This window comes from Peptoanaerobacter stomatis (assembly GCF_000238115.1).
GTDB lineage: Bacteria > Bacillota > Clostridia > Peptostreptococcales > Filifactoraceae > Peptoanaerobacter > Peptoanaerobacter stomatis.
Genome location: NZ_JH414559.1, coordinates 1 through 57671 on the forward strand (window position 1 = coordinate 1; position 57671 = coordinate 57671).

At 28.7% G+C, this 57671-nt stretch carries 49 protein-coding genes (1 of these 49 running past the window's edge); 4 read left to right on the forward strand and 45 right to left on the reverse strand.

The window, feature by feature from the left end:
- Positions 1–206 precede the first annotated feature (206 nt).
- On the reverse strand, positions 207–1355 hold the full coding sequence (locus HMPREF9629_RS08280) for a GNAT family N-acetyltransferase (RefSeq protein ID WP_009525943.1): 1149 nt from the start codon (positions 1353–1355) through the stop codon (positions 207–209).
- Positions 1356–1377: 22 nt separating this feature from the next.
- Complete coding sequence (locus HMPREF9629_RS08285) at positions 1378–2280, reverse strand: DUF2156 domain-containing protein (RefSeq protein ID WP_009525944.1); 903 nt, start codon at positions 2278–2280, stop codon at positions 1378–1380.
- Between the two features lie 247 nt (positions 2281–2527).
- On the opposite strand from HMPREF9629_RS08285, the gene mnmH reads away from it, so the two are divergent.
- Positions 2528–3676, forward strand: a complete 1149-nt coding sequence (gene mnmH, locus HMPREF9629_RS08290) for a tRNA 2-selenouridine(34) synthase MnmH (RefSeq protein WP_009525945.1) — start codon at positions 2528–2530, stop codon at positions 3674–3676.
- Here the strand turns inward: mnmH and HMPREF9629_RS08295 are convergent.
- The 13 genes from HMPREF9629_RS08295 to lepA all read right to left on the reverse strand — a co-directional run bounded on the left by HMPREF9629_RS08295 (position 3611) and on the right by lepA (position 16039).
- The gene (locus tag HMPREF9629_RS08295; RefSeq protein WP_009525946.1) at positions 3611–3943 is read right to left on the reverse strand and encodes a heme biosynthesis protein HemY; all 333 of its coding nucleotides are present in this window, start codon (positions 3941–3943) and stop codon (positions 3611–3613) included. The genes mnmH and HMPREF9629_RS08295 overlap by 66 nt on opposite strands.
- A gap of 201 nt (positions 3944–4144) precedes the next feature.
- Positions 4145–4885, reverse strand: a complete 741-nt coding sequence (locus tag HMPREF9629_RS08300) for a peptidylprolyl isomerase (RefSeq protein ID WP_009525947.1) — start codon at positions 4883–4885, stop codon at positions 4145–4147.
- A gap of 95 nt (positions 4886–4980) precedes the next feature.
- Entirely contained in the window at positions 4981–5925 is a 945-nt protein-coding gene (locus tag HMPREF9629_RS08305; RefSeq protein ID WP_009525948.1) for a D-2-hydroxyacid dehydrogenase, read from the reverse strand.
- A 343-nt stretch (positions 5926–6268) separates the two neighbouring features.
- Complete coding sequence (locus HMPREF9629_RS08310) at positions 6269–6631, reverse strand: rod-binding protein (protein ID WP_009525949.1); 363 nt, start codon at positions 6629–6631, stop codon at positions 6269–6271.
- Between the two features lie 31 nt (positions 6632–6662).
- Positions 6663–7475: a flagellar basal-body rod protein FlgG gene (flgG, locus tag HMPREF9629_RS08315; protein WP_009525950.1), complete on the reverse strand. Its 813-nt coding sequence runs from the start codon at positions 7473–7475 to the stop codon at positions 6663–6665.
- A 57-nt stretch (positions 7476–7532) separates the two neighbouring features.
- Positions 7533–8651 carry a flagellar basal body rod C-terminal domain-containing protein gene (locus HMPREF9629_RS08320; RefSeq protein WP_009525951.1) on the reverse strand — a complete coding sequence of 373 codons (1119 nt, stop codon included), beginning with the start codon at positions 8649–8651 and terminating at the stop codon, positions 7533–7535.
- A 119-nt stretch (positions 8652–8770) separates the two neighbouring features.
- Positions 8771–9793, reverse strand: a complete 1023-nt coding sequence (gene mreB, locus HMPREF9629_RS08325) for a rod shape-determining protein (RefSeq protein ID WP_009525952.1) — start codon at positions 9791–9793, stop codon at positions 8771–8773.
- Positions 9794–9911: 118 nt separating this feature from the next.
- Positions 9912–11165, reverse strand: coding sequence for a UDP-N-acetylglucosamine 1-carboxyvinyltransferase (gene murA, locus HMPREF9629_RS08330; RefSeq protein ID WP_009525953.1), 1254 nt, complete (start codon positions 11163–11165; stop codon positions 9912–9914).
- 22 nt (positions 11166–11187) lie between these two features.
- Entirely contained in the window at positions 11188–11826 is a 639-nt protein-coding gene (locus HMPREF9629_RS08335) for a hypothetical protein (protein WP_009525954.1), read from the reverse strand.
- A gap of 32 nt (positions 11827–11858) precedes the next feature.
- The gene (locus HMPREF9629_RS08340) at positions 11859–12578 is read right to left on the reverse strand and encodes a glucosaminidase domain-containing protein (RefSeq protein ID WP_009525955.1); all 720 of its coding nucleotides are present in this window, start codon (positions 12576–12578) and stop codon (positions 11859–11861) included.
- Positions 12579–12876: 298 nt separating this feature from the next.
- Positions 12877–13047, reverse strand: a complete 171-nt coding sequence (locus HMPREF9629_RS08345) for a DUF362 domain-containing protein (RefSeq protein ID WP_009525956.1) — start codon at positions 13045–13047, stop codon at positions 12877–12879.
- Between the two features lie 288 nt (positions 13048–13335).
- Positions 13336–14043: a DUF6873 family GME fold protein gene (locus HMPREF9629_RS08350; protein WP_009525957.1), complete on the reverse strand. Its 708-nt coding sequence runs from the start codon at positions 14041–14043 to the stop codon at positions 13336–13338.
- Between the two features lie 190 nt (positions 14044–14233).
- Positions 14234–16039 carry a translation elongation factor 4 gene (gene lepA / locus HMPREF9629_RS08355; RefSeq protein WP_009525958.1) on the reverse strand — a complete coding sequence of 602 codons (1806 nt, stop codon included), beginning with the start codon at positions 16037–16039 and terminating at the stop codon, positions 14234–14236.
- A 354-nt stretch (positions 16040–16393) separates the two neighbouring features.
- Between lepA and HMPREF9629_RS08360 the strand changes: the two genes are divergently transcribed.
- Positions 16394–17455 carry a GGDEF domain-containing protein gene (locus HMPREF9629_RS08360; protein ID WP_009525959.1) on the forward strand — a complete coding sequence of 354 codons (1062 nt, stop codon included), beginning with the start codon at positions 16394–16396 and terminating at the stop codon, positions 17453–17455.
- 450 nt (positions 17456–17905) lie between these two features.
- Here the strand turns inward: HMPREF9629_RS08360 and HMPREF9629_RS08365 are convergent, their stop codons facing one another.
- From HMPREF9629_RS08365 to rfbF, 9 genes are all read right to left on the reverse strand, one after another.
- Positions 17906–18178 (reverse strand): type II toxin-antitoxin system RelE family toxin, encoded by a 273-nt coding sequence (locus HMPREF9629_RS08365; protein ID WP_242822036.1) that lies wholly within the window; start codon positions 18176–18178, stop codon positions 17906–17908.
- Positions 18165–18392, reverse strand: coding sequence for a type II toxin-antitoxin system RelB family antitoxin (gene relB / locus HMPREF9629_RS08370; protein ID WP_009525961.1), 228 nt, complete (start codon positions 18390–18392; stop codon positions 18165–18167). The genes HMPREF9629_RS08365 and relB overlap by 14 nt, the downstream gene beginning before the upstream one ends.
- Before the next feature lie 147 nt (positions 18393–18539).
- The gene (locus tag HMPREF9629_RS08375; RefSeq protein WP_009525962.1) at positions 18540–20402 is read right to left on the reverse strand and encodes a glycosyltransferase family 2 protein; all 1863 of its coding nucleotides are present in this window, start codon (positions 20400–20402) and stop codon (positions 18540–18542) included.
- A gap of 34 nt (positions 20403–20436) precedes the next feature.
- A complete protein-coding gene (rfbH, locus tag HMPREF9629_RS08380; protein WP_009525963.1) occupies positions 20437–21750 on the reverse strand; it encodes a lipopolysaccharide biosynthesis protein RfbH in 1314 nt (437 codons plus the stop codon).
- 1 nt (position 21751) lies between these two features.
- Positions 21752–21952: an NAD-dependent epimerase/dehydratase family protein gene (locus tag HMPREF9629_RS11565; RefSeq protein ID WP_009525964.1), complete on the reverse strand. Its 201-nt coding sequence runs from the start codon at positions 21950–21952 to the stop codon at positions 21752–21754.
- Between the two features lie 88 nt (positions 21953–22040).
- Positions 22041–22682, reverse strand: coding sequence for an NAD-dependent epimerase/dehydratase family protein (locus HMPREF9629_RS08385; protein WP_009525965.1), 642 nt, complete (start codon positions 22680–22682; stop codon positions 22041–22043).
- Between the two features lie 18 nt (positions 22683–22700).
- Entirely contained in the window at positions 22701–24434 is a 1734-nt protein-coding gene (locus HMPREF9629_RS08390) for a thiamine pyrophosphate-binding protein (RefSeq protein ID WP_009525966.1), read from the reverse strand.
- 300 nt (positions 24435–24734) lie between these two features.
- Positions 24735–25802: a CDP-glucose 4,6-dehydratase gene (gene rfbG, locus HMPREF9629_RS08395; RefSeq protein WP_009525967.1), complete on the reverse strand. Its 1068-nt coding sequence runs from the start codon at positions 25800–25802 to the stop codon at positions 24735–24737.
- Positions 25803–25838: 36 nt separating this feature from the next.
- The gene (gene rfbF, locus HMPREF9629_RS08400; RefSeq protein ID WP_009525968.1) at positions 25839–26612 is read right to left on the reverse strand and encodes a glucose-1-phosphate cytidylyltransferase; all 774 of its coding nucleotides are present in this window, start codon (positions 26610–26612) and stop codon (positions 25839–25841) included.
- Between the two features lie 348 nt (positions 26613–26960).
- On the opposite strand from rfbF, the gene fliB reads away from it, so the two are divergent.
- Complete coding sequence (gene fliB / locus HMPREF9629_RS08405) at positions 26961–28208, forward strand: flagellin lysine-N-methylase (protein ID WP_009525969.1); 1248 nt, start codon at positions 26961–26963, stop codon at positions 28206–28208.
- A gap of 395 nt (positions 28209–28603) precedes the next feature.
- On the opposite strand, the gene HMPREF9629_RS08410 is transcribed toward fliB, so the two are convergent.
- From HMPREF9629_RS08410 to HMPREF9629_RS08490, 17 genes are all read right to left on the reverse strand, one after another.
- Positions 28604–29905, reverse strand: a complete 1302-nt coding sequence (locus tag HMPREF9629_RS08410; RefSeq protein ID WP_009525970.1) for a motility associated factor glycosyltransferase family protein — start codon at positions 29903–29905, stop codon at positions 28604–28606.
- An 87-nt stretch (positions 29906–29992) separates the two neighbouring features.
- Positions 29993–31321 (reverse strand): UDP-glucose dehydrogenase family protein, encoded by a 1329-nt coding sequence (locus HMPREF9629_RS08415; RefSeq protein ID WP_009525971.1) that lies wholly within the window; start codon positions 31319–31321, stop codon positions 29993–29995.
- Positions 31322–31337: 16 nt separating this feature from the next.
- Positions 31338–32456, reverse strand: coding sequence for a DegT/DnrJ/EryC1/StrS family aminotransferase (locus HMPREF9629_RS08420; protein WP_009525972.1), 1119 nt, complete (start codon positions 32454–32456; stop codon positions 31338–31340).
- A gap of 19 nt (positions 32457–32475) precedes the next feature.
- Complete coding sequence (locus tag HMPREF9629_RS08425) at positions 32476–33447, reverse strand: NAD-dependent epimerase/dehydratase family protein (protein WP_009525973.1); 972 nt, start codon at positions 33445–33447, stop codon at positions 32476–32478.
- Positions 33448–33461: 14 nt separating this feature from the next.
- A complete protein-coding gene (locus HMPREF9629_RS08430; protein WP_009525974.1) occupies positions 33462–34226 on the reverse strand; it encodes a class I SAM-dependent methyltransferase in 765 nt (254 codons plus the stop codon).
- Between the two features lie 147 nt (positions 34227–34373).
- The gene (locus tag HMPREF9629_RS08435; RefSeq protein WP_242822037.1) at positions 34374–36347 is read right to left on the reverse strand and encodes a glycosyltransferase; all 1974 of its coding nucleotides are present in this window, start codon (positions 36345–36347) and stop codon (positions 34374–34376) included.
- Positions 36337–36624, reverse strand: a complete 288-nt coding sequence (locus HMPREF9629_RS08440) for a hypothetical protein (RefSeq protein WP_009525976.1) — start codon at positions 36622–36624, stop codon at positions 36337–36339. Before HMPREF9629_RS08440 ends, HMPREF9629_RS08435 begins: the two co-directional genes overlap by 11 nt.
- 201 nt (positions 36625–36825) lie before the next feature.
- Entirely contained in the window at positions 36826–37653 is an 828-nt protein-coding gene (locus tag HMPREF9629_RS08445) for a flagellin N-terminal helical domain-containing protein (RefSeq protein ID WP_009525977.1), read from the reverse strand.
- 97 nt (positions 37654–37750) lie between these two features.
- A complete protein-coding gene (locus HMPREF9629_RS08450) occupies positions 37751–38578 on the reverse strand; it encodes a flagellin N-terminal helical domain-containing protein (RefSeq protein ID WP_009525978.1) in 828 nt (275 codons plus the stop codon).
- A 660-nt stretch (positions 38579–39238) separates the two neighbouring features.
- Positions 39239–39424 carry a YjfB family protein gene (locus tag HMPREF9629_RS08455; RefSeq protein ID WP_009525979.1) on the reverse strand — a complete coding sequence of 62 codons (186 nt, stop codon included), beginning with the start codon at positions 39422–39424 and terminating at the stop codon, positions 39239–39241.
- A gap of 142 nt (positions 39425–39566) precedes the next feature.
- Complete coding sequence (locus HMPREF9629_RS08460) at positions 39567–39917, reverse strand: hypothetical protein (protein WP_009525980.1); 351 nt, start codon at positions 39915–39917, stop codon at positions 39567–39569.
- Positions 39918–39938: 21 nt separating this feature from the next.
- Complete coding sequence (locus HMPREF9629_RS08465) at positions 39939–40403, reverse strand: hypothetical protein (RefSeq protein ID WP_009525981.1); 465 nt, start codon at positions 40401–40403, stop codon at positions 39939–39941.
- On the reverse strand, positions 40403–40780 hold the full coding sequence (gene fliS, locus HMPREF9629_RS08470) for a flagellar export chaperone FliS (RefSeq protein ID WP_009525982.1): 378 nt from the start codon (positions 40778–40780) through the stop codon (positions 40403–40405). The genes HMPREF9629_RS08465 and fliS overlap by 1 nt, the downstream gene beginning before the upstream one ends.
- A 228-nt stretch (positions 40781–41008) precedes the next feature.
- Complete coding sequence (fliD, locus tag HMPREF9629_RS08475; protein WP_009525983.1) at positions 41009–42637, reverse strand: flagellar filament capping protein FliD; 1629 nt, start codon at positions 42635–42637, stop codon at positions 41009–41011.
- 82 nt (positions 42638–42719) lie between these two features.
- Positions 42720–44465, reverse strand: coding sequence for a motility associated factor glycosyltransferase family protein (locus HMPREF9629_RS08480; RefSeq protein WP_009525984.1), 1746 nt, complete (start codon positions 44463–44465; stop codon positions 42720–42722).
- 210 nt (positions 44466–44675) lie between these two features.
- On the reverse strand, positions 44676–45827 hold the full coding sequence (locus HMPREF9629_RS08485; RefSeq protein ID WP_009525985.1) for a DEAD/DEAH box helicase: 1152 nt from the start codon (positions 45825–45827) through the stop codon (positions 44676–44678).
- A gap of 1 nt (position 45828) precedes the next feature.
- Positions 45829–47343: a cobyric acid synthase gene (locus HMPREF9629_RS08490; protein WP_009525986.1), complete on the reverse strand. Its 1515-nt coding sequence runs from the start codon at positions 47341–47343 to the stop codon at positions 45829–45831.
- Between the two features lie 448 nt (positions 47344–47791).
- Here HMPREF9629_RS08490 and HMPREF9629_RS08495 point away from each other — a divergent pair, with 448 nt between their 5' ends.
- On the forward strand, positions 47792–48778 hold the full coding sequence (locus tag HMPREF9629_RS08495; RefSeq protein WP_009525987.1) for an S-layer homology domain-containing protein: 987 nt from the start codon (positions 47792–47794) through the stop codon (positions 48776–48778).
- Positions 48779–49104: 326 nt separating this feature from the next.
- Here the strand turns inward: HMPREF9629_RS08495 and cptIN are convergent, their stop codons facing one another.
- From cptIN to HMPREF9629_RS08515, 4 genes are all read right to left on the reverse strand, one after another.
- On the reverse strand, positions 49105–49716 hold the full coding sequence (gene cptIN / locus HMPREF9629_RS08500; protein ID WP_242822038.1) for a type III toxin-antitoxin system CptIN family toxin: 612 nt from the start codon (positions 49714–49716) through the stop codon (positions 49105–49107).
- Positions 49717–49855: 139 nt separating this feature from the next.
- Positions 49856–51508, reverse strand: a complete 1653-nt coding sequence (locus tag HMPREF9629_RS08505; protein ID WP_009525989.1) for an S-layer homology domain-containing protein — start codon at positions 51506–51508, stop codon at positions 49856–49858.
- An 83-nt stretch (positions 51509–51591) separates the two neighbouring features.
- Positions 51592–54441 carry a hypothetical protein gene (locus tag HMPREF9629_RS08510; protein WP_009525990.1) on the reverse strand — a complete coding sequence of 950 codons (2850 nt, stop codon included), beginning with the start codon at positions 54439–54441 and terminating at the stop codon, positions 51592–51594.
- Positions 54419–57671 carry the 3' portion of an IPT/TIG domain-containing protein gene (locus HMPREF9629_RS08515; protein ID WP_009525991.1) on the reverse strand. It continues 3035 nt past the right edge of the window, so 3253 of the gene's 6288 nt are visible here — the last part of the coding sequence; its start codon lies off the right edge, out of view; the stop codon is at positions 54419–54421. Before HMPREF9629_RS08515 ends, HMPREF9629_RS08510 begins: the two co-directional genes overlap by 23 nt.

Consider the following 57671-nt stretch of genomic DNA (forward strand, 5'->3'; position numbering starts at 1 on the left):
TTTTAATATTATTTATCTATCTTTTTGCTTGATAATAGATATCTTGCAATCAGATTTATAATAATTTTTTTAAATATAAACTTCACTTTATTAATAAAATTTGTATTATTTAAAATATTATATTTTTGTTTTACTTTTTGTCTGAAATTAAATTATATTTTTAAGCATTAACAATTTTTTTGATAAAAGCTGTATTCTTAACTTGATTATACATAATCGTTAAAATAATTATCTTTTTGTAAAAATATTGTTTTTAATATATCATATTCATCTTTTTCTAATGAAATATTGTTTTTAAATATAACGTAATCAAGAGACGAATAGCCGAAATATAATTGTGTGAAATCATATATATTTATACTAAAATTACATTTTTCTTCTGTTTTTTTAACCAAATCTTTGTATACTTCAAATTTTGCATTATTTTCTTCTATTATATCATCTTTTATTTCTATACAAAATCTTTCTTGTGAATTTAAGTTTTTCAGTGTATTTAATACATTTATAACTCTTGACATAATAAAAGGTTTTATCTTATAAACAATATTGTTGTCATTATCAAAATATTGCAGAAGATGTGAATTTTTACTCGTATGAAGCAATATATTTTTAATTTGTGTATAATGAGATTTCACTATATAAAGTAACTTGTCATATCCTGATTTCGAAAGTGAAAAGATTTCTCTTACAAACCCTGTTTTTTCCAATTCATATTTAGGATAAAATACCATATATGCTATAGGCTCATTATCAAAATATGCCAAATATACATATCCGTTTTCCAAATTTATCTCATCTATGAAATTTTTAAAATAAATCTCATCTCTTACAAAATATGCACCGAAATTTTCACAAGATTTTGAATATACATATATTAAATCTTTTAATAGACTCTCATCATAGGCTTTTACTTCAACATCATTACATCTTTTATTTTTTATTCTCTCAAGCGGTATATCAAGCTCTATCATATCAGCGATGTTGGCATATCCGTATCTCGTATATATATTTGTGTCTATCGGCATAAGCATGGATACATCTTCGCCTTTTAAATATCTGTCTCTTAGAGTTTCTTTTATCAAAGTGCTTACATTGCCTCTCCCTCTGTTTACAGAGTCGCATGATATTCCAACTATATATGCAGTATCTGATATGTTGCCGTTTATATCAATTTTATATGGATTTGCCATAAGAGATGATATTACAACATTATTTTTTTTCATAAGAAAATTATTTTTTACATCATATCTTTTGGTAAAATAATAATCAATATATTCATCAGTGTCTGTAAAGCAGTATTTCCATAAATTTTTTACAGCTTTTTTGTCTTCACGATTTGCAAAAGTAAATTCCATAATGAAACCTCAAATAGAGTATCTATTTTTCTATTATCACATATTTTTCTACTAATTCTACCGGATTATAAGAGAGTTTTGCTTTTCTCAAATTTTCTAATCCTAAATCATCTTCTCTGTTAACAAATTTTACATCTTCAAATTCTTCGCATAAAAATATCTTATTTATAGCCGGATATAACCCTTTTATTTCAGGATTGGCTTTCTCAAGATGTACACAAACTGTGTCGTCTTTGAGCATATCAGCAAATGTGAACGCTTCAAGTTTGCCGTCTATATATATACCGCCTACTTTTGTATCTTTATGTTTTTCATAATGTTTGAATATTTTTTCTACTGCCTCTTGCTCAATTACTATCGTATCATCTATAGTTTTATTTTCAGCCCATCTCTTCATAAGATCAAGTGCGTCATTGAACTGATCTCTTGTGGTTAACCTTTTATACTCATATCTGCCTTCAAATTCTTTTATAAATGAGTTGAAATGGTTCTTTTTAGCATGCAATTTTCTTCCTGACAAGGTTCTGAGTTTTTCCGCATCATACATATAATCGAAAGAATCTCTTTCTTTATATATGTTGAATCTTGAAGGATATTCTTCTTCTATAAATTTTGCATATTCTTCAGGCACGGCTCTCATGACTATCTTACTACTGTTAAAACATTTTGCGAATATTTTTTCAAGCTCTTGTAAATCTCTTTCCCATCTTTTTTTCTTGGATATGGGAACTATTGAAAAATATCCTTTTTCATCATGTCCAAAAACATACATGGTATCATCTTTTTCCATAACATGAGTGTTATATATATGTTGCCACATATAAAGTGTCATAAAACTATATTCACATGCCTTATAATCTACAAGGTCAAAATAGCTTTTCATCATATCTTTTTGTGAAAGATCTATAATCTGATAATCACACATACACTTACTGTCAAAAATAATAATCCCTCCATAACTGTTTTCAATTTATAATCTATACAAGAAAATAAATTAAAAACCGAAAATACTTTATTTTTCATACCCAAATATAACAAATTTGTATCAAAAAATATTCATACAATAAATTAAAATTCGAACAATTTTTTATTGAAAAATTTCTATAAAATATTATACTATAAAATGATTGATTGTAATAGAATAAAAATAATTTTATATTAAAGAGGTTATTATGTTTGAAACTATTCATTATGAAGATACTCTGAATATAAACAAGACCAAATTATATATAGATTGCCGAAGCCCATCGGAATTTAATCATTCAAGCATACCAAATGCTATAAACATTCCTGTTTTATTAGATGATGAAAGAGAAATTGTCGGCACTTTATACAAAAACGGAGAACTTGAACAAGCTAAAATAGTAGGAATAACAGCCATATCAAAAAGATTGCCTGATATATTCACACAAATAATAGAATTAAAAACAAATTATGATGAATTATATTTCTTTTGTTCAAGAGGAGGTTATAGAAGCTCAGCACTTGTAAATATGTTGCTTGGAATAGGTGTGAAATGTCATAAAATATCAGGCGGATATAAATCTTACAGAAAATATGTAAATGAGCATTTGGAAAATCTAATTTCCAATGTAAAGCTCATAACTTTATACGGTTATACAGGAACAGGTAAAACCTCTATATTAAACGAACTGCAAAATATGGGATATAACGTGTTAAATCTTGAAAAATATGCCAATCACAGAGGTTCACTACTTGGTTCTATAGGTAAATCTGAACCTTTTTCACAAAAAAAATTTGAATCTTTGCTGTTTGAAGATTTAAAAAAATTTGAAAATTCATATGCTTTTGCCGAGGGTGAATCAAAAAGGATAGGTAATATAATACTACCTGCATCTTTATATACAAAATTAAGAGCAAGCACAAAAATTTTGATAAATTCAGATATGGATTTTAGAATAAACGAAATAAAAACACAATATCTTGTGGACTTTGAAAATGATAAAGAACTTATTGAAAAAACAGTAAAAAAATTGGGGAAATATATCTCTGAATCAAGAATAAATATGTATATGGATTTTCTAAAAAATAATAATTTTAATGATTTGATACAAGATTTATGTGAAAATTACTATGATAGAAATTATAAATTACCGAAAGAAAATTTCAAAAAAACATATAACAATAATAATTCCATTGAAATTGCAAATCAAATTGTAAAAGATTTCGAAGAATATTTTTGTATAAAAAAAACTCTATATANTAAAATTTTAATTGATATTAGAGTTTTTTTGTTAATGACAACCGCTACAAGAACCGCAACCGCCTGCATCTGCTACTATTTGAGGTTTTACATATAATCCGTGAAAACTGTCTTCTTCAAGATATTGTATCTCAAAACCTCCAAATTCTTCCATAAGTGCTTTATCCGCCACATATTTTATACCGTCAAACTCTGTTGCATAGTCATTTGATTTTTCTTCGTCCTTAGCTATGTTGAACATAGGTCCATGACAAGCCATTCCTGATATAAATATTCTTATAGTATCTGCATTTATGCTCATAGATGAGAGTATACTTTTCAATTCATCTGAGGCTTTTTTGTCAATGCTTATAACGTTCTCCATATTATCCTCCCAAAAACATATATTTTTATTTAGAATACATAAAATACAAGAACAGGTGAACTATAAATAAAGTGAATTAAAATTCAACAAATTCATTAAAACATCTCCTCATATTCTACAATATTCAATTAAATTTAAAAATCCATTTTACACAATATTTATACACATTTTATTTTAATGATAAACATTATTATAAAATATTTATTTTACATCGTATTTATCTCTTAACTGATTTATCTTATTTACATATGCTTCTTGTTGTTTCTTTGCAAGCAATGTATGTCTTAACTCGTCTTTTACTTCTTCAAATTCTTTTTTCTCTTCTGTATTTTTATCAGTAAGCTTTATAATATGATATCCGAACTGTGTCTTTACAGGTTTTGATACATCTCCTATATTTAGAGAAAAAGCCACATCTTCAAATTCTTTTACCATTTGACCTTTGCCGAAAAATCCAAGATCTCCACCTTGTCTTGAGGATGGACAAGTAGAGTTTTCTTTTGCAATTTCAGCAAAATCTGCTCCGTTAATTATTTTTTCATATAATTCTTCAGCTTTTTTTAAATCTCCTACCAATATATGACTTGCCTCTACTGTTTCCATTTTTCCAAAAGAATCTTGATTTTCATCATAAAACTTTCTGATTTCTTCATCTGTAACTTCCACACTTTCAAGCAATTTTTTTATCATATATTGTGATATAAAATTGTCTTTCATGGATTCGAATTCAAACTTAAACTCATCTTTTTCGACTTCTCCTGTATCTTTTGCATCAAGGACCATAAGTTTTTGATTTACAAGTTCTTGTAATAGATAAAATTCTCCCTGTGCTCCTGAAAATTGTGAAAGAAGTCTTTTATCCATACTTTTTTTCATATAATCCACATCTCTTTGTGTTATATCTAAATCTCCAATTTTTGCTAATACTGCATTTTCATTCATTTAACAATAATTAAGCAATCTGATGTTGCTTATCCTCCTTTTTTATTTTAAGTATACTATAATATAATTTTTTTAGAATTTCAAGATATAATTTTTTACTTATTTACTACATTTATAGGTTCGCCTGATACATACGCCTTCAAATTTTCTTCCAATATATCTATCAATTTTTTTCTTGTTTCATATGCTGCCCAAGCTATATGCGGTGTCATCGTAATATTTTTTGCCTTTAACAATATATTATCTTTTTCCATAGGCTCTTTCGTCAACACATCAAGACAAGCATGAGCAATCTTACCGCTTTCAAGTGCATCGTAAAGTGCTTTTTCATCTACGATCCCTCCTCTTGAAGTATTTACAAAAACTACTCCATCTTTCATCTTTGATATGCTTTCTTCATTTATGAGCTTAGCTGTCTGAGTGGTTAATGGTGTATGTACTGTTATTATATCTGAATTTGCAAGCAGATAATCAAGACTGACAAATTTTTTGTCCGATGTATCCTGAGATCTTCTATGCACAAGAACATTCATATCAAAAGATATCGCTTTTTTCTCAACTGATTTAGCTATATCACCATATCCTATTATTCCTATTGTTTTTCCTGCCAAATTATGTGTAGTATGCTTAAAAAATGTGAATATTTTTGAATTTATCCACTCTCCTTCTTTAATTGCAACATCATAGTCATGCAGATTATAAAAAACATCCAATAAGAATGCAAAAACCATTTCTGATACGTTATTCGACGCATAGCTTGGTATATTGCTTACTATAATATTTTTTTCTTTACAGTATTTTACATCTATATTATTATAGCCTGTTGCAAGTTCTCCTATGAACTTTAAATTTGGACAACTGTCTATAACATCTTTGTTTATTTCGCATTTACTTGTAAAAACTGCTTCAGCGTCTCCAATCCTGCTTACAACCTCTTCAGGTGATGTAAAATCATAAATTGACGCATCATAATCTTTTAAAAAATCAAATGATAAGTCATTATAGACTATAGAATAGGCATCTAAAACAACTATTTTCATAATACACTCCCTTATCTGCAAATAAATATAAAGCTCAATTTGTAATGCTAATACAGTTTTCTAATAAAATTATGGATAACTTATATAATTACATAAGATTAATATACATAGTTTATTGAAAAAATTAATTATTACGTTTTTCCATTATTCTATAAGATTTTAGTATAAATCCATTTTAAAATGCTATATGACAACATATATAAGGCTAATAAAAATATATGTGTTATCAGTCTTTTAATCAACTTTTATACCCTTAGCTTACACTAATACAATTTATATTATACATCAAAAACTAAAATTAGTACAAAAAAATATAGCCAATAAATTGACTATATTTTATAAATTACACTTCTATTGTATTTGTTATATCCTCTTGTGATAAATTTTTGTCTAAATCAGATTGTTTGTTCTCGACATCTTTTATTATCATTTCAGATATACCAAGTGGTGATGTCTTTGACATTTGCTCAGCTAATCTTTCAAACATAAAATCTGTCATTATATCCTTTCCGGGAGCTTTATTTTTTTCGTCATCTTCCTTGAACATAAGTTTTTTGCTCTGTTTTAAAAATACTTTTAAAAATTCTGCCTCCATACCTTGTGCAGCCTCTTTAAGTTTTTTCTTATCAAGCGTATTTATTTTTTCTTGAGATATATTCAAGTTTGAATTTAATATATATGGCTGATATGACGTATCTATATTCATAATAAACCTCTTTATACTATAATAAGTTTAATTATCTCTTTAATTGATTTACGGTATTAAGCATATCATCCGCCGTTTGTACTGATTTTGAGTTTATTTCATATGCTCTTTGTGCTGTTATCATTCTAACCATTTCATCCACAAGTTGTACATTCGACATTTCCAAATAGCCTTGATATATTTTTGTTTCTCTTGTTTCGTCTTCTTCTTGTACAGGCTGACCTGAATTATCTGTCGGAACAAAAAAGTTGTCTCCTACCGCTTTTAATCCTTCCGGATTTACAAAAGTAACTGTTTTTATCTTTCCTAATGATAAAGTTTCTCCTTCAAGACTTTTTGCAGTAACAGTTCCGTTTTGACTTACAGAAAATTCTTTGCTGTTTTCAGGCAATTGTATATATCCGTCATCTGTAGTAAGTACTTTTTCCCCTTGTGAAGTTACAAGTGTCAACTGACCGTCTTCAACTGAAAATTTAAAATTACCGTCTCTTGTATAATACCTGTTGTTTTCATTTCCTGCATCATTTGGATTTTCAACTACAAAAAATCCTGTTCCTTGAACTATTGCCAAATCTGTAGGATTTTCAGTTCTTTCAGCATTTCCTGTAATAAATTTTCTTGATGTTGCAACCGGCATAACACCATGACCTATCTGTAAATTTACAGGCTGCCCCAATTGAACATCATTGCTTACAGGGCTTGAATAAGTATATAACAAGTCTTTGAACTCTGTCTTTTGTGCTTTATAACCTGTTGTATTGACGTTAGAAATATTATGTGCTATCACGTCCATATTAGTCTGTTGTGCTTTCATTCCACTTGCAGCGGTCCACAAAGCTCTCATAAACTACCTCCAAAAATCTATATTAAAAAACATATCTATAACAGTTTCCAATAAAATCTAAATTTTACCTATTTCATTAGCGGCTTTTTGCATAATTTGATCGTAAGAATTTATAACTTTCTGATCGGACTCAAACCCTCTGAACATTTCGATCATATCTACCATTTCATCAATAGTATTTACATTTGAACGTTCAAGGTAACCTTGAAGTACTTTGCCTTCAAAGGCCTTTTCTTGAGGCTGTGTGTTTCCAATCATCTGCATATAACTATGACCATATTTTTGCATATCTTCTTTATTGATTATATCAACAAGAGCAAGTTTGCCTATCTGTTCTCTTTGACCGTTGTTGTTCAATGAATATACACTGCCGTCTCTTTTAAATTCAAGTGATTTGGAATTTTCAGGTACTGTTATCTCATTATTGTCCTCTGAAAGTACCGCATTATTGAGATAGTCTTTAATTACCCTATTTTCATCCATGGTAAAAGCTCCACTTCTGGAGTATTTTACACTGTCCGTACCGTTTATTCTTATTTTGAAAAAACCCTCACCTTCAAGACTTATATGCATAGGATTTTCTGTTCTCTCCTGACTGCCTTGATTGAAATTTATCATAACTCTGTCTCTCAAAACGCCGGAATTTATAGTACCTATTGATTTTCTCGCCTCAGGTATTATAACTTTTGCAACAGCTGTTCCTCCTGCTGTCAAATTACCTAATGAATCTATTGCGATTTCGCCTTGAGGTGCATTTATTTTATTACCGTCCACATCTAACAAATATGCTCCGAACTTAGTTATGACATCGGAGTTATACTCTCTGTATACCGTTCTTAAATAGCCGTCCTCATCTCTCACTAAACTTGCAGATTTATGATAACTGTTGCCGTTTTTATCCTCAAGTTGAAGATAGCCTCTTGTTATATCTATATCTATTTTTGTATTTCCGTCTTTAAGCTGTTTATTACTAACTTTCGCTCTGTTGGGAAAAGCACGAAGATAGCCTTCGTTATTTTCTCTCTTATACAAAAGTTTTTCCGAAAATGCTTCTATTACATCTACATCTTTTTTAAATCCTGTAGTATCAACATTTGCTATATTATTGGATATAGTTTCTATTCTATTTTGCTTAGTCAGCATAGCATTTGCCGCTGTATATATTCCTCTAAACATAATATCTCCTAAAACATAATTTTAATATATTATCGGTATGTTAACATAAAAAGTTTAGATTATTACAAAATAATATAAATGCAGAATAAATTATTTAAAAAAACTATATTATTGCTATATTATCTTCTCCTTGAGCTTGTAGATCTTCCAAGATGTTTTAAAGATTTCAATGATTCTCCCGTACCTTTTACTACGCAAGATATTGCATCTTCAGCTATATACACTTTTATTCCTGTTCTTGCTTCAATAAGTTTATCCAATCCCCAAAGGAGCGAGCCTCCTCCTGTCATAAGTATACCTTTGTCAGATATATCGGCTGATAATTCAGGCGGTGTTCTTTCAAGCACTGAATGAACCGCATCCGCAATTTGGACTACACTGTCTTCAAGAGCCTCTAAAGATTCTTTTGATGAAACTTTTACAATTTCAGGAAGTCCTGATAATTGATTTCTTCCTCTAACCTCCATATATATATCTTTATCCCTATGGTAAGCAGAACCTATGTTCATCTTTATTTCTTCAGCCGTTCTCTCGCCTATAAGCAGATTATGTTTTTTCTTCATATATTTCATGATAGCTTCATCAAATTTATCTCCGGCCATCTTTATAGATGTACTTTCAACTATACCTCCTAATGATATTACGGCTACATCTGTTGTTCCGCCGCCTATATCAACTATCATAGAACCGCTCGGCTGTGCAATATCTATCCCTGCTCCTATTGCCGCCGCAATCGGTTCTTCTATTAAAAATACATCTCTTGCTCCAGCCTCCATGGTAGCATCTATAACCGCTCTTTTTTCAACTTCTGTAACTCCGGAAGGTACACATACTATTATTTGAGGTTTAAAAAACCTGAAAAGCCCTACTCCGCCTGTAACTCTTTGTATAAAATTTTTGAGCATTTTTTCAGTCATATCATAGTCTGATATAACTCCATCTTTAAGAGGTCTTACGGCTACTATATGTCCCGGTGTTCTGCCGAGCATTCTTTGAGCCTGTTCTCCTACTTCAAGCAATTTACCTGTAGAAGTATCCATTGCAACAACTGAAGGTTCCTGCAAAACTATTCCTTTTCCTTTTACATATACAAGTACAGATGCAGTGCCTAAATCTATTCCTATATCCGGTGAAAAACTCATCACGATAATTATCTCCTTAATTATAAAATTATAAGTTAAATCATTATTTATTATATTTTTCAAATGTTTTTTTAAGACTGCTTAAATATAATATTACCGTCTTAAATCTATCTTAATTCTAATCTTCAATTTTTTTTATAATTCCGCCTAAAGCATTTATTTTATTTATTATATCCACATATCCTCTTTCAATATGATATATATCCGATATTTCAGTATCTCCTTTGGCTATTAGTCCGGCAAGTATTAAAGACGCTCCCGCTCTTAAATCGGTAGCCTTTACTTTTGCACCTTGCAAATGTTCTATACCGTTTATCATTGCGGACTTGCCTTCTATTTTTATATCCGCTCCCATCCTTTTAAGTTCAGCCACATTCATAAATCTGTTTTCAAATACCGTTTCCGTAACTATAGAACTGCCCTGAGATACTGACAACAACGTCATAAATAATGACTGCATATCCGTAGGAAAACCCGGATGAGGCATAGTTTTTATATCAGTAGATTTTATTATATCAGGTCCTTTAACTCTTATAAAATCTCCACCTTCTTCGATAATACAACCAACTTCAAGTAATTTTGCAATTACAGGTCTTAAATGGTCACTTATCACATTTTTTATGGTGATATCTCCCCTCGTGACAGCCGATGCAACCATATATGTACCGGCTTCTATCCTGTCAGGTATTACCGTATATTCCACTTCATTCAATTTTGAGGCGCCTGTTATTCTGATTGTATTTGTTCCTGCTCCTCTGACTTTTGCACCGAGTGCATTTATAAAATTCGCCAAATCTACTATTTCCGGTTCTTCAGCGGCATTTTCAATAACTGTAACACCATCTGCAAGTGCCGCCGCCATCATTATATTTTCTGTAGCACCAACTGACGGAAAATCCAAATAAATCTGGTTTCCGATTAACTTAGTAGTATAAGCATCTATGCAACCGTGTTCAACATCTATTTTAGTTCCAAGAGCTTTAAATCCCTTTAAATGTAAATCTATAGGTCTTGAGCCTATAGGGCAACCTCCCGGCATAGATACAGTCGCTCTTTTAAATCTCGCCAATAAAGGTCCCATTACCAAAAATGACGCTCTCATCTTGCTTACAAGGTCATAAGGTGCTTCATTGGTCCTTATATTTTCAGCATTTACAATTAAAGTATCTCCTTCAAATTTTACATCCGCTCCTAAATAACTGAGCAAATCACAGATAACTTTAACATCGCTTAAATCAGGAACACCCTTTATTACACTTTGTCCATCTACCAAAAGAGTAGCAGCTATTATAGGAAGCACTGCGTTTTTTGCCCCGCTTATCTCAACTTCTCCTCTTAAACTATCGCTTTGGCTCACTAATAAATATGCCAATATTAACAAATCCTTTCATGTTTTATTCAGCTTCTATACTGAATATCAAGCTGCTTTCTTTGTAAGAAAAATTTATTATGTTACTATTTATCTTCACTCTCGGTAACTCTTTTTCTTTTCTTATGTTATAATTTTTATCTAAAATATTTATATCTTTGAGGTATTCTCTACAATCATTATAGTTTTTGCCGGCTATTAAAGAAATTACAACCGCCATATTCTCAATATATGCCTTTTCAAAATTGGTATTTTCTCTCGGTATTCCTATAACACCAACTTTTTTCACTTTATCCGAATATTGATAAACAGCTATTAAACTGCCTGTAATTGAAGAACTTTCCTGCAAAAAAGAGTATTCTCCGTTATTTTCTATTATATCTTTTATTGATTTATCATAATCGAATTTATCTTTATTTTTAACTATAAATTGTTCATATTTTGAGACAAAATCATCTTTTGAAAAACCAAAAGTCTTCGCTCTATATCTCATAGAAAAAAAATTCATTCCCAGTAAAATAGCCAATATTACGAATAATACAATTTTATTGCCCCTTGACATTTTATTTCTATGAAAATTTTTCCCCTCAATAACTCTTATAGCACGATCAAAACGTGCCTTTCTATAGTCTTTTATTCTTTGTGAGCGTGTCTTGCCTCTCATAAGATATCCCCTCAATATAAAAAACAATACAATTATGCTTTTATAAGCTCTGATGCTATTTTTTTAACTTTAGACGCCCAACTGACATCTGTAGAATACTTTAATCCTATAGCATCTACAGAATATCCGTTGAAATAATCCCCGCTCGGAGTCAAATAATTATTCGACAGATGTTTTGCAACATCATATATACTGTCTTTTTTAGTGCTATACGACTTTGCAGATGAATACGGACTTGAATCATATGCTTGATAACCGAACAAATTATTTTTATCCATAGCTATTTTACTTCTTCCGAAATCGGATTCCAATTTTGCCATAGACATAAGCACTATCGAATTTATACCATACAAATCCTCTGCTCGTTTAAAATCTTCTCCAAGACCTGCCAACGGCGTTCCTGCAAGTTTTGAATTGAGATATTCTGCTGAATAATTGGATTTCTTTCTAACATCCGTTGTATCCAAAATTCCGTTTATAAGTATTGACCCTACTGTCTTTGCAAGTGGTTTCACAGGATAAAAACTGTCCTTTGAGACTTTGGGATTATCTGAAAAAACAGCACTTCCTTCATTATTTTCTATCTTTTTGTCATCATGGTCGAAAATGACATTTTCATCTGTTAAACTTTTATCTTCTTTATAAACTCCAAGCTTGTATTTCAATATGGAATCAAATCTGTTTTGAGCATTATAATATGATTGTGACGGTCCTACATAATGTTGAATATACGAACTTATTTTTATATCCACTGTTATCCCTCACTCTATTTAAACTGATTATTATACAAATCAAAAACTTAATAATTATTGATTATTCTCCAAAATCGGTAAAACATCCGATAAAAATATTTAATCAGTATAATCAAAATTTCACAATATAAGTTTGCATAACTATATCTACAATATTATAGCCGTTAATCACTTATTTTGTCAATATTCATCACAAACAAATTAAATTATTTTTACAATTTTATAAAATAGATTTATCTGTATTATATGACATATAAAAAGCCAACGCATAAATGCGTTGGCCAATTCCAAGTAAAAATTATTCAGGCTGAGGTGCGTCTACAGGACATACTCCTGCACATGCTCCACAGTCTATACATGCAGATGCATCTATAACATATTGAGAATCTCCTTGAGATATTGCTCCTACCGGACATTCAGGTTCGCAAGCACCACAGCTTATACAAGTATCATGAATTACATATGCCATATTAAATTCCTCCTAAATAATATAAAAAAATTTTGTTTTATTAAATTCAATTGATAATTTAATTTTCTTTTCGTATTATATCATCTATTTTTTCATTTGTAAATACTTTTATTTAATTTTTTATATTATTTATTCTATAGTATTATTGTATTTACATAAATAAATCTTTTTTAGCCTATAGATATTTATTATCATTAGATAAAAATTATCTTTTAAATTTCATTATTTATTTTTATAAAAAATCCACTTTTTATTATCAATTAATTTTTTCAAAAACAATTATCATTTTTATAATTTAATCATTAAGCCATAATCTTTCAGCTTTAAATTATTTATATCATAATATTTTATATGATTTTCTTTCAATATTTTTTTTAGAATATCTCCGTTTCTTATACTGTCAATATTACCGAAAAACATTATTTCATCATCATATATCAAGCAACTTCCTCCTAAAAATCCGTTATATCTTTCGCTTAAATATATATCTTGACATTCAATTAAATAACATTTTAAATTTTTAGAAATTAATGTTTCATATATATTTGAATCTGATGTTATAAATCTATCTTTAGGCAAACTTATTGTCGAACATCTTGCATATCCTTGCTTCACATTTATAAATTCCAATCCTTTTTTTTCAGCCAATTTTCTCACAACTTTATCCATATAATTTAATTTGCCTATTATGTATTTTTCCGTTACGATAAAATTATAGGCTATATCATATGGATATTTACCTCTTAATATTGTTTCTCCTTTTATTATATTAAAATCTTTTATCTGTTCATACAACAAATTATATGTATCAGGCTCTATGACTGTAACATCTCCTAAATTGCACGCCGCAATATCCGGATGTCCGGATATTTCTTCATACAGATTTTCATTTTTTAATGTTTTTATATATTCAATATCATTTTTCTTGAACTCATTTTCTATTTCTTCATCAATTCTAAAATCCACAAGGAAAGTTTTATTTGAAAGTTTATTCATATATTTCCTTTAATACTAAATCTTTTTTAAATTAAATAATGTCTGATTATACCAAACTTATTTCAATAAATTATGTGTATTAATGTTATATAGTTATATAATTTTATTAGAAAATAATATAAATTATTTTACAATAAGAGATTAGATTATTTCAGCATATTACACTAAAATAATCTAATCTCTTATAACACTAATCTTTATTTATCTTCAATACTGACATAAATGCTTTTTGCGGAACTTCAACATTACCTATCTGACGCATTCTCTTTTTACCTTCTTTTTGTTTTTCAAGCAATTTTTTCTTTCTTGATATATCTCCTCCGTAACATTTTGCAAGCACGTCTTTTCTATATGCGCTTATAGTTTCTCTTGCTATTATCTTCGCACCCACTGCTGCTTGTATCGGCACCGGAAATTGATGCTTGGGTATTTCATCTTTCAATTTTTCACACATTACTCTACCTCTTGTCTGTGCAGTTGTTTCATGCACTATAAATGATAACGCATCAACTTTTTCTTTATTTATAAGTATATCAAGTTTTACAAGCTCTGATTGTCTAAATTCCTTAAACTCATAATCAAATGAACCGTAACCTCTCGTTCTTGACTTTAATGAATCAAAAAAATCATATATAACCTCATTAAGCGGTAATTCATAATGCAACATCACTCTTGTAGCATCCAAATACTCCATATTCAGCATTGTTCCACGTCTTTCTTGTGACAACTCCATAACTGCACCTACATAGTCTTTGGGCACGATTATATCCGCTTTTACTATCGGTTCTTCTATTATTCTTATTTCTTGCTCAGTCGGTAAATTAGTAGGATTTTGTATCATAAGTACGGTGTCGTCAACTTTTGTTACTCTATACACAACAGATGGCGCTGTAGTTATTATGTCAAGGTCAAACTCACGTTCAAGCCTTTCTTGTATAATTTCCATATGAAGTAATCCAAGAAAACCGCATCTAAATCCGAAACCGAGTGCAACAGATGTTTCCGCCTCAAACTCCAATGCTGCATCGTTTACTTGCAATTTTTCAAGCGCATCTCTTACATTTTCATATTTTTCTCCTTCAGCAGGATAAACTCCGCAATATACCATCGGTGTTGCTCTTTTATATCCGGGTAATGCCTCATCAGTCGGATTATCTGCCAAAGTTATCGTATCTCCTACTCTACAACTCCTTATATCTTTTATAGATGCTGTTATATATCCTACATCGCCTGTAATAAGTTCATCTACTGCAATATGTGTTGGCGATATTATACCCACTTCAGTTACTTCAAAAGTTTTTTTAGTGTTCATCATAAGTATATTATCACCTTTTTTTATTTTGCCGTCAAATACTCTTACATATGCAATTACTCCCTTATACGCATCATAATAAGAATCAAATATAAGCGCTTTAAAAGGTTTATTGCTGTCTCCTGAGGGTTTTGGCACTTTTTGTACTATAGCTTCAAGCACATCTTGTATATTAAGTCCTTGCTTAGCAGATATTAAAGGTGCATCTGATGCGTCAAGTCCAATTATTTCTTCTATTTCTTCTTTTATTTCATCAGGTCTTGCACTTGGTAAATCTATTTTATTTATAACAGGCACTATCTCCAAGTCTTGATCAAGTGCAAGATATACATTGGCAAGCGTCTGAGCCTCTACGCCTTGAGCGGCGTCAACTACTAATATCGCACCTTCACAAGCCGCAAGTGAACGTGATACTTCATAACTGAAATCCACATGTCCCGGAGTATCTATTAAATTGAGATAATATTCTTCTCCGTCTTTTGCTTTGTATATAAGCCTTATGCTTTGTAATTTTATAGTTATTCCTCTTTCACGTTCCAAATCCATATTATCAAGCAACTGCTCTTTCATATCTCTATGAGCAACTACACCCGTATCCTCTATCAATCTGTCCGCAAGAGTAGATTTCCCATGATCTATATGTGCTATTATACAAAAATTCCTTGTATGATCTGTTTTTTTCAAAAAATTTCTCTCCTAACAAAAATATATTTGTTCTATTATACTAAATATTGGTGTGTTAAAACAATATAAAAATTTAAAAATTGTTAAAATTTTATGTAATCATTATTTTACAAATTTTTCAAAAAAAATAATTCTATATATTTAATTATACTATATATTTATTATATCTTGTTAATATATTATATATACTGCCATTTCTGATTTTTTATATTATATTTATGTTTTGCAAATATATTGCAAATTTAGTGGACATTTTGCTAAAAATAATTTATAATACTATATAAATGATTATTATACTATATTAAATACTCATAACGTATTAATTTTTAAAATGTATATGGGAGGTACTTAAGTATGATTAATAAAAATAATTCAGACAGACCAACTTATTTCTTACTAATATTATTTGGTTTTATATTAAATATTTCATTTTTCTTTGCTTTTCTTAGTATAGGTAAATACGAATTAGTTTATTTAGATTTTATTGGTACAATTATATTGCTGATAAACATATTTTATATATTTAAAAACCAGCGGATTGCTGTACTTTCATCACTTATAGAAGGTACTGTACTTTGTACTGTAATTACATATATATTAGGCTGGGAGTACAGTTTTCAAAACTGGCTCATAGCTTTATGCTTTTTAGCAATAACAGTACCTTTTCCAAATAGAAAAATTTTCTATATATTGGCAATAATTGAATGTGTATTATATTTTATATTGTATTTTGATGTAAAACTTGATTTTTCTAACAGAAACTTGACATTTTTAACGGTATATTTTTCTCTTACGAATATAATTGGTCTTTTCGGAATGATTTTATTTGCGGAAAAAGTCCTAAAATGGTCTGCAAACATGGAGAAAGCATTTTTTCAAGACAAATTTGAAAGAATGGAAAATATTATGTATACAGACAGACTTACACAACTATATAATAGACATAAAGCCGATGATGTTCTTAGTAATATAGATGATAATATACCGAATTTTACTGACAACGAGCATTTTTACATAGCCTTTGTAGATATTGATAATTTCAAAAAAATAAATGATACATACGGTCACGACATAGGCGATGACTTACTTGTTATGATATCGAATATATTGAACAAAAAAACAAAAAGTTCTGATATGATATTCAGATGGGGCGGAGAAGAGTTTTTAATGTTATTCAAAACTCCAAAAGGTCAAGAAAAAGGCTTAAATGACAACATTGTGTACGGTATATTGGAGAGAATAAGATTAACGGTTGAAAAATCATCTATAACTATAAACAACAAAAAAATAAACACAACTATAACATTAGGTGCTGCAAGCTCCAAAGAGTCTTCAAATGTAAAAGAAATGATTAAACTTGCAGATAAAAAAATGTATGAAGGTAAAAACAGCGGAAAAAATAGAGTAATAATATAATATTTATATATGTATAAAAAATTAACATCAACAATTATAAGAATATATTATCCTTAATGTATAAATATATATAAAATAATCATTGTTCAATCAAATGATAATAATACAGAAATATAAAACCGAAATCAAAAAATCCTATAATTAAGTAGTTTACTCTACATAGTTATAGGATTTTTTATAAATAAACTCGCCTATCAGCAAAAAACTGTTTAATACTATTACCTAATACTGAACACTATTAAAAATTATAACATTATAAATTGTATATAATTTATTGTTTTGAAAAACTATAACATTTTAAGGATATTAATATATTATAATTTCAATTAGTGTTTAGTATAATTAAACATCCATACAATAAAAATGCTGAATAGTATTTAATATTAAGTTTTATCTGAAATTTTTTATATAAGTTCATAGATATAAATATTATTCTGCATCATTTTTGCTTCAGTTATCATATATATCCTTTCTATGACCGACTGTAAGAGCAAGAATAACAAATTTATTATCGTTTATTATACAAATGAGACGGTAATCTCCTATTCTGTATCTCCACTGACCGCTTCTATCCGCCGTAAGGTCTTTACCATGTGCTCGAGGATTTTCTGTTTCCACAAGATTCTTATCAATCCATGCTCTTATTATTTTTTGAGTATATTTGTCCAATTTCTTAAACTCTTTTTTGAAACGTTCAGACAACTCAACACTATATATTTTCATCCAACTCTCTCCAAAAATCGGCAACAGGAGTAGACTTATATCCGCCATCCATATATTCCTTATAAGCTTCATTTGCAACTGTAATATCGTACTCGTCTTCTATTTTCTCAAATAATGCTCTTTTGAATGCTTCTCCCAAAGATATTGCATGTAGTTTTGCATAGCTTTCTGCAAGTTTTTTTTCTTCAACTGTTAATCTTATTGAAAAAGCCATATATATCGACTCCTCTCTTTATATAGTACATTGTACTATATAATAATTTATATGTCAATATCCGTTATAATATAAAAAGTATATGCTCGTTTTGTAATACAATTTTTTATATTTACAATTTATAAAGATTTCATATCTGTTTTTTCTTTATTCTTCATGCAAAAATTTTGAATTCATATTTTTTATAAACATTTCATATTCATTTTCAATATTATTCTTAATTTTTTCAATTTCTACTGAAATACCTGATTTTTTTTCATAGTCTTGTAATAGCTGATAAAATTTATCATTTTCTTTATTTATATAGTCCATAGATTTTTCAATTTTGTTTATTATTTCTTCATTTTTTAAGTCTGTTTCTTTATAATTATATCCTGCATTTAAACCAATAAGAAATAGAGTTTTAATATATAATCTAATATATGCAAGTATATATTCAGAAATTAAATCTTTATCATATAAAATATCTTTTAATAGTTTTGCACAAGATATATGTTGTGCTGTTCTGCCTGCTATACTATATACTCTTGGTATATTATTAACTATTTTATTACCAATAACATAGCCGTTTGCAAGTATTCTATCATCTCTATTGTCTATTCTGAATTCAGAATTATATTTATACGTAAAATCTTCAAAATCTTCAAATTCATCTATTTTCAGATATACAAATTTTTTACCTGCTAAATACGCAGTTTCTCCATCATATTGCTTTATTACAGTATGATTAAGAAGATATATATTACCAAAAGTTTCCAAAAATAAATCTATTGCCATATGATAATAATTTAATATGAATTCACTATGTTCTGCATTAACATCAAGATACTCAATAAACTTAGTTTTTTTTATCAAATCCAAATTAAATATATTATTAAATAAATAATTGGAATTTAAAGAAAGATCTCGTATTGCATCATAAGGCGATTCTAAATAATTATTTTCCGACGAACATATGTTGTTTGAATCGGTTATAATCTGAGAATACTCCACTTTCATATCTCTTATTATAGCCAAAATCTCATCTAACATATCAAGTAACAATACATCTGTATCACAGTTGAAAAGCATATATTTTGCTCTACCTAATTCTATAAGTTTTCTTACATTACCATGATACCCTAAGTTAATATCATTTCTATTATATACCAATCTGCTATCTTGTATATTTTTTATTACATCATAGTATTGAGGTAAAGTTGTAGACGCATTATCAGATAATATTACTTCTATTTCATAGTCAAATTGTGCATTAAGAGTGTGTATTATATTACTGAGCGCAAATGTTCCTCTTTCCGATGATGGTATACCTATTGACAGTAAAGGTCTTTTAGTGCATTTTTTATTAATTCTGTAAAAGTGTATTCTCTCTCTTATCTCCTCCAATCTATTTATTGGATTATTATCGTATTTTATAGTGTTTCTTGGAAAATAATCTTCACTTTCTATGAAATGTTCTTCAAATTCCAATACATTTTTAAATATTTTGATATTATTCAATTCATCTTTATCATATTCTTTTATCTGTAAAAATGCCTCTATTTCTTTATTTATAACAACATATAAATTTCTATTTATCGATTTTAGGTCATTTGCTAAAAAAAACGGATTTAAAATATCAATATCTTTTTCTATTATTACAGAATAATCCGAAAACTTTTGTAAACTGTTGTCTATAACATCTATTTCATTATTGATTTTTATTATTTTTTTACATTTTTTATCAAGTATAAAATATGTATTATTCTCTTCTGTTGGTAATATATAATAAGTTATATTTCCCATATCAATAGATGTATCTATTAATGAACTGTTCTTATATATATTATTTTTTATTTCTTTTAAGTTAGGCTCTATAAATGCTCCAAATACAAAATCTATTATTTCCTCAGGCAAGCTATCTATCTTGCTATAATTATTTAAAGCTTTAAGAGATGTTTTATAACTCATGGTTTCAAATGATTTATAAAATAAATCTATCAATTTACTTTTTAAATTTTCTTTTTCCATATTATTTTAATTCTCCAAAAACAATTTATGATTATTAACAATAAATCTCAAAAAATTTAGTAAATACTTCTATGATGTATTCCATTTTAACATTATCTATACCGGGATATACCCCTATAAAAAACGTATTGTTCATTATATAATCTGTATTTGAAAGTTCTCCTACAATTCTATACTCTATTTCTTCATATGCCGGTTGACGTGTAATATTACCCGCAAACAACTGTCTCGTAAGTATCTTATTTTCTTCTAAATAAGCAACTATATCATTTTTAGTAAATTTATTATTTGCCTTTACCGTTATCGGAAACGCAAACCATGAAGGCTCTGAATTTTCAGTAGCATATGGTAATATCAAATATTCTTCATATTTTTTTAATCCATCATAAAGTTTTTTAAAATTCTCTTTTCTCTTATTCACAAAACCAGAAAGTTTTTTTAGCTGTGCAAGCCCTATTGCTGCCTGCATATCTGTTATTTTTAGATTATATCCTATATGTGAATAGACATACTTATGGTCATATCCTTTTGGTAATGTTCCATATTGACCGATAAATCTCCTTTTACATGTATCATTTGAACCCGGTTCACAATAACAATCTCTTCCCCAATCTCTGAATGATTTTATGGCTCTTTCTAAATATGGATTATCAGTAAGTACAGCTCCTCCTTCTCCCATGGTTATATGATGAGCAGGATAAAAACTGACCGTTGCTATATCCCCAAATGTTCCTACCATTTTCCCGTTATATAGCGATCCGACTGCATCACAACAATCTTCTATTACAAATAGTTTATTTTTCTTAGAAAAAGTCATAACAACTTCTAAGTTAAATGGATTTCCAAGTGTATGTGCAATCATTATTGCTCTCGTCTTATCAGATAGTGCTTTTTCCAATTCTTCTACCTTTATATTATACGTTCCTATCTCCACATCTACAAATACCGGAATCAATCCATTTTGTATTATCGGATTGACTGTTGTAGGAAATCCTGCAGCTACTGTTATTACTTCATCTCCTTTTTTCAATCTTCTTTCTCCTAAAATTGGAGACGTAAGTGCAGTAAGTGCCAGTAAATTTGCTGATGAACCCGATGTTGTAAGTAAGCAATATTTTTTTTGCATATATTTAGCAAACTCTATTTCAAATTCCCCAGCATATCTGCCTGTTGTTAGCCAAAAATCAAGTGATGAATCAACAAGATTTACCATTTCTTCTTCATCATACACTCTTCCTGCAAACGTAACCATATCTTTACCTGCTGTGAAAGAGTTGTTTTTTTCTTTATGGTATTTATTATAATACTCTTTTACTTTTTCAAGTATTTCTTGCCTTAGTTTATCCATTCTATTTTTCCTCGTATAAATTTATTATTTCTTTTATTCCTTGTTCAAAAGTAATTTCCTCTCTCCATTGAGTATTGCTTTGTATTTTAGTGATATCAGGATTTATACTTACTTTGCCTTCTTTAGGATATGATATTTTCCCAAACAATAACTTACTTTTTGAACCCATTATATCTTTAAGTTCTTCAATATATTCTTTCAATTGTTTTGTTTCTTTGCTTGCTATATTATATATTCCTGTTTTTATATCGTCTTTTTTTACAAAGATTTCTATGGCTTTTACTAAATCATTAACATTTAAAAAAATTCCAATTTTGACTTGACTCCGTAAGTTCTAAATCCATATTTTGTTTTAATTTTTTTATACTGCTCATTATCAAAGTATTATCATCGTCACCTATACCATATATGCTAAATACCCTTATATGATACAAATTCAAATCTTTTTCTTTAAATCTGTTGAACATTTCATTACACAATTTTAATTTATATATTCCATACCAAGTATTAGGGGATGTCTCATCATCTTCTGATATTGTTTTGTCACTTATTCCATATTCCGCTTGAGAACCTATATTTATTATTTTTTTACATCCTAATTCCACCATATTTTCAAACAAATCTATACTGTTCAAATAATTATTTTCTTGCAATATTTCATCATCTCTTTGCGGTTTTCTTATTCCATTCCATGATAAGTGTATTAAAATATCCGGTTTAAAATTTATATATTCTTTTATTTTAAAGTACTCATCCATATCTATTTTATAAACATCTATATTTTTCTCTTTTTCTATCTTTTTTAACTTTTCCTTTTTTTTATTATTTTCTCTAACTATTATATGCAATTTGTTATTGTTATCTTTTGTAAGCTCTCTTATCAAGTGAATTCCAATAAAACTTGTCGCACCTGTTATAACTATATTTTTCAATTACTAAATTCCTTAACTTTATAATTTTTTAATTGTTTCAAATAAATCTCTATCCATTAAAGGTTCTTGATCTTCTATTGGTTTATTTATCGCTAATTTAGGATATACATATGTTTTTTGTTTTATTCCTATTTCTATAAATTGTGGTATATCATTGCATAAAATTTCTTTTATGTTGTCATTTATATCATCTAAATTATTTATGTTATAGTAATTTAGATCATAGGCTAAAGCAATTTTTGAAAAATTGGGAGTTGAATAGCCTTTTTCTTCAATTGTTTGAGCAAAAATAGAATTAAAATACATCTCTTGAAAATGCCTTATCATTCCAAGTGAATGATTATTTATCAATATTATTTTAATCGGTAATTTCTCTCTTCTAATGAATTCCAACTCCTGAATGTTCATTTGTATTCCACCATCACCTACAATGCATATGATAGGTAATTTAACTGCATAGTAAGCTCCTATAGCCGCCGGTAAAGAGTATCCCATTGAACCGTGTCCACCTGAAAATAAAACTTTTTGAGTAGACTTATTATTTATACTTTGAGCTACCCAAACTTGATTTTGTCCTACATCAGTTGTTATTACACACTCATTAGGAAACAAATCAGAAAGTCTTTTTATTATGTTATTAGGAAGTAATTCATCCATAGACTTTAAATATTTACTTATTTGAAGGCATATTTCGTTCCATTTTAAAAATTTTTCATGACATCCTTCAAATGACATATACTTCATATAACTTAAAAAATCTTTCAAGTCTATATTATATTGAACTTCATTCTTCTTAATTTTATTTGTCATTTCATCTGAATCTATATCTATCCTAATAAGCTTTGCATTAGGTGCAAAAAATAATAGATTATTCCCTGTTTGTCTACAATCTAATCTTGTACCGATAGAGATTATTAAATCTGATTTTGATGTTATAAAATTAGCAACTCTATTTCCATAACTTCCAATAAATCCATAATTATACGGATTATCTCTTTCTAAAACATCAATTGATACCATACTTGTAATCACAGGAATTTTAAACTTATTCACAATTTCTCTAAATTTTTCTATTTGTCCTGATTGTCTTATTCCTGCTCCCACAATTATACAAGGCCTATTTGAATTTTTCAAAGACTTTGTTATATACTCTATTTGAAAATCATCAATATTTTTAGTATTTAATTTTTTCACTTCTTTTTTTATATAAAAATAAGCTATTTCATCTTCAATTTCTTCTCTTTGTATATTCATAGGAATATCAATTAAAACCGGCCCCGGTCTTCCACTTATTGATAGACAATATAAATTATATAATATCTCCGGTAATTCTTTTGATGAGTTTATATAAATAGAATCCTTGGTTACATTTTTTACCATTGAAACTATATCTGTTTCTTGAAATCCTTTTTGCCTGACAAGTGAATCTCCTTTGCTTTCATATGTATTTACCTGACCTGTAATAAAAACACATGGTATTGAATCAAAATATGCATTACATATTCCTGTTATAAGATTAGTGGCTCCAGGTCCACTTGTAGCAAATGCTAATCCAGGTTTAAGAGAACACTGTGCATACCCACAGGCTGAAAAAGCTGAAGCTTGTTCATGATAATTAACATGCACTTTTATATACTTATTATATTTTTCAAAAGAATCCATCAAATGAGTTACCATTCCGCCCGGATATCCAAATACATCTATTATTCCTTTATCTATAAAGAAATTTACAATAAAATCACTTATTTTCACCTTAAACACTTCCTGTTTATTCAATTAATATACTAATCCCTAATAGAATAATAGATAATTTATACGAAAAAGCTATAAATAGTGTTATATTTTTATTAAATTTACACAATACTATATTTTCCATAGTTCTATTTAGTTTTAGTATAAAATCCTAATAATTTATTTATGCTATATTTTTTGACATTGTCAACATATCTACATACTTTATCAAATATATAATTATATTTTATAACCAAGTAAATTGTAAAAATCTATATAATGAACACTTTTATAAATCAATTTTATTTTTTATTATCTTTTTCATATTTTAAAATATTCTGATATTTGATTATCTGTAATAATATTCATATCTTGCTTTTCTATATAGGCTCTGTTCCATTTAACTGTTTCTTCAATACTCTTTTGTATATTCCAGTTCGGTTTCCAATTTAATATGCTTTTTGCTTTTGAACAATCTAACTTTAAGAAATTTGCTTCATGAACTCTCTTTTGATTCTCTGTATACCAAGTTATTTTCTTATCTTCATCCTTATTCCAAATTTCACAAAATATATCTGTTAATTCCCCTGTTGTTATGCAATTTTCTTCATTAGGTCCGAAGTTATAGTTTCCTTCATATTTTTTATCTTCATATTGTTTCATTGCCAACAGCAAATATCCGTATAAACATTCCAACACGTGTTGATACGGTCTTGTTGAATTCGGGTTTCTTACCAATATATTTTCATTTTTGGATGCTGCTCTTATACAATCCGGTATTATTCTGTTTGCAGAAAAATCTCCTCCTCCTATAACATTGCCAGATCTTGCTGCCGATATTGCGGGAGAGCTTTCGTCTTTAAAAAACGAATTTTTATAGCTGTATGTAACAAGTTCACTGCATGATTTGGAATTTGAGTATGGATCGTATCCGCATAAGTTTTCATTTTCTCTATATCCCCATTCCCACTCTTTATTTTCATATACTTTATCTGTTGTTACATTTACAAACGATTTTACACTATTACAATATCTTAATGATTCCAATATATTTACTGTTCCAATTACATTCGTTTCATATGTGTATACAGGATTGTTATATGATTCTATTACAATGGGTTGTGCGGCCATATGAATTACTATATCAGGATTATATGCTGTTATAACTTTTTTTAATTTTTCTAAATCTCTTATATCTCCTATTATACTTTTTATTTTTTCATCCAATTTTAATATGTTATATAGTGACATATCTTCTGACTTTAGGGCATATCCGCATATATCCGATTTAAAATTCAACAAAACATTACAAATCCATGCTCCTTTAAATCCTGTATGTCCGGTTATAAATATTTTCTTATTTTTATAAAATTCTTTTAGTTTATCCAAAATATATCTCTCTTTTCTTGCCAAAAATATTTTTTATTACCATACTTTCCAAGGTGCCTGATTTTTTGTAAGTAATTCTTCAAGGTAAATTTTATCTCTTAATGTATCCATACATTGCCAAAAGCCGTCATATTTATATGCTATTAACTCTTTTCTCCTCGACAACTCTTCCAATGGATATTTTTCTAAAATTGTATCCTCACTTTCTATGAGGTCAAATATTTCCGGATTTAATACCATATATCCTCCGTTAATCCAACCTCCATCTTCTTTTCTTTTTTCTACAAAACTCTCTATTTGTCCTTTGTCATTTATATCCAAAGCTCCAAACTTTCCTCCCGGCTGTATGGCTGTTATTGTAGCTGTTTTTTTATGTAGTTTATGAAATTCTTCAAGCTTGTTTAGATTTATATCGCAAACTCCATCTCCATATGTAAGCATAAACGTTTCGTTTTCTATATATTTTTGTATTCTTTTTACTCTTCCACCTGTCATAGTGTTTAATCCCGTATCTACAAGCGTTACTTTCCATGGCTCTGCGACATTGTTGTGTATTGTCATCTTATTATTGTTGGTAAAATCAAATGTAACGTCTGAATTATGCAAGTAATATTCTGCAAAATATTCTTTAATTACATATCCTTTATATCCACAACATATAATAAAATCATTGTATCCATAATACGAATACGATTTCATTATATGCCATAATATCGGCATACCGTCTATTTCTATCATCGGTTTCGGTCTTAAGTGTGATTCTTCGCTTATCCTTGTTCCAAATCCTCCTGCAAGTATTACTACTTTCATTTTTCCTATACTCCTAAAATAATAGTTATAGAAAAATATTTCTATAATACACAAATTTAAAAAAAATATAAAATTAGTTTTTTACTTTTATATTATTTTAACATATTTTTTGATTTTTGGGATAATCGAAAAAAATAAATTAAGACTATTTTCCATTTAAAATGTCATACAATTTTTACTTTCTATAATTACATATTTTTTATGACTACTTTTCATTATTTTATAAGATATATAAGTTTTTATTATAATATTAGTTAATATTCTATAAAATATTTTTTCTTATAAAAAATTTCTAAACACATAGATAAATCAAGAAAAATGATATATAATAATATAGGGTGATAAGAAATGAGTAAATTAAAGGCATTAGTACCTGAGTATTTAAAAGATTTTACCTGTATAGGTTCCACTTGCGAAGAAACCTGTTGTAAAAATTGGAAGATAACTGTAGATAAAGAAACATATAAGAAATACAAAAGATTAAAAAACAATGATTTTCATCCTCTTAAAGATAATAAAGTAATAAAAAATAAAAAATCTATATCTGATGAAGATTATGCAATTATAAATCTTGATAACAATAATGAAAAATACTGTCCGTTTTTAAATGAAGATTTACTATGTAATATATACACAAACCTTGGAGAAGATTATATGTGTGACACTTGCAAAACATATCCAAGAGAGTTTAGCTTTGTAGATGATGAATTAGAAATATCTCTTGTTCCATCGTGCCCTGAAGCAGCAAGAAAAATACTATATTCTCCTAATGGAATATGTTTTGAACATATAGAACTTAATTATCAAAAATATATGGATTATAAAAAAAGAATATATACAAAAGGCAGATTTTTAAGTAAAAATGCTCACAAATATTTTTGGAATATAAGGATAGCTTCAATTACAATATTACAGAATAGAAATATTGATATAGTGTCAAGGCTTACTTTTCTTGGTATACTTTACAAAAAAGTAAATGCTCTTATAAAACAAAAAAACTATCAACTGATAGATGATGAAATAATAAAATTTGTAAATACAGTAGAACATTTAAATGATAACTCCCTTTTAGACAGTTTATCTGAAAATAAATTTCAACAAGCATTATTATGCAAAGAAATAATACTTGGTTTAGAAAACATTTCTCTTAAAAACAAAGATTCAGCAATCTCTATTTTTATAAATTCTACAATAGAGTTTTTTAAAAAAAGAGAAGACGCCGATAAATTATTAAATGAATATAATTTTATTATAAAAAATAAGATAAGACCTTTTTTTGACTCCGATACAGGTAGCATGATGATTGAAAATTATCTTGTAAATAAATATTTTTTAGATTTAATGCCTTTCACATATCCTGATGATATGTGGAAATCTCTAATAGTGTTATGTGGAGATTACTTTATAATAAAATCACTAATGCTTGGAATAGCAAAAGATAATGATAGCATAAAAGAAGATGATTTTTTCAGCATAGTGTGCTCTGTTTCAAGAAGCTTGACACATAACAGCCATTATTATCATTATTTAATTGAAAATATAGAAAACTGGGAACTTGATACCTTAGGAGGCATATACACTTTAATAAATAATTAATACAGATATTCTTTTAATTAACAGATATTTGGTTTTTTATTGCATTTTTATACTATTTTCTAATAAAATTATGGATAACTTGTATAATTATATAAAATTAATATACATAGTCTACCAGAAAAATTAATTGTTATGATTTTCCATTATTCTATAAGATTTTAGTATTACTTTAAATATTTATAGCAAATGACATTAAAAATTTTTCTTCAGTTAAAATAAACTTATTATTGTATATTCCATATATTTTTCAAAAGGAAATAAATAATATCGTTTACTATGAAAATAATAATATCAATTATTCTGTTAACTTTCAGTATAATTTTATTATCTGTTATTAAAAAATCTGTTCGATGATTTGTAAAATATAATAAGGGATACATAATTATATTCCCCTATTATATTTTACAAATATTTTTTGATATTACATAATTTATAACATCATCTATTTCATATTCATTTTTTAAAATATTATATATTTTTTTCTCATCTGTATACTTCGTTCCTTCGATTACGGCACCTCTTGACAGATTATAAAAATTAACATTTTTATTATTTCTTATAGTTTTTTCAAACCAATATTTAAAACTGAGTAAATTAGCGGTTGTATAGAGAATCTCACCTAAATTCGACATAACTTGAAAATTTGTCTTAATACTTCCATCATTTTTATCTATATGTGTAGAATTGTCTACATATGCAAAATCCTGACCTGCAAAAATTATAGGATTACACCCGAATTTTAAGAGCAAACTTAAACCTAATGTAGCAACCGAACCGCCTGTATCTATATTAAATTTACTGTCAAAATATTTATTATCATCGTTAAACGATATAAATCTATTTCCCTTGTATTCTGATATCATTTTACTGTTAGCACTGCTCAAATAAAATAAAGGTATTTTTTCAGTATTTACATTTTGTATATGTTTCAACGTTTCTATTTTAGAATCCAATGTGCAACTCATATCATATTTAATATTATTATCATCCAAGGTTTTCATATTCCTCGCTACTGTCATTATCAAAGCTTTATTTTTTATATTTTTTAATAAATCCATAGAATATTTTAACGATGTGCCTGATGATAATAAAAACGCCGGTATATTTTTAAACTTATTAAAAAATATACTTGCATTTTTATCATTCAACTTTATATTTTCTGAAATGTTATAATCTATTAATGAATTTATTTCTTCTTTATTTTTACTTTCAAAAATTTTAATATTTTCCATCATATACTTAAGCTTAGGAGAATATCTACTATGAATTGCATTTATACAGGCATTGTTTTTAAAAAAATAAATATCATTTTCATCATACTTATCTATAATTTTTTTAATTGAACTTATTATTATATTCTCATCTTCGTCAACTTTCAATATTATATTATCTTTCCAATCATCATATAATGAGTGCAGTTTTCCAAATTCATATATATCTTTACGATTTTCAAAAACAAATAATTTTTGATTTTTATCAAGTATATGTGACAACGAATTTATATGATAACCAAGCCCGAGACCGTATAATATATTTATTTTTTTTAACGAACATTTGTAGTTTAAGACGAAATCATTTGCCTCTTTTTCTACATCATATCTGCTTGATATATAATATTTTTTTATACTACTGTCAAGCTGTATTACATCTATTTGAGCAGTTATTTTCCCTTTTTTATCAAAAAGTTGTTTTATCATAATCTAAAATCCAATCCGTTTTAATATTATCAAAAGAAAGAAAAGATTTCATATATTTGCTTTCCGCTTTACTAAGCTACATAACTTTTATTGTCCCACTCCCACATATTCAAATCCCATATTCATTATGTCATCTCTATGATACATATTTCTAAAATCGAATAATATATTTCTCTTCAAAAGATTTTTTATTCTATTAAAATCGAATACACGATAATTGTTCCATTCAGTTACTATTACAAGTCCGTCACAATCTTTCATAGCCTCGTATTCATCATTGAAATAGCTTATGTTCTCCTCGTACTTTGAGTCGTTAAAATAATCTCTTGCATTATTCATGGCAACAGGGTCACTTACATTTACACTTGCATTTAATTCTATCAAATATTTTATTATTTCAATAGATGCGGCTTCTCTTATATCATCAGTTTCAGGCTTGAATGATAACCCAAGTACGCAAAATTTAAGATTTTCCAAACTCTCATATTCTTTTTTTATTTTTTCAACCATATATCTTTTTTGATTATCATTTGCCGTTATAGTGGATTCAATAAGTGATAAATCTACTTTGTTTTCTTTTGCAATGCTCAATAATGCTCTTGTATCTTTTGGAAAACAGCTACCTCCATAGCCGGCACCGGCATGTAAAAACTTAGGGCTTATTCTTCCGTCTTTACCGAGCGCTTTAGCTATAACCTGTACATTTGCCCCTATTTCATCACATAAATTAGCCATTTGATTAATGAATGTAATTTTCATAGATAAAAAAGCATTTGTAGCATATTTTATCATTTCTGCGGTTTCAAAATTTGTAACAATAAAAGGTGTTTCGTTCAAATATAAAACCCTGTATATATTTTTTACGATATCAATCGCTTTCTCACTGTCACTACCTATAACGACTCTATCTTGATGAGTAAAATCATGAACTGCACTTCCCTCTCTTAAAAATTCAGGATTGGATACCACATCAACGACTACATCAAGTCCTTTTTCCGCTAATTTTTCAGAGATTTTTTTCTTCACTCTACTTCCCGTACCTACAGGTACCGTACTTTTATTTATTATAACCTTGTAATCGTCTATATATTGTATTACATCATCGATAGATTTATCATAATAAGACATATTTGCACTGCCGTCATCAAATCTCGGTGTACCCACTGCGATAAATATAACCGTACTGTTTTTTACAGCATATTCCAAATCTGTTGTAAAATTTAATCTTTTGTAGTATAAATTTCTCTCAACTATCTGCTTCAAATTAGGCTCGTAAATAGGTATTTCTCCTGCTATAAGCCTTTTTATTTTTTCACTGTCGCTGTCCATACAAATGACTTCATTTCCAAAATCAGATAAACACGCTCCTGTTACCAAACCGACATATCCGGTCCCAATAACTGTAATTTTATTCATCTATAATTTTACCTCGCTATTTAGTAAATTTTTCTATATTATCTACAACATACTCTACATCTTCTTTTGCCATTCTCGGATAAATCGGCAGTGTAACAATATGCTTGTTAACTCTCTCAGTTACAGCCATACTTCCACGCCTACTGTCCTTATATACAGGCATTTCATGTACGGACGGAGCGAAATGGACGGACGCACCTATCCCGTTTTCATTCAACTTTGTAACAAATTCATCTCTATCTATTGACTCATCAAGTAAAATAGTATACATTTGATAAACATGACATGAGTTTTCTCTTACAAAAGGTATTTTTATTTTTTTATTGTCTTTCAACAAATTGTTATATATACCTGCAACTTCCTGTCTTTTTCTATTCATATCATCCAATTTATCCAATTGAACCGTACCCATAGCTGCAAGGACATTGCTCAGTCTGAAATTATATCCCGCCATATCTGCACTTCTGTACCACGCTTTTTTCATACTTTCTCTGTCATAAGTTGTTTTTCTTATACCATGTCCAAGCAATGTTCTAACTTTTTCAGCAATTTCATCATCATCGGTAGTGAGCAAACCGCCCTCTCCTGTTGTCATATTTTTTGTTGCAAACAGTGAATAACAACCAACACCAAATGTCCCTGCTTTTTTACCGTTATACTCTCCACCTATATCTTCTGCCGAATCTTCAATAACTTTCAGATTATATTTATTTGCAATTCTCATAATGCTGTCCATATCTGCACACTGTCCTGCAAAATGTACCGGCATTATAGCTTCGGTTCTATCAGTTATAAGTTTTTCAATTTCTTTAGGGTCAATTGTATAAGTATCATCTTCTATATCTGCAAATACAGGTACAGCTCCGGCTTTTACCACCGCATTGGCCGACGCTACAAATGTAAAGCTCGGCAATATAACTTCGCCTTTAATACCTTGCGCCTCAACAGCAAGATGTAAACAAGACGCACAAGAATTCATACTTATAGCGTGTTTCACACCCATATACTTTGCAAAATTTTCTTCAAGTTTTTTATTCATCTCACCGTGTGCAAGCCAACCAGATCTTATGACATCAGAAACCGTCTCTATTTCTCTTTCATCAATTTCAGGAATACAAAGCGGAATTTTTCTCATATTTTACCCCCTAAATATATTAAAATCCTATCTTTTTATAATAATCAACGTACAAGCCTATTCCTTTTTCCAAGTCTACCTTAGGCTCATATCCTATAAGTTCCTTAGCTTTTGATATATCAAGTGCTCCCCTTCTCGGTATCTTATCATCCTTTTTTTCAACCAATTCCATTTTTAAATCAGGATAGTATTTTTTCAAATAATTGGCATAATCAAGCAAGCTATATCCTTTTCCATTTGTGATATTAAATGTTTCTCCAAGTGCTTTATCATTTATTGTAACTTTTACGATACCGTCAGCCACATCATCCACATAAGAAAAATCAAGCTTCATTTCTCCCATATTATCAAGTCTGAGCGTCTTGCCTTTTATAGCATTTTCCATAAAAATTTGGCTCACTCTTCTATTAGTGTCTGTAGGTCCATACACAGCAGAAGGTCTTATTATACTGAACGGTATATCATACATAAAATTAAATCCTGTAGTTATAACCTCTCCACAATATTTTGCCATACCATACACGTTTTTAGGTTTTTTAGGTTGATCCAACTTCACAGGTATTTCCAAAAAATCTCCATAAACCATACTTGAAGAAATATAGACAAACCTGTCAAAATAATCTTTGCCTCTAATGGCCTCCAATATATTATGTGTTCCGTCAATTTTCGTCATAAGCATCTCTTTATTATATTCTGGCATAGCATTTGCGAGAGGATTTGCAGCCAAATTTATTATTCTGTTAGGCTTAAAATCATCAATAACAGAATTCAAGTTAAGGCTGTCTCTCACATCTCCTCTGTGAAATTTTATTTCATCTCTTATATCTCCAAATCTAATATCCATACATTTCAAATAATAAGGTTCAAGCATATCCTTAAATCTTGTAAAAGAGTCATATACCATAACCTCATAGCCAAGATTTAACAGTTTTCTACACACATATGAGCCTATAAAACCTGCACCGCCTATTAACAATATCTTTTCTTTCATTTTTAATCCTCTTTTCATTTTTTTCTACAAATTACAGCTATTCTTCCGCACTTTTCCTTCGTTGTGTACAAATATTTAGACATATATAAATCAATGAATTTTTTGTTTATATACCTGTTTGTTATTATATAGTTTTCTCCGTTAAATCCTCCAATTAACCTATGAAATAAATTCAAACGCTTAGATTTTATATCGTCAAAATATATAATATTAATATCATAGAACAATTCGCTAAGTAAATCAATCAATTTATTTTTATTAAAATGCTGATATGCAGCTCCAAAAACTTCTTTATTATCACTTGGAACAGTTATTATAAAATATCCGTCTTTTTTCAAATATTCAGATGCCAAAAATACAAAATTATTAAGCTTATCAGGTTCGATTTGCTCCAATACATTTATTATAGTAACAACATCATATTTTGTATCTATAGTTTTATTGCTTATATCTTCTATCATAAATCTGTCGGCTATATCAGGATTCATAGCCTTTGCCAAATCTATCGCCGTCTTATAATAATCTACACCAACTATATCTTTGTCATTATATTTATTATACAATTCTCTTACTATCCGTCCGTCACCCGTACCTATATCAATAAGAGAGTCAAACTCCATTTTTTCAAGCAAATCAAATATTATCTTTATATTGCCCAAATATCTGTGTCCCGTTCCCCAATACTGCACTTTTTTCATGATTTTATCATCATATACAGGTATATAGTGATATGGAAAGTTGTATTTATCCTGTTGAACTTTCTCCTTAGAGTTTTGCATATAACCACCGCCTTTTATAAAATATAAAAGCCACTTATAATAATTTATGATATTGTAATTAAACTGTAAAATATTGTATTTCCTCTATATTTAAACAAGTTTTATTCTTAATTTTCAAAATTTAATTAAAATTTTACAAATCCCCATTTAATCAATTTCAATATCGTACAGCACTTTATCCGATATTTTTCTTTTTATATCTTTATCAAGTTTTTGTATCATACTCTTTGTATCATATAAAAACTCTGCTTTTTTCAAAGAGTATTGTTTAGAACTTTCATAATATTCCTTATCTTCAAACAGTTTCTTAATTTCATTTATTATATCTTCATCACTATCGAAACATCTGTCTCTTCCGAGTGTATACGAGCCGTCACCGAATTTATGGCATATTACAGGCAAACCCATAAGCATAGCTTGAGATACTGATGAACCTCCTCCATGGCGCTTAGGATTATAATATACATCGCAAGCTGTATATGCACTCAATATGTCATTTTGATACCCTTCAAAAACATATCTGTCAGTATGTTTTGAATTTTCATTAATCAATTTTAAAAATTTATTATAACCGTTATTATTATTTTTATCCACAAATGTTCCGAAAAATTTAATTATTACACTGTCATCAATATTACAAAACTCATCACATATTTTCAATGTATCAAAATTAAATTCCGCATCGAACCTGTTGCTTACAATTACTACTACAAATTCATTAGGATTTTTACTCAATTTATCGTTCAAAGTTTTAGGTCTTTTATAGGTAATACATGATTCTATTATTCTGTCTTGAGATATGCCGGAGTTTTTCAAAATCTGTATATCCCTATCTTCCACTTCTCTTGCTATTATAGGATATCCGTTATACATCATCGGCGCATCAAAAGAACAAGGTATGGTTGCAACAGGCATATATTTTGCCAGTAAATCTGCAAATATACAGGATGCACCGACCTGCAAAGCATACATAGGTGCAAAATCTGACACGACTTTTACAGCTCTTTCTATTTCACTAAAATAATTTTTCTCATCAACACTGCTATAATCACCATATAGTTGCAAAAACTTTACACAATGTTCATCATCTATTCTTAAAATATCTGCATTATTATAATTGCTCGAGCAATAAATCTCAGAGCTCATATAATATGGCAATTCAGTAATCATTCTTGCATCGGATGTATTTAATATCATAACTTCATACCCTAAATAATCCATAAAATTAATTGCATAATCTATAGCCCTTCTTGTAGGAGCATGTTTAAAACTTAAAAATTGTGTAGTTATAATCAATATTCTATTTTTCTTATATTTAAGTTTGTCAATCGGATTAAATAAACAGCCGAACCTTTCTTCAGCCAATTCATATATATTTGAATATAATTTTTTTAAATTTGCAAATGTTTTATAATACTCCAAAGAAAAATCGGAGAAATATCTCGCCACTAATTGCCAATATAAAAACTTTTTCTCATATAGATTAAAAACGTCAGACATAGCTAAAGTATATATTTTATCAAGATTATATAATTTCGTTTCAATAGAATATAAAAATACCGAAATTATGGCAATATCTCTTTCAGACAATTTATTATCCTTTTCAAAACATGATATCAGATTGTATAGATTATTATCTTCATCTTTTAGCAAATACTTAATATGTTTGACAAATATATAGATGTAATTCAAATATTTTATACATCCATATTTGTTACAAAATTCCGCAAATCTTTTAAATTGGAACTCATTCATATTTTCAAAGTCTTGTTTGTCATACATATTTGATAATATTATTTTTATTTCAGATGATAAATTATCATCACTTTTTATAAAATAATGTTTTCCTTTATAAAAATAACTCTTTTTATAAGGAGAATTAATATCTGTATTAAAAGAATTATTAATATACGAACTTTCCTTGTTGAAAATTTTATATACATCCGGCTCATATACATAAGCTTCTACAAATCTCAAATCAGAGTCTTTGCCCAATATCAAATTAATTTTTTTTGCATTATTATAAAATGGTTCTTTTTTAAAAGATGAAAATCTTGACATAAGGTTGTAAAACTCATAACCATTCTTATCATCAAATGTTATTATATCTTCATTTTTCAAAATTAAAAAAAATACCTGAAAAAACATCATAAAAATATCTGTATGTAAATATGCAAAAATCTTTTATATCGGTTATAAACAATATATTTGATATTTCATTGTTATATTCAAATAGCAATGTTTTCATATATTCAAACGAATGTTCGGGAAAAAAATTATCAAACTTCAAATTGGAAAAAAGATGAATTTCATAATCTTGCTCCAAACGGTTAAACAGTTCTTTATTATTTTTCACATTATCATTATCTTCAAAATACACGAGTGCTATATTTTTCATACAACTCTATCCCTTTATACAATATTAAACACATAAAAAAGCAGGCATCAAATTTCTAAAATTGATTATACCGGATTTTTAACCATATACAGTATAATTCAATTATTTTATTTTTACAAGTAAAAAGTGCTATATAATACATTTAAGCATTATATAGCACTTTCTTCTAAAAACAGTATAATACACTATAAAAATATTATACTATCTTAATAATTGTAATACTTGTTGTGGCAATTGGTTTGCTTGTGCAAGCATTGCTTGAGATGCTTGTGTTAATATGTTGTCTTTTGTAAACTTACTCATTTCTTTCGCCATGTCTGTATCTCTTATTCTTGATTCTGCTGCTTGTGTATTTTCCGCTGCATTATCCAAGTTCTTGATTGTATGTTCAAGTCTGTTTTGAACTGCTCCAAGTTTTGAACGTTGCTCTGATACTATTGAAATTGCTTGATCTATTCTTGATAATGATTTGCCGGCACTTTCATTAGTACCTACACCTATAGCTGATGCTCCTTTTCCTATTTTTATAGCTGATGCAGACATCTTCTTTATAGATATATCAAGAGTTTGATCCTTGTTAGCTCCTACTTGTAACTTCTTACCTGCACTAAATCCACCACTAAGAAGACCTTGTTTGTTGAACTGAGTTTTTGTAGATATTGCATCTATTTCAGCTCCAAGCTGATCTATCTCTGATTTTATAGCTTTTCTGTCTTCTGATTGATTTGTATCGTTACCTGCCTGTACAGCAAGTTCTCTCATTCTTTGAAGCATTGCATGCACTTCGTCCAATGCTCCTTCTGCTGTTTGCACTGCTGAAATACCGTCTTGTGCATTTCTTGATGCTTGTGTAAGTCCTCTTACTTGTGAACGCATTTTTTCTGATATATATAGTCCTGCAGCATCATCTGCGGCTCTGTTTATTCTTTGTCCTGTTGAAAGTTTTTCAACAGATTTTCCCATTCCGCCGGAATTTACTCCCATTGCTCTGTGTGCGTTCATTGACATCATATTGTGATTAATTATCATTTTATTTTCCTCCGTGAATTTTTATGGACATCCTTGTCCTAAATTTTTTATTATAATATTTTTAATATCAATTCTTAAATCATAAAATATTTAAAAACTATCTTAATAATTGTAATACTTGTTGCGGCAACTGATTAGCTTGTGCAAGCATAGCTTGAGATGCCTGTGTCAATATATTGTCTTTTGTAAACTTACTCATTTCTTTCGCCATATCTGTATCTCTTATTCTTGATTCTGCCGCTTGTGTATTTTCCGCTGCATTATCCAAGTTCTTAATTGTATGTTCAAGTCTGTTTTGAACGGCTCCGAGTTTTGAACGTTGTTCAGATACCAATGAAATAGCTCTATCTATTCTTGATAATGACTTACCTGCATTCTCATTAGTGTCCACTTTTATTTCAGCAGCTTTTGCTCCTATGCTTATAGTAGTGCCTTCTATTTTCTTTATAGATATATCAAGAGTCTGACCTTTATTAGCTCCTACTTGTAATTTCTTACCTGCATTAAAAGTTCCGTCAAGTAAATTTTGTTTATTGAACTGAGTTTTTACAGATATTGCATCTATTTCAGCTCCAAGCTGATCTATCTCTGATTTTATAGCTGTTCTGTCTTCAGCTTGGTTAGTATCGTTACCTGCCTGTACAGCAAGTTCTCTCATTCTTTGAAGCATTGCATGCACTTCGTCTAATGCTCCTTCTGCTGTTTGCACTGCTGAGATACCGTCTTGTGCATTTCTTGATGCTTGTGTAAGTCCTCTTACTTGTGAACGCATTTTTTCTGATATATATAGTCCTGCAGCATCATCTGCGGCTCTGTTTATTCTTTGTCCTGTTGAAAGTTTTTCAACAGATTTTCCCATTCCGCCGGAATTTACTCCCATTGCTCTGTGTGCGTTCATTGACATCATATTGTGATTAATTATCATTTTGTTTTCCTCCGTGAATTTTTATGGACATCCTTGTCCTAATTATTGCCAATATATTTTAAATTATAATTTAAAGTATACTATATTTAATATATTTATAGATAAACAACGGCGCCTATTATCTATCTTTATAAATATATTCTTAAAGTATATTTTGCTTTACGTATTTAATATCGTACTGCTTAAAAATAACTTTAGTATTTTTTAAAAAATTTTTATTTTTTATAATACTTTTTACGCAGATATATCAGTACAAATTATAATTTAAAAATATGATTTACTTTATATATTATTACTGTGTTTTTTATATTTTAAACATATTTTTATAAATTTTTTATATATATTTATAAAAACAAATTGCCTGTCTTTCATAATGAGTCCATAAGCCGGTAATTTTTATTGATTTACTTTCCTCTATAACTTCATAAACAAGTCTATGTTTAATATTAATACGTCTTGAATATGCTCTATATTTTAACAAATTTTATCATAATTATATTATACATTGCAATTTATCCGTTTTCAAATATTTCAATGCAAAAGAATAAAAAAATATATATCTCTGCAAAATAAGCAAAATATTGTAGTATAATACAAATATATACTAAAAAAGCAAATAAAATCTATAAAAAATTATAAATCTTATTTGCTTTTTTAATTTCATATTTTCATATCAAAATTTGAGCCCAAATTAGGGTTTACTGACAACTCCATTTGTTTTATATTTTCTATCAGCATGTCAGCATTTTCTTTTGTGACATCTATAGCTTTTTTTAACAATGACACGTTTATACTCGACATTGTTCTCATACTGCCAAGACTCATTGACATAGCCGCTATATCCATATTCACTCACCTCTTCATATTTTTCGCCATTGTATATCAAACTTTTCTGATAACATCAAAAACCGTTACAGAATTTTGAACAAATCTGTTGATGTTATTAAATTTTAAAAATCGTATTATATTTCTGCTCTTTATAAATATGTCAATTTATTTCCAACACATCGGAAATTTTTTTATTCCATTCTTCAAGTTTAGGAAGTATTTCAAATTCAAATAAATCTGCCGTCAATACATAGTCTTTATACTGCATGGAATCCGTAAGTTCTTCAAAAATTTCTTTGATTTCCGACATACTTATATCATGGAATTGATTTGTTAAAGATATTGCTTCATTCAACCACTCAAAACCCTCTATAAGAGGCAGGGAATATTCTGAAATCTTTGCTATATCAGCTATTCTATAAGCATTTATCACATATGGCATCATATCTGTTACATTGCTAATATAGTCTTTAATGCTTGTTAAAATTTCAACTTGTTCATCTTTTAACATAGTTACTCCTTAATTATGTTTTTATTTCATTTCATCTATAAAGACGCCAAAATTTGCTCCTGTAATTTTTTTCATAATATCTTGAGAATACTTATCTACAACCTTCTCCTGAGTTTTTATTTTTTTTATCTCATTTTGTGTTATTGCAATCTCATTTCTTATAATCGGCATAATCTCTTCATCTATATCATATGAAAGTTCAAAATTTCCTTTTATATCTGATATATATTCTTTCAATTCAGGATAATTAATTATATTTTGCTCAAAGTCATCATTTTTTTTCAGTTCTTCAAATAATGTTAAAAACTGCTTATCTAACAAGTTTACAGAATCTATTATTTCTTGTCTTTCAGTCAAATGCGCTTCTACATTTTCAAAATTTTCTTTTGATACATCTTCTTTCATTTTCTTTGCAATATCTAAAAATTCATTGCTTAATGTATGTTTATTCTTTGTTATAGACACAAGTTTTTCATAGTCGTTCATCATTTACCTCTTTTAACAATATTCATAGCTTCTTTCCACGCATCTCTCAAATCTACTATTACACTTTTTGCATCATCTATCAATGATGCGTCCTTTTTCAAATTGGCATCAACAAGCCTGCTGAGAGCAAAATCATATAAGCTGTGCATATTTTTAGATATTTCTATATCCATATTAAGAGTAATATCCAATTCTGTAATTATGGCTTGAGCTTTGAGTAAGTTATCATTAGCTTTTTCAATATTTTTTTCTTCTATACCTATCTTTGCCAAATTCATAAACTTTATACAGCCGTCATATAACATAAGCGTCAGCTCTTCTTTTGTAGCTGTATTTACTGAATTTTCTTTGTATTTTGCATAAGGATTCAATAACAAAATCAATTACCTCCAAATCAAAAATATTCAGATTTTTTATTGAACAGTTGTTTTTCAATACTAAAATTCATTAAATATTGAAAAATTAAAAATTCTTTAATTATAGTAAAAATTATTGATTTTAAAGTTAATTATAATATATTTTTTTCATAATTATAAAAAATGTCTATATAATAAATTAGAATATATAAAGTACCCAAGATACACTCAGGTACTTCATATATTTTTTTATTTTCCGCCGAATTGTTGTGACAACCAACCTGATTGTCCCTGCATCTCTCTTATGGCTTTTTCCATTGCTGAGAATTTTCTCCATAAACTTGATTCATAAGAATTTAATCTTCTATTTTCATCATCTATCTTTCTGTCAATTCTTAATATATCTTCATCAATCATACCTCTTCCGGTTACCACATCTGCAAGCATATTACCTCTTACATCTTTAAGAAGAGATGAGTCTTTTCCTGCACCGGCCTGTTTTACAATTGCTTCCATACCGTCAGCCATATCGCCCATCATTCTGACAAATACTCCTGTATTTGCTCTTTGAGCTTGTGCTCCGGCTTTTTTTGCCGCAATATCTGCCGCACTGTCCTTACTGTTTATCTTATAGTTATTTATATCTTCAGGCGCTTTAAATAAAGTATCCAATACTTTTTGCGGATCTTTTGCTATTGCATTTTTTAATTTTTCTTCATTTATTTCCAATTTAGCTCCGTTTTTATAAGTGCCTGTTGTAATTCCAAGCTCATACATGGAGCCAGCGCCTTCAACTTTTTCATACATACCTGCTCTCATCTTTGACAGCATGGATTTTATTGTAGAGTCATTTGCCAACAAACCTGATTTTGATTTTTCTTCCCATAATTTAATTTCATTTTCTTTCATAGCCTCTTTTTGTTCTTTTGTAAGAGGCTTATAATCTCTATATGTCTTTTCTTTTAACTTATTTTGTAATTCATCAACTACTTTGTTGTATCCTTCTACAAATTCTTTTATTTTTGCAAATATGCCGTCTACATCAGTTTCAACGGATACCTTCTGCGCTGTTGTAGAAACTTTTTTAAGTGATAATTTTACTCCATTAATATCTACATCATTAGAATCATTTTCTATATCACTACCGTTGACATTTACTATGGAATTTTTTCCTTTTATTCCATTTGCAGAATTTAAAGCTGTAGTATCTACGCCCAATCTGCTAAAGAAATCCAATGTAGTCTGATCTGATGATTGTATTGTTTCGTTAGCGCCTGTTTTTTTGCTTGACATGAAAAGCATAGATGTCTCGTTAGCGCCTACTTTACCCACCTTGCCGAAACTTGCATTAAGTCCTGTTGCCTCTCTTATCTTTTTAATAGCTGTAGATATGGTATCATTCGCCTTTAGCTGTACAGTTTTTGTTTGTCCGTTTACATTAAGAGATAATGTTTGATCTTGTCCTACCTTATCCGAAGCCTTTACGGTTGTCGCATTTCCTGCCAAAGTTGCATTTTGTGCCAACTGTTTAACTTGCACATCATATTCTCCTGTTGCTGTTGCTGTTGCTTTTGCAGTAAAATATTCTTCATTTTGAACTTTTGCTTTTTTTGCCCAATCAACTTTATCAATACTTCCTGATTTTAATTGTCCGAAATAAGTATAAGATGTAAGACCTAATTTTTTTCTGGCTTCCAATATAAAGTTAGCCATATTTTTGTTCAATCCTAAATAAGATTCTTGACGCCATTCAGCTTTCGTTTTTCTTTGTCCGTATGCATTTACTCTGCTTCTTTTAGCCTGCATAAGCTGTTTTATCATACTTTCGGTATCCATGCCTGAAGCAATACCGCTTATTCTTGTAAGGTTACTGCTCATTTTTATCATCCCTCCTAAAATAGTTTAAAGACATCATGCCCTCTAAATGTTTATCGTCAAATTTTTATATAATATTAATTTTTTAATGATTTAATTTCAATTTTTTTAAAATCTCCAATTCTTCTTTTAAGTATTTTATATACATTTGTGTAATATTATTTATATCTTTATACATTTTTTTTGTATTGTCAAGTATATCCTTTATAGTCTTGGACTTTTTACCTTGAACACTGATAGATAATGATACTGTATATCTTACTACAAAGTTATAAGCAATTTTATATTTTTTCAATTTTTCATCTATTTTATCCAATTGTTCCAAATATTTATTATTACCGTAATATTCTTCTATTGCTCTCAACTTGTTTGATATGTTCAGTCCTTTTTTTGAGAGTTTTAATATGGCTTCCATATCTTGTAAAAGTGACGAGAATTTTTTATCTATTTTCTCATAATCCGAAATATTTTTTTCTTTTAACAATATATCATTGATTTTTTTTCTGATATCAATACCTTTAGTATCTATATCTTTCAATGCCTCTTTTAAGGTGCAAATTTTTGTTCCCTCTATAAAAGCTCCGCCTTCAGTTGCGTTTATAAATTCACAATCTTCGTGTGAATATTCTCTTATATAATCTTGTATCGCCATCCTAAAATAATTCAAATCTGCTCTTGATAATATCTTATCTTGATAATTTCCTTTTACATATAAATTATGTTCACTGTCTTCAACAGTATTATCTACATCTGAAGCTAATGAGCTGTGTTTTTTATCATCTGAATATGCCAAATCCTGTCCTATGAATATTATCTTTTTACAACCCATATATATAGCTGCTGATAACTGTAATGTAGCCACACTTCCTTTGGTAAAAAGGCTGTCTATATCTTCTTCATACCACTCTTTTGATAAATCTCTTTCCAATCCGCTTAAATCCGCAAATATTTTTTCTCCTTTGTAATTTTGTGTTATGAGATATTGATTTTCTACTGAAGATATCAAAGGAACATCTGTATCTAATATATCATATCTTTTATATAAATCATAATTTTCCGGCATCATATCAATGGAAAGATTGAAATGAGGTTTTATTCCTGCATTTAAAATTGCCCTTAGCGGTCTGCCTCCTGTAAATATTACCACATCATTTTCATGTCCCATAAGATCATTTATATTTTTATCAAGAGAAGGCCCTGCCGAAACTATAACCGCTGTCATTCCTTCAAAAACATTTTTAAAATCATTTATTATGCTGTTACTTTTTATAAATCTGTAATTTTTTATAAAATTTTCAATAACCCATTCTTTTCTTGAATGTGTTGTGTTGTATGATAAATATACATCTGATTTGAACATTTTAAAGGCATTGTACACGGTAAACTGTTTGGAACTTTCAAAATTACCGTATGATGTAAATATATGAATGCTCGTTTTATTATAATACATTGAATTAATCTGTTCTAAAAACAATGCCGCAACTAAATTTTCATTAAATTCATCTGTGTAAACCACATTTGTATTTTCTTTAAAAAAATCCGTATCTTTGTTTTTTTCATATAATTCCTGTACAGGTTCAAAAACTATTATCTTGTCTTCTTCATTATCTATTATATCATGTAATGCCATTATATGATATAATAATCCGCCGCCATAAACTATATAAACTTTATCTTCTTCATCATACACTGAACTTGCCCATTGTTTAGCTTCTTTTATAGGGTCATATTTGCTATGGAGATATTTTTTTATAACTTCCCCATTTTGTTCATATTCTATTTTTACTGTTTGCAAATCACCATTTTTACATGATTCATAAAATACTTCCATATTAATTATATTACCCTTTCAAAATACTATAAACTATATTGAAAATAAAAATAATTAAATACATAATTATCATAATAGTCGGAAAATACAGTAAACAGTACGTTTTATAATTTTTTTAAAATTATTTTATTTAAAATTAACATAAAAATCTACTTGTACTATTATATCATATTTAATATAAAAATAACAGTTACTATAACTACTTTATACCTAAATATTTAATTTTTTAATCAATTGTTTTCTTTCGTTTTCATTTCTGTCATAAAATGTTTTAGTTTTTATTTTGAATTTTTGATTTATTTTTTCTATTCTCTTTTCATCTTTTTCGTCTATAAGGCTTATTGCTATACCGTTTTTGTCGGCTCTGCCTGTTCTTCCTATCCTGTGTATATAATATTTGTGATCTGCCGGTATTTCATAGTTTATGACATGTGTTACTCCGTCTATGTCAAAGCCTCTTGCGGATAAGTCTGTCGATACTAAAAATCTGAATTTCATCTTTCTGAATTGCTCCAAGATGAATTCTCTTTTTTTCTGAGAAAAATCTCCATGCAAAATATCGCAGTCGTATCCGTCAACTCCCATCAACTCATATAATTTTTCGGCATTTTTTTTAGAATTGCAAAATATTATAGCCATAAATGGATTGTATTGTTCTATTACAAATTTTAATGTGCTTAATTTATTTTTTTCGCTTGTTTTAAATATTAACTGCTCTATGTTATCTGTTACTGTATTTTCCTGCGTAATATCTATTTTTACAGGATTTTTTATGAGTTTTTTCGCTAAGTCTATTATAGGCTTAGGCATAGTTGCTGATAATAAAACTATCTGTAAATTATCAGGCAACTTATCTTTCAACAGAACTATATCTTCCAAAAATCCATATTCTAACATCTGATCCGCCTCATCTATAATGAGCTGTCTTATATATTTCATGTTGATGTTGCCTGCTCTTATATGCTCCAATAATCTTCCCGGTGTGGCTACTATTAATTGTGAATTTTGTGCAAATTTATTTTCTTGTTTTTTTAAATCATGACCGCCCACTATATTGTTGCAACTCAAATTATTATTTATATTTACTTCATCAAACACTTTTTTGGTCTGATTTGATAGTTCTCTTGTAGGGCTTAAAACCAACGCCTGCGGTAATTTAAGCGTTTCGTCTGTCATCGTCATTATAGGCAATAAAAACGCTAAAGTTTTGCCTGTTCCTGTCTGTGCTTTTGCAATTATACTTCTTTTTTTCAACATTATCGGTATTACTTCTTGCTGAATTTGTGTTGGTTCACTTATCCTCATATTTTTTAGTGCCTGCAAAAATTCTGCTTTTATTTTTAAATCTTTAAAACTGCTCATTTCACACTCCGCTTTCTATTATATCCATTAACTTCTTTATATCTATATATTTATTAAATTCGTCTGCCAACTTACATATCTGTTTTTCTCTGTAAGCATTGTAATCTAAATGTACATCTATTGGCTTTATACTTTTTTTTATTCTTAAATCATTTAAAATGTTGTTGATAAATTTTGTATTTTCAAATACTCCAAAGGCATATATACCAAGTATATTTCGCTTTTGAACTGATATTACTTCGTTTTCAAACTTCATTGTAATTTGAGTGTTATCCGAAAATTTATTAATATCTTCAATTTTTGAAATCTTTATTTCTCCTGTTTTAATTCTGTACAGATTTATCTCGTCTTGTGAATTTTGCAATAAACCTTGCTTATTTATAATTTTGACATTTATTTTTTCTGAAAAAGATTGAACTGTGCTTATATCTATATCGAGTAAACCGAGCGCTTTTTTATCTTTTTTATCAGAGTATATACTTTGAATATCATATATATTTTTTGCAAGTAATTCCACTGCGTTACCTATTGCCAATATATTCTTATATTCAGCATAGCTTTTTAACTTTTCATCAAATCCGACTTTTACAATTTCTTCTAAATCTTTAAATATATTTTTACTCGAAGGTATGATTAAAATATCTGTATTTGTCGGAATATCATCCCTTATTGTAATATAATTCACGTTTACATCTTGAAAAAGCGTAAGAGGTGAAAACTCAGTAAAATTAGAAAGATTAGGTAATTTTATTATGGTTATATTTATTTTGTCTTTGTCATATGAATACAATTTCAATTTGTTTGTTAATGAGTCTTCTTCTTCTATTTCTACGTCTATATAAGGCATTACAGATATCACAGGAACTTTTGTAAGCTTTTCTATTTCTTGTATTCCACTTTTTAATATTTCTTTTTGACCTCTGAATTTATTTATTATTACTCCCTTATAATATTTACGCCATTTTTCCGGCGTAAGCATTATTGTTCCATATATTGACGCAAATACTCCGCCTTTGTCTATATCTGCTACTAATATTACAGGTGCGTCCACCATTTCAGCCATTCCCATATTTACAAAATCTCCATCCAAGAGATTGATTTCAGCCGGAGAACCTGCACCCTCCAAAACAATTATATCTGAAATATTGGATAATTCCTGATATGCTTTTTTTATATATGGTAAATATTTTGACTTTATTTTATAATACTGTTTTGCATCATAAGTATCCGTTTTTTTACCTAATAATATAACGTCTGATTTTTTATCCGTTCTTGGTTTTAAAAGTATAGGATTCATTCTTGCATCAGGCATAATTCTACCCGCAAAGGCTTGTAATGCTTGTGCTCGTCCAAACTCCAAATTGTTTTCATCCACATATGAGTTGAGAGCCATATTTTGGGATTTGAATGGCGATACTTTATATTTTAAATCAGAAAGCACTCTGCACATAGCAGTAACGAAAAAACTCTTGCCTGCTGACGAATTTGTTCCCACAAACATTATATTTTTTGCCATTAAATATCTCCTAATTTTTTTATCATTTACATTTTTTACAAGCTGTAAAAATTTTTAACTCATATTTTTTATGTGTAATTATAAAAATTTATGTATTTTTATAAACATTCATAACTATTATATCTTTTAAGAATATCATATTATATGCAAAATAACAACCGATTATACTTACAAAAAAATACAATATTTTTCTAAATATTTAATTGTGTTTGCATATTGTTATGATTTTTAATGAATATTTTATAAAATTCATATATTTTGTTTTTATTACAAAGTAAATATAATCATTCTATTTTTTCGTAAAATATATTATAATATATAAAGTTAAATTTAACTGTTTTTACTGAAATTCTGAATAAAAAATATATACCAATACAATTTAAAATATATATTATACCTACAAATCTATAGAATATAAGTATTATGTATATAAAAGGGGTAGTTTATTTTGAAAAAAATATTATGCTTGTTACTATGTATTTTAATATTTTTTTCATCCGGCAACATTTTTTCTTATGCTCAGGTTATGGACGAATGGGCAAGACCTGCATACAAAAATTTAATTGATAAAAAAATATTACCTGATGTGTTGATGGGAGAAAAAAATCTGAAAGATAGTATAACAAGACTTGAATTTACTCATCTTATAATAACTTATCTGCTGTCAAATAAAAACTATAATCTGATTTCTGCAAAAAAAGAATATTCCGATGTAAATGATACTTTTGTAAACCTTGCATCCAATTTGAATATAACTACAGGTTATACAGACGGTACATTTAAACCTAATATGAATATAACAAGGAGTGAGGCAGCTGTCATAGCAAACAATGTTGAAATACTTCTTGGAACTTCCAAAAATGGTACAATAAATAATTTTAAGGATTATAAATTTATTCCTAACTGGGCTGAAAAAGGTGTAGGTTCAATGGTTGCAATAGGAGCTATGAGCGGATATCCTAACAAGAATTTTATGCCCTCAAAAAATATAAGCAGACAGGAAGCTATTATTTTGGTCGATAAATTACTGAAAAATAACAAATCGAGCAATTTGATAGACGCCTTCAACATTTCCAAAAATGATGAATATATGAGTAAAGCGCAATATGATTTTGCACTTTCAAATATACCTATGTCCAAATATAAGATAGATACTGTAAAACATAATATATTTTTAACTGATATTGAAAAAAGGCATAAAATATACAATGATTTCAAAAAATTCGTACCTTTTTCAAATAATGAGATATTGGTATCTCCAAATTTGATATTTGACGACGTCAATTTATCTTATATAATAGGCATAGAAATCAAGAAAACTCTAAATGGAAAATTGGACCAACGTGTATTTATGGTCAAAGTTTACACTGATAATAACAAATCAAAGATAGAATCTGAAAAAGAATACAGTCCGTGGTTCACAGTATCTAAATAACACTGAAAGTTAATACAATAATAGATATTTTTATTGTTAATACTAAAATCTTATAGAATAATGGAAAATCATAACAATTAATTTTTCTGGTAGACTATGTATATTAATTTTATATAATTATACAAGTTATCCATTATTTTATTAGAAAATAGTATAAGAATTTATTAGCTGACTAAAATTGGATGTACTTAAATCAAAAAACTTAACATAATTTTATTCATTAATTAAACTGATATTATTATAAATATGATTTAATTTTTAAAATCGAATATTAACAAATTATATAATAGAAAATATATTAATTTGTTAATATTTTTTATGAAAAACTATATTTCTTCTATCTTTTTTCGTATTATATCTATATCGGTAAAAAACATATTTATTCCCTTATTTTTTAAACTTATAAGTTTATTTAACATACTTTCAAGTTTTTCTTCCAATTGCTTATGTATTCTTATAGGCATATTATTTACTGTATGAATATGATCTATATATTCTTCTTTGATAGGAAATGCGTTCTGCAATAAGTACGCTCTTTCGTCACCTGCAAAATAACCCAAACATATAGTATCACAACTACCATATTTTTCTATTTTTTTCTCAATGATATTTTTATATTTATCAACTTTTGAACTGATAGGTATCATCCAATAAAGTTGTTGATTTTTACTGTCTTTCAATGCACAATAATGTGGTCTGTAATTACTATTTTCTTTATTGCTCATCAAATTTTTATCATTTATTAATTCGAAAAATTCATTTTTTATATGATATGAATAGCCTTGTTCCAATTTCATAATATATTCTCTTCCTTCAAAAAAAACACCCTCACAAAATACATTGTGAGGGTAAACCATTTGCACACCGAATATCTTATATCCCACGCCATCGGTAAGTGGTACATATCTGCACACCGAATATCTTATATCCCACGCCATCGGTAAGTGGTACATATTTGAAAAGAATGAATTAATTCACTTTCTTTTATATATTATATTATCAGATTATTATTTTGTCAAATTTTCACTTTGTACATTTTTTTAAATTTATATTTTTTTAATAAACATATACTTATTATTAATAATTAAGTATTCTTTGCATATAATCTTCTTTTAAATCACCTGTCATATAATTAATATATCTTAACAGTAATTCGCTTGCGTCTGCTTTTGTAAGAGACTCATTAGGTCTGAATGCTCCTCCTTTTTCTATCAATCCTATATCTTGAGCTATATATGCAGATTCAAATGCCCAAGGCGGTATCTGGCTTTCATCTTCAAAACCTGTGTTATATTTACCATTAGGTATTAAAGATTCTAATCCTAAAGAATTTGTAAGTATTCTTACAGCTTCTGCTCTTGTAAGCGGATTTTTAGGTTCAAATTTATTGTCATCTCTTCCTATCATTATTTTACTGTCTACCGCTTTTTTTACATAGTCATAATTTACATCCGATTTTTTCATATCTGAAAATAGTTCTTCTTTAAGCATCGATGTTGTCTTTTTGGCATTAGGATTGTATATTCCTGATGTAACTACAACAGCTCTTGCGAATTCATCTCGCGATATCGGTGCATTGGGTAAAAATACTTTTTTTGCCATATCAAATCCGTTCATAGATGTAATTATTTTTATCGCCTCTTCTGCATAATGTCCTTGTACATCTGTTAAAACCGGTGCAAAGAGCCTTTGTATTTCCGGAAGATTTTCATTTTCACTTTGACCTTTACCTGTTATGCCGTTTATATCGTAAGTGTATTCCATAGCAGCATTATTTTGAGATGTTATTATATATCCTCCTCTAAATGATATTTTTTTAGGATCATTTTCTGAGTATATAAGGTCTTTTATTGTATTTTGTGATGTTTTTACTGTATATGTTCCGTTTACTACTGTGTTTGTATTATTGTTATTATTTGTATTATTGTTTCCATTATTATTGTTGTTATTATTTGTATTGTTGCTTCTGTTATTATTGTTTGTTGCAGCTTCTTGCTCGGTTGTAATAGTATAGTTCATTATTTTTGTTTCTGTTGAACCCCAAAACTCGTCATAGCCTGATGATTTTCCGTCCATTTGTATTATAAGTTTTTTACCTGTATTTGTATTTCCCGTACCTGTAGTATATACTTTATAGAAGTTGGAATTCCCCGCATAATAATCTATTGCCGGTTTTTTATCTATAACTATGGATTCTGAAATTTCAGATAAATTCGAATCCAAATTATATGTTTGTCCGCTTGTTGTTATTGTTTCTTTTATTTTACTTATTTCTTCAGTTTGTACTATCTGACCTCTATAATATTCGTTTACAGGGGATATAGTTAAATCTCTTGTCAAGGTTATGCCTTCGCCTGAAAGTGTATATTTCTCATTTATTTTCGTACCTTTGTAGGTTATGGGCACTTCATTTGTTACTTGTGGAATGGGGTCGCTTTTTGATGTTTCTTTTTGTTTGTTATTTTTTTGAGTTGATTTTTTAGATTTTTCTATCTCTTTTTTTAATGTATCATTTTCTTTTTCCTTATCTATTTTTGTCCTTGTAAGTGTACCTTTTAAAATTACAGGTTTTCCTGTTACAAAAGTTACTTCTTCATATTGATATGTCTTGGCTTCGTTATTTGTCTTTTTATAAATACCGGCATCATATATACCTATTGCATTTGATATATTGGTACTCATAATAAAAAATGAAATACTATACAATAAAAATATTTTTGATTTTTTCATTATATATTCCTCTTTTATATTCCTGTTTTTATAATAGACAATATGGTAAAATAAATTATCATATTGTCTATTTAACATTTTAATTATTCTGCTATAACCACTATTGCATCCAGTTCTTCAATATTGTTTGTTATTTTTTTATCCCTATTTTGCTTAAATATTATTGTCAAATTTTTATCTTTTAATGTATCCGGAGATGTCTTCATTATTGCTTTTCCATTATAAATTACAACCGCTTTTTGAACATTTATCAATTTTCTGACAGGAGTTTTCTTTATTTGTTGTGTTGCAGTGTCTGTAGTCGTTATTGGAGCTACCGGCTGTAATCTGTTTGTGTTTGAATTGTATTCATATATATTTTTAATGAGCACAGGTTTTATAGACTCTTTTTTCTGATTATTATTGTTATTATTGGCATTATTATTACTGTTATTGTTATTGTTGGCGTTATTTCCATTGTTATTGTTATTATCTGATGATGTGTACTCTCCAACTCCTTTTGCCACTATCAAGTTTTGTGAATTTACTTGAACATAACCTTGAGTTTTTATGAAATTTATGGATACCGCTACATCATCTTTTGTTACAACATAGACTTGTCTGTTAAAATAATCAGGTCTTATTCCGAAAGCATTAAGAGCGTATTGTTTTTGTCTTATTTCATCTATTGTAAGTGCTTTGTTGTTGTCAAAGTCATATACTTGAGTTTGCTCTGTAAAGTTTATCCTCGGTGTAGTCTTTCCTTCTGATAATCTGTTCCAAACTCCGCCTTGCCACATAAAGTAGTGATTAACTTTTCGTCCGTTTTCTATGTCATTGCCTAATAATACTGAATAATCAAACACATCTCTTAAAGTTCCTCTGTATATTTTGTATGGATAGTTCTCGGATTTATCTATATTAAGAGTTGCTCCTGTTTGCACTATTATCTGAGCAGTTTTCAAAAGATTGGTTTCTATATTGCTGTTTATATTCTTTTCTAAATTTCCACTTTTTACAATATTGCCGTCTTTTATTATTATTGTTGAATCATCAAATTTTACAAGATTTCCATCTATCTGTAAAGTATTTTGTGAATAATCTATATTGGTAATACTGCTGTCAAATTTTAGAGAATCTCCTAATCTTATCTTTCCTTGCTCTATTGTAGGTATACCTTGATTTTTTGCTAAAACTGCATATATCTCCTGATTATTGTAATTTTTCAGTTTGTTATTCACTTTTGCAGAATTGGCATATATATTTCCTCTTATTTTTACATTTTCATATGCTTTTGCATCTTCCTTTGTATCTACCCATTGTCCATTTTGTAATTCTTTTGTATCTTTCAATGTGATTGATTTTGAAGCTGTCGAATACGGTCCTACTTTTGCTTTTATTATTCTGTCTGCCTGCCTTTGATTGCCTTCTATTTCTATTTTTGAAGGTATATTTGAATATATATCATCAAAAAAGAACTTTAATCTATCTCCATCTTTTATTTGTCTATAATCAGTTATTTCTCCATTTTTCATTATAAGTGTATCTGAACTTATACTGTATGTCTTATTATTGGTAAGTGTTATACTGCTGTCATTCACATCCAAAACAATTCCACTGCTTAGTTGTGATTCAGGAGGTACATATGAATTGAGTTCTTCTTCTACAGGAACATAACCTTTTATAAACGTAACTACTCCGTTTCTAACTGTAAGGCTGACATCTTGACCATAGCTGAGTTGGTCTTTGTCTACAGGTTTTTCTACACTTATATTATCTCCTATCTCTCCATTTACTTGTAAAATTTTAACATTAGGATGTAGTTTATACAAATGTGCTTTATTATCATAATCCTTTATTTTGATTATATCGGTTGTATTTTCAGCTACTTTGTCATCTTTTTCAGATGAATCGTCAGATAAAAGCTGTTTATCTTCTTTCATTATACTTTCAAAAACGCCTACAACTTCAGATGTCGGCACATTAAACTGCTCTACATATATTATATTGTTGTTTTTTGCATAAATGTTTATCTGACTTTGTTCCCATATGTTATTTACGTCTGTTGTAAATCCTGACGGTGTAAGTATAGGTATATCTTTTTGACTTATTATATTCAAATATGATACAACTGTGGAATCATAACTGTTGTCATCCACTATCTTATCAACCTGATTTTCTGCATATTCAGGTTTTTCAACAGTATTGGAATTATTTTTATTATTAGAATTTCTTTTTGTATCTTGAGAATCTTTTTTTATTACTATATTTCTGTCAAGTTTAACCGTTATCAACGATTTATTCTTGCCATCTTCCACTATCTGAGATTTACTTAACACTTGACCTGAATATATTGATATATTTTCTTTATTTAATAAATCTTGCTTGTTGTCATAAATCATATTCGCCAAATCTAATCTTGTTGCAATTTTATTTGTAGGCGAAGCATATTTTATCTCTTTGTTCATAATTTTTGAAAAATAATTGTTGAGTTGACGCATTGTTGTCTTGTTTTCAAAAAATTTTTCATTTTCCTTTTTGCTTAATTCTTCTTCAGTTATAAAGCCTTGTTCTATCGCTTTTGCTTTATACGTTTCTTGTAAATTATCGGTGTTCGTTATATCTTTATCAGTGCCTGAAAGTGCAGTAAGTGCAATTATTGTATCAAGATTTGTCAATTGTCTGCTTGGATATATTTTATTGTTTTGCGGTTTAAATGCTTTTAATCTTGATGCCAATACCATTTGTCTTAAATTTCTACCTGCATCAGTTATCTTATTATCCTCTTGTATTTCTTGCGGATTTGTAGTACCTCTTAATACAGGATAATTACCGTATGAAATAGGCTGTTCTGCATAGATATTCAATATTGAGCTTGCAATCATAATAAGTGCCGTTATGAAAAGGCAAAGACCTTTTAAGGTCTTCGCTTTATTTATTTCCAAGTAGTACATAATATCCTCCTTGTGTTACACCGGAATCTGCATATTGCTCTAATGAATTTGATTTTTCATTATATTTTGCAAGTGTGCTTGCACCTGTTTGTTTGCTCGGTATAAGTGTCATGTTTAACGGTGCATTTGTAAATTTAATTGGAACTGTTTTTTTAGGTTCTTCCAATTCAAAATCTATCTTGTGGACTTGTGTTATTCTCTTTTTATTTTTCGGTATGACTTTGCTTACATATGTGTTTAGCTTGTTGTCATTATTTTGCAATTTTATTACAACTACTGCATTATCACTTGCAGAAGTAACCTGATTTAATGAAAAAGCTTTAAACGGCACTGCAAGTCTCATATTTTTATCTACTATCTGTATGTTTGCGTTTGGAGCTAATTTTATCTGTGATGCTGATATTCTTATCTCTTTTTTTGCAACATTTTGATAACTGCTCAAATCTATTACATTTTCTTTTGTTCCTACTGTATATTTGAGAGTATCTCCTGCTACAATTTTTGTACCTTCCTGTCTTACTTGTGTATTTGCTCTTTCAAGTTCTTTTTCTTTTTCATTATTTTTGTAATCATCTTCTTTTTTCAGTGTTCTTACTGTTGCATATCCGAAGTCTTCAGCCTCGCCGAATTTATTCATAACTCTTACTTTGAATTGATAATTGGTATCCGGTTTCAAATCTTTTACAGTAAAAGTATATTTCAAGTCTGATGCGTCTGCATTTGCAGGTAAATCTCCAACATGAGCATAATCGTTTGAACTTCCGTACTCTTTTGCATATATCTCAAATCTTGTAGCTTTATTTCTATCATCCTTTTTCAAATTCCAAGATAAGCCTACTGTATTTCCATATCCGGGAGTAGCTATAACTACAGGAGCTTGTGGAACAGGAAGTTTAATATCCGCCGGAACCTCAGGTGATATACCGCCATCTTCATTTATCACTACTATATTTTTTGATACCATACTTTCCATTTGTTCAAATGTTATTTGTGGAACAGTTATTGTAAATGATGTTGTACTGTTTTTATTTTTATCGGTCTTATTGTTACCGTTATTTGATGAGCTTGAATTATCTTTTCCAACTGATATTTCCAAGCCTTTTACTTTACCATCTTTATCTTTTTCAAGTTCTACATATTGGTTTGAACCGTCAGATTTTACTCCGAGCATCAATTCATTTTCTTTGTTGTCTTTATTTTTATCTACTTTTATTATCTTACTGCCTATCATTACTTTTGAAGGTTTATAAAAGTTTTTACCGATTACGGTGACTGTCACATCATCGTTATCTTCTCCTTTTTCTGCAAAGAATTTAAAATTACCTTCCATTTTTTCAATAATAGGTTGTGAAATATACTTAAACTCAATGCCTTCAGATTTACCTTCATCAGCGTTTTTTACAACAACTGTTGATTTGTCATCTATCATATTGACTGCCGGTGTAATGGCTTCTAAACCTGCTATTTCACCCTTCTCATTTTTTAATATCTTTGATACTTTTCCTTTTACTCCTGCAAAATATACTTCTATATCTCCTTTTGTACCGAATTCGTCTATATCTTTGAAATTAGTACCTGTTATAGTCACTTTTGTACCTCCGGTTTGAGGTCCTTTTTTCGGAGTTACACTTTCTATTACAGGTTTAGATCCTGCCTGTATATACATAAAATAAACCGGAGGATTTGCTTTATTTGAGTATCCTGTACCTTCTTTTGTGACTACCGTTATAGGTAACGGCTTTCCTACATCATCTATACTGCCTTGTGGTACTTTTATCTTCAATTTTGTATAATCTGATGAGACGCTTATAACTTCCGCTTCTTTATTCCCTACTAACACTTTTTCTATATCTTTAAAATTTTTACCTGTTACAGTTATCTCGGTATCTGATGTATAATCGCTTGTATACACTTTTGATTTTACGGTTTTTCCTTCTATTGTAACATCTCTGTCTTTACTTCCGTCTATATCTGTAATTTCAGGACCGTTAAGACCTCCATGGAATATAAACGGTGCTGTTGCTGATGATCCGTCAGCATTTATAAGCGTGATGGTAGTTTTTTCCGATTTGTCGTTATACGGTGTTTCTATTGTAAGCTGTGAATCTCCGCTTGTAGAATCCTGTTTGAAATTCGCTAATTTCCCAAGTCCTCTTCTTACTATCAAAGTATTTATATTAGGTGCTTTATTTTCTGCATATATTTCCATATATTCCGTATTGAGCTGAGATATAAGCTCCGGATTCTTAGTTATCTCGGTTGAGTGATATGCAGGATTTTTCCAATTAAGCCCTACTACAATCTTGTCTCCTATTGCCCCTAATCTTGCTTTACCGCCTGTTGTGCCTTGTGTATCCGTCATAAGCACCAATGTACCGTCAGGTTTCTTGTAATATATTTCTATGTTTTGGTTTGTATTAGGTATATATTTTACTACTATTTTTTCTACTTCTTTAGTTGTTTCTATCTGCATTTCAGTAGAACTTAATTCTTTTTCATATTTTTTATTTCCAAATGCTATTACAAGCCCTTCTTTATTAATTTCTTTTGCTACAACTGTTATAGTATCGTGAAATCTTGATGCCTGCAATATTGAAGCTTTTTCGTTTATACTCGGATTATTTTTATTATATATAAAGCCTTTTTCTTTTATTGCTTTTGCTCCGTCAGGATTTTGCACCAACAGATCTACCGAACCGTCAGAGTTTATACCTATCGTAGGCTGTTTAGGCACCTTTACTTTTATCCATTCAAGCTCGGCTCTGCCTTGTGCGTCTGTTTGCGGTGAGCCGTCCGGTTTTAAGTTCTTTGCACCGAAAGCTACCGGTGTTTCCGCCAATTTATAGCCGAACATCACTTTAGGCAATACGAAATTTCCGTTCGGATCAGTTTCCAATCTGAAGTTACTACCCCTTAATATTATATACTCTCCTTCTACACCTTTATTTGCATTTGCATTTTTAGGATCTGTAGAATATTTTTCATTATAAACTTGTGTTATTTCCACTTTGTAATTTGGATTTAAGTATATAAATCCGTCATTTATCGTATCTGTTGATTTGTTTACTTTATTTTGTATTGTAACAGGTACTGTGTATGAGCCTACTTTATCCGATAATGATTTTGGAAATTCAAAATCTTTTAATGGAGGAACTTTAACATAAACTTCTTTGTTGTCTATGTCATAGCCTATAACTTCCGCTTTTTGTGAGCCTATATATACGTCTACC

Excerpts from the sequence above, each read along its gene's own strand:
- HMPREF9629_RS08280 (WP_009525943.1), bottom strand. The coding sequence starts at position 1,355 with ATGGAATTTACTTTTGCAAATCGTGAAGACAAAAAAGCTGTAAAAAAT.
- HMPREF9629_RS08285 (WP_009525944.1), bottom strand. The coding sequence starts at position 2,280 with ATGTGTGATTATCAGATTATAGATCTTTCACAAAAAGATATGATGAAA.
- HMPREF9629_RS08295 (WP_009525946.1), bottom strand. The coding sequence starts at position 3,943 with ATGGAGAACGTTATAAGCATTGACAAAAAAGCCTCAGATGAATTGAAA.
- HMPREF9629_RS08300 (WP_009525947.1), bottom strand. The coding sequence starts at position 4,885 with ATGAATGAAAATGCAGTATTAGCAAAAATTGGAGATTTAGATATAACA.
- HMPREF9629_RS08305 (WP_009525948.1), bottom strand. The coding sequence starts at position 5,925 with ATGAAAATAGTTGTTTTAGATGCCTATTCTATAGTCTATAATGACTTA.
- HMPREF9629_RS08310 (WP_009525949.1), bottom strand. The coding sequence starts at position 6,631 with ATGAATATAGATACGTCATATCAGCCATATATATTAAATTCAAACTTG.
- flgG (WP_009525950.1), bottom strand. The coding sequence starts at position 7,475 with ATGAGAGCTTTGTGGACCGCTGCAAGTGGAATGAAAGCACAACAGACT.
- HMPREF9629_RS08320 (WP_009525951.1), bottom strand. The coding sequence starts at position 8,651 with ATGTTTAGAGGAATATATACAGCGGCAAATGCTATGCTGACTAAGCAA.
- mreB (WP_009525952.1), bottom strand. The coding sequence starts at position 9,793 with ATGAGTTTTTCACCGGATATAGGAATAGATTTAGGCACTGCATCTGTA.
- HMPREF9629_RS08335 (WP_009525954.1), bottom strand. The coding sequence starts at position 11,826 with ATGAGAGGCAAGACACGCTCACAAAGAATAAAAGACTATAGAAAGGCA.
- HMPREF9629_RS08345 (WP_009525956.1), bottom strand. The coding sequence starts at position 13,047 with ATGGCATATGTAATTCATGATACTTGTATAAGCTGTGGTGCTTGCGAA.
- HMPREF9629_RS08350 (WP_009525957.1), bottom strand. The coding sequence starts at position 14,043 with ATGAATAAACTTTCAAATAAAACTTTCCTTGTGGATTTTAGAATTGAT.
- HMPREF9629_RS08360 (WP_009525959.1), top strand. The coding sequence starts at position 16,394 with ATGATTAATAAAAATAATTCAGACAGACCAACTTATTTCTTACTAATA.
- HMPREF9629_RS08365 (WP_242822036.1), bottom strand. The coding sequence starts at position 18,178 with ATGAAAATATATAGTGTTGAGTTGTCTGAACGTTTCAAAAAAGAGTTT.
- relB (WP_009525961.1), bottom strand. The coding sequence starts at position 18,392 with ATGGCTTTTTCAATAAGATTAACAGTTGAAGAAAAAAAACTTGCAGAA.
- HMPREF9629_RS08375 (WP_009525962.1), bottom strand. The coding sequence starts at position 20,402 with ATGGAAAAAGAAAATTTAAAAAGTAAATTGATAGATTTATTTTATAAA.
- rfbH (WP_009525963.1), bottom strand. The coding sequence starts at position 21,750 with ATGGATAAACTAAGGCAAGAAATACTTGAAAAAGTAAAAGAGTATTAT.
- rfbF (WP_009525968.1), bottom strand. The coding sequence starts at position 26,612 with ATGAAAGTAGTAATACTTGCAGGAGGATTTGGAACAAGGATAAGCGAA.
- fliB (WP_009525969.1), top strand. The coding sequence starts at position 26,961 with ATGAGTAAATTAAAGGCATTAGTACCTGAGTATTTAAAAGATTTTACC.
- HMPREF9629_RS08410 (WP_009525970.1), bottom strand. The coding sequence starts at position 29,905 with ATGATAAAACAACTTTTTGATAAAAAAGGGAAAATAACTGCTCAAATA.
- HMPREF9629_RS08415 (WP_009525971.1), bottom strand. The coding sequence starts at position 31,321 with ATGAATAAAATTACAGTTATTGGGACCGGATATGTCGGTTTGGTAACA.
- HMPREF9629_RS08420 (WP_009525972.1), bottom strand. The coding sequence starts at position 32,456 with ATGAGAAAAATTCCGCTTTGTATTCCTGAAATTGATGAAAGAGAAATA.
- HMPREF9629_RS08425 (WP_009525973.1), bottom strand. The coding sequence starts at position 33,447 with ATGAAAGAAAAGATATTGTTAATAGGCGGTGCAGGTTTTATAGGCTCA.
- HMPREF9629_RS08430 (WP_009525974.1), bottom strand. The coding sequence starts at position 34,226 with ATGCAAAACTCTAAGGAGAAAGTTCAACAGGATAAATACAACTTTCCA.
- HMPREF9629_RS08440 (WP_009525976.1), bottom strand. The coding sequence starts at position 36,624 with ATGAAAAATATAGCACTCGTGTATTTTGAAGATAATGATAATGTGAAA.
- HMPREF9629_RS08445 (WP_009525977.1), bottom strand. The coding sequence starts at position 37,653 with ATGATAATTAATCACAATATGATGTCAATGAACGCACACAGAGCAATG.
- HMPREF9629_RS08450 (WP_009525978.1), bottom strand. The coding sequence starts at position 38,578 with ATGATAATTAATCACAATATGATGTCAATGAACGCACACAGAGCAATG.
- HMPREF9629_RS08455 (WP_009525979.1), bottom strand. The coding sequence starts at position 39,424 with ATGGATATAGCGGCTATGTCAATGAGTCTTGGCAGTATGAGAACAATG.
- HMPREF9629_RS08460 (WP_009525980.1), bottom strand. The coding sequence starts at position 39,917 with ATGTTAAAAGATGAACAAGTTGAAATTTTAACAAGCATTAAAGACTAT.
- HMPREF9629_RS08465 (WP_009525981.1), bottom strand. The coding sequence starts at position 40,403 with ATGAACGACTATGAAAAACTTGTGTCTATAACAAAGAATAAACATACA.
- fliD (WP_009525983.1), bottom strand. The coding sequence starts at position 42,637 with ATGAGCAGTAACCTTACAAGAATAAGCGGTATTGCTTCAGGCATGGAT.
- HMPREF9629_RS08480 (WP_009525984.1), bottom strand. The coding sequence starts at position 44,465 with ATGGAAGTATTTTATGAATCATGTAAAAATGGTGATTTGCAAACAGTA.
- HMPREF9629_RS08485 (WP_009525985.1), bottom strand. The coding sequence starts at position 45,827 with ATGAGCAGTTTTAAAGATTTAAAAATAAAAGCAGAATTTTTGCAGGCA.
- HMPREF9629_RS08490 (WP_009525986.1), bottom strand. The coding sequence starts at position 47,343 with ATGGCAAAAAATATAATGTTTGTGGGAACAAATTCGTCAGCAGGCAAG.
- cptIN (WP_242822038.1), bottom strand. The coding sequence starts at position 49,716 with ATGGCGTGGGATATAAGATATTCGGTGTGCAGATATGTACCACTTACC.
- HMPREF9629_RS08505 (WP_009525989.1), bottom strand. The coding sequence starts at position 51,508 with ATGAAAAAATCAAAAATATTTTTATTGTATAGTATTTCATTTTTTATT.
- HMPREF9629_RS08510 (WP_009525990.1), bottom strand. The coding sequence starts at position 54,441 with ATGTACTACTTGGAAATAAATAAAGCGAAGACCTTAAAAGGTCTTTGC.